The following is a 55,446-nucleotide window of genomic DNA, read 5'->3' as shown; positions in this document are numbered from 1 at the left end:
TGGCCTCGACGCGCGACAACGCCGTGTGGTGGGGGCTGGTCGCGGGCGGGCTGCTGCTGCTCACCCTCGTCCTGCGTCCGGTCCTGGCCCGGCGGCGGCGCTCGTGACGCCGGCGTACTCCCGCGCCCGGCGCCCGCGCCCGGCCGACATGGCCGCGCCGCCCGGCGCGCGCGAGGTGTTCACCGACGGCGCCTGCTCGGGCAACCCCGGCCCCGGCGGCTGGGCGTGGGCCGTGGACACCTCCGTCTACGCCTCGGGCCACGAGGCTGCCTCGACCAACCAGCGCATGGAGATCCGCGCGGCCTACGAGGCGGTGTGCGCGCTGTCCGGTCCGCTCGTGGTCGTCTCGGACTCGACGTACGTCGTCAACTGCTTCCGCGACCGCTGGTACGCCGGCTGGCTCGACCGCGGCTGGGTGAACTCCGCCCGCAAGCCGGTGGCCAACCGGGACCTCTGGGAGCCGTTCGTCGAGCTGTTCCTGGCCCGCGGCGACGTCTCCTTCCGGTGGGTGAAGGGTCACTCGGGTCACCCGATGAACGACTTCGTGGACCGACTCGCGGTCGCCGCCTGCCGTCCGTAGGTCGGCGGCTGCCAGAGCAGGCTGCCGAAGCCGAGCACCAGCACCACGTTGGTGCCCACGGCCAGGGGCGCCAGGTTCCCGATGTGCGCCACCGGCCAGGCCAGCCCGGCCAGGACCGCCAGCAGTCCCGGCACCCGCGCGCCCAGGCGCAGCAGGGCCGCGCCCTCGAGCACCAGGGCCAGCGGGAAGAACAGGCCGAGCGGCTTGATGAGGGTGGCGGCGCCCGAGCGGTCCACCAGCTCGACGTCGCCGTACGAGGTGTGGATGGAGTCGAAGCCGTAGGCGACCGCGCCGGCGCAGCCCACCAGGCCGGCCGCCACCAGCGCGATGCGCAACAGCGAGCCCTCGGGCAGCCACGAGGCGACCCGCAGGGCGAGGAAGGCGTAGGCGATGGAGGCCAGCACGGCCAGGACGCCGGCGGCGCCGTCGTCCCACCCGCGGGCGGCGTACGTCGTGTCGGCGGCGAGGTAGGCCACGGGGGCCACCACGAGGGAGGCGTTCAGCAGGGACTGCTCGAGGTGCGGTGAGGTCATGGCTCGACGCTGGCCCCGGCCGGAGGTTGCGCACCACGGGGCTGGCCCTGGGCCGGACCGTGCTGCTGGTCCAGGGTTCTCCCTGCTGCCGCTGAGGGGCTCGTGGTGCCACGATGCGGTCGTGCCCACCACCCGGCCGCGCGGGCTCGGTCCGCTGCTGGCGCTCTGCGCCGCCCTGGTGCTGGTCACGACCGGGCTGGCGCAGGGCTGGTGGCTGCCGAACCTGCACAACGGGCTGCTCGGGCTGTCGTTCACCGCGGTCGGCGGCTACGTCCTCCACCAGCGCCCCGGCCACCTCGAGGGCCGCCTGATGCTGGCGGCCGGGCTGGTCGAGTCGGTCCTCTTCCTCGGCCGCCAGCTCGGCCACGGCGACACCGTCGCCCACGTCGACTGGTGGGCGTGGGCCGGCGTCTGGCCGGTGCCGCTGGCGATCGGGCTGACCACGCTGGCCGTGCTGTGCTTCCCCGACGGGCGGCTGCCGTCGGCGCGCTGGACGCCCGTGGCGCTGGTCGTGGTCGGCCTGGCCCTGCTGGCCGCGGCGGTCTCGGCGCTGTGGCCGGTGGGGTACGCCGCCGCGGACCTCACCACCGCCCACCCGCTCACCGGCTCGGCGCCGAGCGCGGTCAGCCGCCTGTGGGACGTGGTCGTGCTGCCCTTCTTCGCCGCCTGCCAGCTGCTCTGGGTGGTCGCGCTCGTCGTGCGCTGGCGCGACGCCGCCGACCGGCGTCCCCTGGTCTGGCTGGTCGCCGGCGCCGGCGTCTCCGCGGGCGCCCTCGTCGTCGGCCTGGCCGTGGCCGGCTCGGCCCGCGCCGGCCTGCTCACCACGCCCCTGGTCCCGCTCGCCGCCGGGTTGGCCATCGTGCACGGGCAGCAGGCCGCGGCGTACTCCGCGCTGAGCTGGCTCTCCCGCGCCGAGCCCCACCAGCTGCCCGCGGCCCTGGCGCGCGCCACCGCCGAGGCCCTCCGCGCCCCCGCTGCCTCCCTCTGGCTCGGCCCCGCGGACCGCCTCGCGCCGGTCGGCCTGTGGCCGGAGACCGGTCCCGAACCCGAGCCGAGCACCCTCCCGACCCTCGCCGCGGCGTACGTCGTGCGGCCCGTCGGCTCCGGCGCGCTCGTGGTCGAGCGCACCGACCCGCTCTCGCGCGCCGAGGAACGGCTGCTCGACGACCTGGCCCGCCAGGCCGAGCTGGTCCTGGACCACCTCACGTTGCGCCGGGCCATCGCCGACGAGCGCCGGGCGGGGCACCTCGACGGCCTCACCGACCGCGAGCGCGACGTGCTCGAGCTCATCGCCCGCGGCTACTCCAACGCCGCCATCTGCGCCGAGCTCCACCTGAGCGTCAAGACCGTCGAGCCGGCCGTCGGCAGCATCTTCGCCAAGCTCGGCCTGCACGCCGACTCGGCCAGCAACCGGCGGGTGCTGGCCGCGCTGGAGTACGTGCGGTCAGCGGGCTGACGCGGTCTGGCCGAGGCGGTCCAGAAGAGTGGCGGAGGATAGGGGATTCGAACCCCTGAGGGCTGTTAACCCAACCCGCTTTCCAAGCGAGCGCCATAGGCCACTAGGCGAATCCTCCGCGCAGGAGCGTACAAGTGCCCCAGCGAGGCCGCCGAATCGGCATCCGTCGCGTTGGAGCCTCGGCGCGGGTGGACCTACACTCTCCGCAACCCCCCGTGTGGCGGCACCACGCTCAATCCCCCAGGGCCGGAAGGCAGCAAGGGTCGGCGCGCTCTGCCGGGTACGCGGGGGGCCTCTGCATTTTCTGGTCTCCTTCGGGGCGGCGGCAGGATCGGTGCGTGAGACCCGACGCCGTGCCACCCGACGACTTCGACGAGCTCGTACGCCGCGCGCTGGACCAGCTGCCGGACGAGGCGGCCGCCCTGGTGGCGCACATCGCGGTCGTGGTGCGCGAGGAGCCCGAGCCGGACGAGGTGGAGCCGGGGACGCTCTTGCTGGGGCAGTTCCGGGGGATCGCGCGCACGGTGGCGGGCGACCGGGTGCCGGGGTCGCTGCCGGACGTGATCACGCTGTTCCGGGTGCCGATCCTGCGGGTGTGCCGCAGCGTGGACGAGGTGGCGCCGCGGGTGCTCAAGGTGCTGGGGCACGAGGTCGGGCACGCGCTGGGGCTGAGCGAGGGCCAGCTGCGGGCCTACGGCTGGTACTGACGGCTGGTACCGACGCCCGGGACGGACGCGCACGCGGCTACCGGCCGTCGGTAGGGCCAACTAGGGTTCAAGGCAAATGGAGTCCCCTCTCGCCCTCTACCGCCGCTACCGGCCGGAGACCTTCGCCGAGGTCATCGGCCAGGAGCACGTCACCGAGCCGCTGCGGGCGGCGCTGGCCGCCAACCGGGTCAACCACGCCTACCTGTTCAGCGGCCCGCGCGGGTGCGGCAAGACGACGAGCGCGCGGATCCTGGCCCGGGCGCTCAACTGCGAGAAGGCACCGATCGCCGACCCGTGCGGTGAGTGCGAGAGCTGCCGCGAGCTGGCCCGGGGCGGCCCGGGCTCGATCGACGTCATCGAGATCGACGCGGCCTCCCACGGCGGCGTGGACGACGCGCGCGACCTGCGGGAGAAGGCGTTCTTCGCGCCGGTCCGCAGCCGCTACAAGGTCTACATCATCGACGAGGCCCACATGGTCTCGACGCAGGGCTTCAACGCCCTGCTCAAGCTGGTCGAGGAGCCGCCGGAGCACCTCCGGTTCATCTTCGCGACCACCGAGCCGGAGAAGGTCATCCCGACCATCCGCTCGCGCACCCACCACTACCCGTTCCGGCTCATCCCGCCGCGGCTGATGTCGACCTACCTGACCGAGCTCTGCGAGAAGGAGGGCGTCCGGGTCGAGGCGGCCGCGCTGCCGCTCGTCGTGCGCGCCGGCGGCGGCTCGGCCCGCGACACCCTGAGCGTGCTCGACCAGCTGATGGGCGGGGCGGGCGAGGCCGGCGTGACCCACGAGCTGGCCAGCGGCCTGCTCGGCTACACCCCCGACTCCCTGCTCGACGAGGTCGTCGACGCCTTCGCGGCCGCCGACGGCGCCGCGGTCTTCGGTGTGGTCGACAAGATCATCGAGACCGGGCAGGACCCGCGCCGCTTCACCGAGGACCTGCTGCGCCGCCTGCGCGACCTGGTCATCGTGGCCGCGGTGCCGGGCGCCACGGCCAGTGGTCTCATCGACGTGTCCGAGGACCAGGGCGAGCGGCTGGTGGCCCAGGCCGCCCGGTTCGGGGCCACCGACCTCAGCCGAGCCGCCGACATCCTGGCCACCGGGCTCACCGAGATGCGCGGGGCCACCGCGCCCCGGCTGCTGCTCGAGCTGCTCTGCGCGCGGGTGCTGCTGCCCGGCGCCGACCACAGCACCGACGGACTCGCCGCCCGCCTCGACCGGCTCGAGCGCCGCGTGTCCATCACCGGTACGCCGAGCGCGCCCCCGCCCGCCCGCGAGCCCGCGCCGCCCGCGCAGGACCGCCCCCAGGCGAGCGCCCACGCGGGCATCGGCACCCCGGTGCCCGAGGCCGACCCGGCCGGCGCGGTCACCGAGGCCTCGCCCGCACCGCGCGCCACCCAGCCCACACCGGTCGACGAGCCCGTGCCCACGGCGCCGGCCGCCCCCACCGCCCCCGCCGCGGCGGCCGCGCCCGCCACTCCACCCGCCGCCCCGCCCGCACCCGCGCCGGGCGGTGCCGCCGGCGGGGCGCTGAGCCTCGTCGACGTGCGCCGGCTCTGGCCCGACGTGGTCGAGTCGACCAAGACCCGCCGCCGGATGGCCTGGATCCACCTCACCCAGAACTGCCAGGTCGTGGCCCTCGACGGCAACGTGCTCACCCTGGGCTTCGCCAACGCCGGCGCCCGCGACAGCTTCGTGTCCAGCGGCTGCTCCGAGGTGGTCCACCAGGCGGCCATCGACGTGGTCGGCGCCGACTGGAGGATCGAGACCGTCGTCGACCCCGGCGCCGTGCCGGAGGGCACCCCGACCATCACCCGCGCGGCGACCGACCCGGTCCCGCCCGCCCCGCCCGCCCCGGCCGCTCAGTCCGCCCAGTCCGCCCCCGCCGACCCGGAGGCACCGGCGACGACCGAGGTCCCGGACGGCCCGCCGGCCTGGGCCACCGACGAGCCGGCGGCCGCGGCCGCACCCGCCGAGGCGCCGAGCGCGGCCCGCAACGCCGCGCGCGAGGCGATCCAGCAGACCCGCCCCCAGGGCGCCGAGACCCCGCGCTCGGACGACCTGGCCGCGGCAGACGCCGAGGCCAGCCGCGACGACGTCGACGCCGACCCCGACGGGGTCGGCACCGAGGACCTCCTCGCCCGCGAGCTCGGGGCGTCGATGATCGAGGAGATCAAGCACTCGTGAGCACCCCCAGACCGCACACCCACCCAGGAGACGTGACCAGATGACCGAGGGCCAGAACCCCTTCGATGCGCTCGGCGGTGCCGGCGGCTTCGACATGAACGCCCTGCTCCAGCAGGCCCAGCAGATGCAGGAGCAGCTCCAGCAGGCCCAGGAGCGGCTCCAGGACGCCACCGCCGACGGCACCGTCGGCCAGGTGACCGTCACCGTCACCGGTGTCGGCGAGCTGAGCAAGGTGACCATCGCGCCCGGCGCCTTCGACGGCAGCGACGAGGAGAGCCTGGGCGACCTCGGCGACATGATCGTCGCGGCCTACCGCGACGCCAAGGCCAGGGCCGACGCCATGGCCTCCGAGGCCCTCGGGCCGCTGGCCGGCGGCCTGCCCGGGATGCCCGGCGGCAGCGGCAGCGCCCCGCAGCCGGGCTCGCTCGGCTTCTAGGGGACTGCCACCTTGTACGAAGGTGTGGTCCAGGACCTCATCGACGAGCTCGGCCGACTGCCGGGCGTGGGCCCCAAGAGCGCCCAGCGGATCGCGTTCCACCTCCTCCAGGCCGAGGAGCCCGACGTGCGCCGGCTCGCCGACGTGCTCATCGAGGTCAAGGCGCGGGTGAAGTTCTGCTCGATCTGCTTCAACGTCTCCGAGGACGACCTGTGCCGCATCTGCCGCGACCCGCGGCGCGACCAGACCGTGCTGTGCGTGGTCGAGGAGTACAAGGACGTCGTGGCCATCGAGCGGACCCGCGAGTTCCGCGGCCGCTACCACGTCCTGGGCGGCGCGATCTCGCCGATCGACGGCATCGGCCCCGAGCAGCTGCGGGTGCGCGAGCTGATGGTGCGCCTGTCCGACGGCACGGTCACCGAGCTGATCCTGGCCACCGATCCCAACCTGGAGGGTGAGGCGACAGCGACCTACCTCACCCGTATGTTGAAGGACCTCGACCTCACGGTCACCCGGCTCGCGAGCGGGCTGCCGGTCGGCGGCGACCTGGAGTACGCCGACGAGGTCACCCTCGGACGAGCCCTCGCGGGAAGGCGGAGTGCCCAGTGAACGACGAGCAGCCGATCGGCGGCGACGCCGAGGACTTCGCCCAGAGCATGGCGGACTCCTTCTCCAGCTTCCTGCTCGCCCTGCGCGAGATCGCCCGGGAGGGCGACGCCGGGACCGCCATCCCGCTGCTGCTGCTCGAGATCAGCCAGATCTCGCTGGCCGGCGCGCGGCTCGGCGTACAGCAGGACTTCGCGCCGCGCGAGGAGTACCAACCCGACGTGGGGCCCGAGGCCGACCTCGACCAGCTGCGCCTGCGGCTCGCCGCGATGCTCGACAACGTCGACACCTACAGCTACGTCTTCGACCCCTACGTGCCCGAGGTGGTCGAGAGCCAGCTCTCCGACGACCTGACGAGCATCGCCAGCGACCTCGAGACCGGCCTGCGCCACTACCGCAGCGGCGACGTGGCCGAGGCGCTGTGGTGGTGGCAGTTCTCCTACGTGTCCTCGTGGGGCAACCTGGCCGGCACGGCGCTCAACGCCCTGCTCTCCGTCCTGGCCCACGACCGGCTCGACCAGGACTTCGCCACCGACGCCGAGGACCTCGCGGCGGCCGAGGAGATGCTCGAGCGCTGAGCCACAGGCGGGCGCACGGCGGGCGCTGTCCACCCCGACGGCGTACACCGGGGAGCGCTGCGTCCGGCGCCTAGACTGGGCGACCGTGGGAATCGTCGTCCAGAAGTACGGTGGCTCGTCCGTCGCTGATGCCGAGGGCATCAAGCGCGTGGCCCAGCGCATCGTCGGCACGCGCAAGGCCGGTCACGACGTCGTCGTGGTCGTCTCCGCGATGGGTGACACCACCGACGAGCTGCGCGACCTGGCGGAGAAGGTGACGCCGCTCCCGCCGCCGCGCGAGCTCGACATGCTGCTCACCGCCGGCGAGCGGATCTCGATGGCGCTGGTGGCCATGGCCATCGCCCAGCTGGGGCACAAGGCGCAGTCGTTCACCGGCTCCCAGGCCGGCGTCATCACCGACTCCGCGCACGGCAAGGCCAAGATCATCGACATCACGCCGGGCCGGATCGAGGCCGCGATCCGCGACGGCGCGATCGCCATCGTGGCCGGCTTCCAGGGCGTCTCGCAGGACACCAAGGACATCACCACGCTGGGCCGTGGCGCCTCCGACACCACCGCGGTGGCGCTGGCCGCCGCGCTGGGCGCCGAGGTCTGCGAGATCTACAGCGACGTCGACGGCGTCTTCACCGCCGACCCGCGCATCGTGCCGACAGCGCGCAAGCTCGACCGCGTCTCCACCGAGGAGATGCTCGAGATGGCCGCGTCCGGCGCCAAGATCCTGCACCTGCGCTGCGTGGAGTACGCGCGGCGCCACGACATGCCCGTGCACGTCCGCTCCTCCTTCTCCCAGAAGGAGGGCACCTGGATCGTGCCGACCCCCGAGGGAGAAGAGCCCGTGGAGCAAGCCATCATCTCCGGCGTCGCGCACGACCGCAGCGAGGCCAAGATCACCGTGATCGGCGTGCCGGACAAGGTCGGCGAGGCCGCCCGCATCTTCGAGACGCTGGCCTCGGTCGAGGTCAACCTCGACATGGTGGTGCAGAACGTCTCCGCCGCGGCGACCGGGCTCACCGACATCTCCTTCACCCTGCCCCGCGCGGACGGCACGGCCGCGATGTCGGCGCTGGCCAAGATCCAGGACGAGGTCGGCTACGAGAAGCTGAGCTACAACGACCAGATCGGCAAGGTCTCGCTCATCGGCGCCGGCATGCGTTCGCACCCGGGCATCACCGCGAAGTTCTTCTCCGCCTTGGCCTCGGCCGGGGTCAACATCGAGATGATCTCGACCTCGGAGATCCGGATCTCGGTCATCGTCGACGAGACCCAGGTCGACGAGGCCGTCCGCGCCACGCACACGGCGTTCGACCTGGACGCCGACGAGGTCGAGGCCGTGGTCTACGGGGGCACCGGCCGATGACCAGGACCTTCAACGTCGGCGTGGTCGGCGCGACCGGGCAGGTCGGCGTGGCCATGCGCCAGATCCTCGAGGAGCGCGGCTTCCCGGTCGGCGACGTCCGCTTCTTCGCCTCCTCGCGCTCGGCCGGCACGGTGCTGCCGTTCGCGGGCGGCGAGGTCACGGTCGAGGACGCCGCCACCGCCGACCCGAGCGGGCTGGACATCGCGCTCTTCTCCGCCGGCGCCTCGACCTCGCGCGCGCTCGCCCCGGTCTTCGCTGACGCCGGCGTCATCGTGGTCGACAACTCCTCGGCCTTCCGCAAGGACCCGGCCATCCCGCTCGTGGTCTCCGAGGTCAACCCCGAGGCCGCCGCCGACGTCATCGCCGCGGGGCGGGGCATCATCGCCAACCCCAACTGCACGACGATGGCGGCGATGCCGGTCCTCAAGGCGCTGCACGACGACGCCGGCCTGGTCCGCCTCATCGCCTCGACCTACCAGGCCGTCTCCGGCTCCGGCGTGGCCGGCGTCGAGGAGCTGGCCACCCAGGTCGCGGCCGCGGGCGACAAGGCGCGCGAGCTGGCCTACGACGGCGAGGCGGTCTCCTTCCCGGAGCCCCAGAAGTACGCCCGCACCATCGCCTACAACGTCCTGCCGATGGCGGGCTCGATCGTCGACGACGGGCTGGGCGAGACCGACGAGGAGCAGAAGCTGCGCCACGAGTCGCGCAAGATCCTCGGGCTCCCCGACCTCCTGGTCTCCGGCCTCTGCGTCCGCGTCCCGGTCTTCACCGGCCACTCGCTGGCCATCAACGCCGAGTTCGAGCGCCCGATCACGCCCGCGCGCGCCCGCGAGCTGCTGGCCTCCGCGCCCGGCGTCGAGCTCTCCGACATCCCCACGCCGCTGCAGGCGGCCGGCCGCGACCCGTCGTACGTCGGCCGGATCCGCCAGGACCCCGGCGTGCCCGACGACCGCGGGCTGGCGCTCTTCGTGTCCGGCGACAACCTGCGCAAGGGCGCCGCGCTCAACACCGTGCAGATCGCCGAGCTGGTCGTCGCGGCGGGCTGACTCGCCCTAGCGCACGTCGTACGACTCGGGCTGGCGCCCGGGGTCGCGCCAGCTGTCCTCCGGGTCACCGGGCTCGATGTAGGTCGTGGTGATCCAGTAGGACAGCAGGTACGTCGCCACCGACACCACCGGGATGACGATGGCCATCCACCAGGCGAACAGCTGACCGACCAGGAACAGCAGCGCCACCACGCTCAGCAGCCCCACCGCGAGGAAGCTGGTGCTGCCCGGCTGTGCCACCCGCGCACCGCGCAGCAGTGCGGCGCCGACCAGGACCGCGACCACGAGGATCGCGCACAGCAGCAGGAAGCCGGGGTTGCCGCACGAGTTCGTGCCCTTGACCGCCGTGCACACCCGCAGGCCGCCCGCGGTGGCGGCGACGATCAGCGCGCCCACCAGCAGGCCGGTGAGGACCGCGGCCGGCGGGCCGACCAGCCAGGGGTCGCGGGGCGCCCGCGGCTCGCGTGGCGGCTCCGGCGGCGGGGTCAGCGGCGACCGGGCCACCGGCGCCGGCTCGGGCTCCGGCGCGGGCGCCGGCTCGGGCGGCAGGACCGTCGTCTGCTCGGGCTCCGGCTCGGGCTCCACGGGCGGCTGCACGACCGGCTCGGCGATCGGCACCGGCTCGGTGACCGGCGTGGGCTGCGGGGTCGGCTCCGCCTCGACCTCGGCCACGGGCTCCGGGGTCGGCTCGAGCACCGGCTTGGCGACGGGCTCGGCGACGGGCTCGGCGACGGGCTCCGGTGCGCGGTTCTTGCGCTTCTTGCGTCCGAACAGCGACGGCGGCTCCAGGGAGGGGGCGTCGCTGTCGCGCTCGTCGCTCATGACGTGATTCTGGCAGACCGCCCGCGGTCCGGCATGGCTCCGTGCGTCGCCAACCCGACCATGACAACGGACTGGACCAGCTCTGTGGCGGGGATGCCCGATGGGGCATTGCGGAAGGCGCCGGGTACGGTTGCTACCGCCGAGTTCGTCCAAGGGGGGCTTGAATGAACTTTGATGCGACCGACTGGTCGTGCTCATTCTGCGGAAAGCGTGGATCGTCAGACACCCGATATGCGGGTGGCCTGGGGGCCCTGATGTGCACCGAGTGCCTGGAGAAGTTCTCCGCGGCGTTCGCCGCGCCCGAGAACGCGCAGCAGCAGGTGATCGGCTGGTCCGACGAGGACCTGACCGACGCCGAGATGCTGGCGCGGTTGCCGCTGATCGCCACCACGGCGACGCAGGTGGACCGCTACCTGCGCCTGTGGGTGGGACGGATCCGGGAGCGCCACATCAGCTACGCCGAGATCGGGAAGGCCCTCGGGGTCTCCCGGCAGGCCGCCTGGGAGCGGTTCAGCCGCGTGGTCACGCAGGGTGCCGGCACCAAGTCCGGTGCCGCCGCGGCTCCGCGCGCCTGAGCTGACCTCCGCCCGGGCGTGCCCGGGACGAGGCCGTCCCGCTCTACCGGGTCGGCCCTCCGGTGGACCCGTCGCGTCGACGACGTGACGGGTCCCGGCGACGGCGTGCCCAGACCCCGGCGGTCCCGGCGCGACCGGTCTCTCGGCCCGCGACGCACCGGGGCCGCGGGTGCCGCACATTCCTCGCGTGGTCGCGGACGTCCGCGTGCCCACACCGCGATCCGGCGTACCGGCGCCGGGACGGACTCAGCCTCCCGGTCGCGACGCGACCGGGAGGCTGGGCGAAGAGTCGGGCTGACAGGATTTGAACCTGCGGCCTCCTCGTCCCGAACGAGGCGCGCTACCAAACTGCGCCACAGCCCGAACGTGAGCAGGGCTCACAAGGACGGGAGCATACCGGAGCAGGAGGGCCGTTCCCCAATCGGTTCCACCGCCGGTCAGCGCCCGCGCGGGGTCAGGGTCAGCATCGTGGCCTCGGGGCGGCAGGCCACGCGGATCCGGGCGTACGGCGAGGTGCCGAGCCCGGCCGAGACGTGCAGCCAGGCCGAGCCGGGGTCGCCGTCACGCGAGCCCGCCGGGTGACGGTGCAGGCCCCGGGCCCGGGCCGGCTCGAGGTCGCAGTTGGTGGTCAGCGCGCGACCGCCGGGCAGGCAGACCTGGCCGCCGTGGGTGTGGCCGGCGATGACCGCGTCGTAGCCGTCGCCGGCGTACTGGTCGAGCACCCGGAGGTACGGCGCGTGCGCGACCCCGAGACGGACGTCGGCGCCCGCGTCGGCCGGGCCCTGGACCTCGGCGAGCCGGTCGTAGCGCAGGTGCGGGTCGTCGACGCCGGCGAAGGCGAACCGCAGGCCGGCCACCTCGAGCTCGCCGCGGCGGTTGGTCAGGTCGAGCCAGCCCGCGTCGGTGAACACCCGCCGCAGGTCGCGCCAGGGCAGCTGGGGCACGCGGGTGTGCCGCGTGCCGTCGTCGGGCAGCAGGTAGCGCAGCGGGTTGCGGAAGGTCGGTGAGAAGTAGTCGTTGGAGCCGAAGACGAAGACGCCGGGCACGTCGAGCAGCGGGCCCAGCGCGTCCCGCACCACCGGCACCGACGCGGCGTGCGCGAGGTTGTCCCCGGTGTCGATGACCAGGTCCGGTCGCAGCGTGGCCAGCCCGGCCAGCCAGTCCTGCTTGTGCCGCTGCCCGGGTGTCATGTGGATGTCGCTCAGGTGCAGCACCCGGAGGGGTCTGGCGCCGGCGGGGAGCAGGGGCACGGACACGCGGCGCAGGGTGTACTGCCGGGCCTCCCAGACGGCGTACGCCGTGAGCCCGGCGCCCGCGGCCGCCCCGGTCGCGGTGACTGCGCTCAACCGCGCCCAGAGACCCACGCGGCCAGGCTGCCACAATCGGGGTCATGGCCACGCTCAAGGACCGGCTCCGCGAGGACCTCACCACCTCGATCAAGGCGCGCGACGAGATCCGCTCCTCCACGATCCGGATGGTGCTCACCGCGATCACCAACGCCGAGGTCGCGGGCAAGCAGGCCCGCGAGCTCAGCGACGACGAGGTCGTCTCGGTGCTGTCCACCGAGGCCAAGAAGCGACGCGAGGCCGCCACCGCCTTCGACGACGGGGGCCGCGCGGCGATGGCCGACAAGGAGCGCGCGGAGGCCGCCGTGATCGCGGACTACCTGCCCGAGCAGCTGACGCAGGAGGAGATCGTCGCGCTGGTCACCGCCGCCGTCGAGCAGACCGGCGCGGCCGGTGAGGGCATGAAGGCGATGGGCAAGGTGATGGGCGTCGTCCAGCCGCAGGTCAAGGGACGCGCGGACGGCGGCGTGGTGGCCGCGGAGGTCCGCCGCCAGCTGGGCTGAGGCTCAGCGCCCGCCCCGGCCGCCGCCGCCGCGGCCACCGCGGCCGCCGGGCCTCGGCGGCGGGGGCTGCGGCACCGAGGTCACGCCCACGCCCTCGACGCCGGTCGGGTAGACGAAGTCGTCGTAGGGACCGTTGGCGGTCAGCGGTCGCAGCGCGTCGCCCCAGATGGGGGCAGCGAAGCCGGAGCCCGAGGCCTCGTAGATGTAGGTGCCGTCGATCGTCTTGCCCACGAGGGTGTCCGGCTGCCCGGCCGGCGTGATGCCGGCGATGGTGGCGGCCGCGGCCAGGTGCGGGGTGTAGCCGACGAACCAGACGGCCTTCTGCTCGTTGGTGGTGCCGGTCTTGCCGGCGGCCGGCACGCCCAGGGCCTGGGCCGCCGCGAAGCCGCCGGACTGCAGCACGCCGCGCAGCACGTCGCTGACCGCGTCGGCGGTGCTCTGCTGCATCACCTGGGTGCAGGTCGGGTCATAGCTCTTGAGCACGTTGCCGTCGGAGTCGGTGATCTGGGTGACCGGGCGCGAGTCGCAGTGCAGGCCGCGGGCGGCGAACGTCGCGTAGGCCTCGGCCATCTCCAGCGGCGAGGCGTCGGCGATGCCGAGGGTGAAGCTGGGGTAGCGCTCGGCCTTGGGGTCGGTCAGCCGCACACCCATCTTCTTGGCCAGCTCGTACGGCGCGCAGACGCCGGTCATCTCCTCGAGCTGGAGGAAGTAGGTGTTGATGGAGTTCCGGGTCCCGGAGTACATGTTGAACGTGCCGGTGCCGGTGGAGTTGTTGGCGACGTAGGGACCGCCGAAGGTGCCCTCGCCGGGGCAGTTGGCGAAGTCGGCCTGGTCGAAGGTCATCGGCGAGGGCGAGTTGAACGCCTGGGTCAGCGGGATGCCCTGGTCGATCGCGGTGGCCAGGGTGAAGGCCTTGAACGTCGAGCCGGGCTGGAAGCCGTTGGCCCCGCCGTACTCCTTGGGGATGGTGAAGTTGACGTAGGTCTCGCCCTGCTTGGACTTGTTGCCCATCGGGCGGGACTGGGCCAGCGCCTTCACCGCGCCGGTGCCGGGCTCCACGATCGCCAGCGCGCCGATCGCGGGGTCCTTCTTGCCGACGTGGTCGGCGACCGCGGCGTCGGCGTCGGCCTGGGCGTTCATGTCGATCGTGGTCTGGATCGTCAGCCCGCCGTTCTTGATCAGGTTGAGCCGCGCGCGCCGGGTGGCGCCGAGCTGCTCGTCCTGCATCAGGTAGGCCAGCACGTAGTCGCAGAAGAACGGCGCGCGGGAGTTCAGGCAGCCGTTGTCGACCTCCTGGACGTCGAGGCCGAGGTCCTTGTCCTTGTTCTTGTCGGCCTTGTCCTGGCCGATGACGTTGAGCTGGGCCATCCGGTCCAGCACCACGTCGCGGCGCTCGAGCGCCTTGTCCGGGAACTTGGTCGGGTCGTAGCCATAGGGGTTCTTCACCAGCCCGGCCAGCAGCGCCGACTGCCGCAGCGTGAGGTCCTTGGCGTTGACGTTGAAGTAGTGCTTGGCCGCCGCCTGCACGCCGTACGCGCCGTCACCGAAGTACGCCGTGTTGAGGTAGCGCTCCAGGATCCAGTCCTTGGAGTGGGTCTGCTCCAGCGCGATCGCGTAGCGCAGCTCCTTGAGCTTGCGCGCGTAGGTGTCGGCCGTCGCCTCGGCCCGCTTGACCTTGTTGTTGCCCGCCTGGTCGAGCAGCGTCAGCTTCACCAGCTGCTGGGTGATCGACGAGCCACCCTGCACCACGCCGCTGTTGGCCTGGTTGGTGACCAGCGCACGCAGCGTGCCCTTCAGGTCGAGCGCGCCGTGCTGGTAGAAGCGGTAGTCCTCGATCGCCACCAGCGCCTTGACCATCGTGCGCGAGATCCCCTTGAGGGGCACGGTGATCCGGTTCTCGTCGTAGATCGACGCCAGCCGGTTGCCGTTCGCGTCCAGGATGGTCGTGCGCTGCGAGAGGTCCTGGGTGTCGAGCTCCTCCGGCAGGCTGTCCATGGTCTTGGCGACGTTGCGCGCCCCGAGCCCGGCCACGCCCGCGAACGGGATGGCCAGCCCGGCCACCACCACTCCGAGCACGACCGCCACCGCGACCATCACCAGCAGGTGGGACAGCACGCGGTACGCCGGGAGCCGCTCGTGGCGGGGCATGGACACCATCACAGAGTAACGACGCGGGACCAGCCCACGAAGTTGCTGAGCTGTGCTGTTGGCCCTCGCTCCGCTCGGGCGTGCTCGTCGCGCTTCACCGAACCGTCCCGAGCACCGCGTTTGCGCGCGCCCGCCGCGCTGCGCGCGTCTAGCGCACGAAAACGCGGCACTCGGGACGGTTCGGCGCGGCGAGCCTGCCTCTCGATCCCGGTGCGCCGTTGCTGGTCGTGCGTGCGTCCCGGGCGCCGCACCGGCGGGGCACCGAGCCGACTGGCAGGCTCTGCGCGCCGAACTGTCCCGAGTCCCTCTTTTCGGGTGCGAGACGCGCCCTGCGCGGCGAGCGCACGAAAAGAGGGACTCGGGGCAGTTCGATGAAGCGCGCAGAGCACGTCTGAGCGGAGCGAGGACCAACAAACACTGGCGGCCGGTTGAAGGCCCTCAGGGAAGGGCGTCAACCGGCCGCGAAGTGTTCCTGACGCGAGTCAGGAGATCTGGGGGTTCGTTCAGTTGTGGGGGTTGCCTGGGGGTCAGGCCGAGACCTGGTGGTCGGTCTCCGCCTTGACGCGGGCGGCCTCGAGCACGGAGCGCCAGGAGGCGGTCGGCCGGCGGCGGAGCAGCGCGCGGCGCTCACGCTCGGTCATGCCGCCCCACACGCCCCACTCGATCTGGTTGTCGAGGGCCTCGGCAAGGCACTCGGTGCGCACCGGGCAGCCGGTGCACAGCTGCTTGGCCTTGTTCTGCTCGGCACCACGGACGAAGAGCTCGTCGGGCGTCACCTTCCGGCACGCCGCACTGGGGGTCCAGTCCTCGATCCACATGTCGTTCTTCCCTGCCATCTCCGAGAGCGTTTTGTTTGTGCCCCGCGTGTTGCCGGGCGCCTGTCCCGGGGGACCCGAGCGTTCCCTCCCCGTAGGCAAAAAGTTACGAATCTGAGGGGGTCTCGGAGTACAGGTGTTCGTTTCGTCCTCCATAGTCATAAATGACTAGTCACTTGGGACTAGACGACCCCCTGGGGCCAGGTCGTTCGACCGAGACCGACGACCCACGGAGGGTGAAAAGCCCAGGTCAGAGGCCTACGACGGGCGTGTCGCGCTTGCGCCGACACCGAGGAAGCCACCCGGTCGGGCGGTCACCCCGGGTGGGCCTGGGGGTGCACCCCAGGGTCCACCGCCCGCGCGGTGAGCGGGCAAGCGGAGGCAACCGTCAGGCCCGGTCGGGCCCGTCACCGGCCCCGTCGCCAGCCAGCAGCGCACCCACGGTGCGCAGTCCGTCCAGGTCGTGCACGTCGCCGGCGAGGGCCGGGACGACCGCGGTGGCGACCGACGGGTGGGCGGCGGCGAAGCGTGCGCGCAGCACCGCCTCGCGCTCGACCAGCCGGGCGCGGTCGGCGTGCAGCCGCAGCAGGCCGGCGGTCAGCGGCGCGGTGGTGGAGTCGCCCGTGCGGCGCAGGCGGGTGGCGGCGGCCTGCGCCTCCTCGGCGCTCAGGTCGCCGGGCGCGGCCGGGGTGGCGCGGTTGACGACCAGGCCGGCGAGCGGCATCTGGTCCTCGCTGAGCCGCTCGACGAAGTACTCCGCCTCCCGCAGCGCGTCGGGCTCGGGCGCGGCGATCACGAGGAAGGCCGTGCCGGGCGCCTGGAGCAGCGCGTAGGTCTGCTGGGCGCGGGCCCGGAAGCCGCCGAAGACCGTGTCCAGGGCGGCCACGAAGGTCTGGAGATCGGTGAGGAACTGCCCGCCGAGGATCTTCGACAGCGCGCCGGTCACGATGCCGAGGCCGGCCGTCATCAGCTTGGCCGGGCCGCGGGCCGGCGCCAGCAGCAGCCGGACGAAGCGTCCGTCCAGGAACGACGAGAGCCGCTCGGGGGCGTCCAGGAAGTCCAGCGCCGAGCGCGAGGGCGGGGTGTCGACGACGATGAGGTCGTAGGTGCCGGCCGCGCGGGCGTCGCGCTGGAGCTGGCCGAGCTTCTCCATCGCCATGTACTCCTGGGTGCCGGCGAAGGACGACGAGAGCGCGACGTAGAACGGGTTCTCCAGGATCTGGCGGGCCTTCTCCGGGGTGGCCTGGGACTCCACGACCTCATCGAAGGTCCGCTTCATGTCCAGCATCATCGCGTCGAGCGAGCCGCCGTCGCGGCCGGCGTCGGCGACCGGGCGGGGGGTGTTGTCGAGGGCGGCGATCCCGAGGGACTGGGCCAGCCGGCGGGCCGGGTCGATGGTCAGCACCACGACCCGGCGCCCGCGCTCGGCGGCGCGCAGGGCCAGTGCCGCGGAGGTCGTGGTCTTGCCGACGCCGCCGGAGCCGCAGCACACGATGATCCCGGTGGCCGGGTCGTCGAGGAGCGCGTCGACGTCGAGCGTCCCGGCGCTGGAGCCCGGCGCGGCGAGCGGGCCGACCCGCGGGCGCGAGCGCGTCACGCCAGCCCCTGGGCGCGCAGCGAGGCGGCCAGCTCGTAGAGCCCGCCGAGGTCGACGCCCTGGCTCAGCCGCGACAGCTCGTACGTCGGGACGCCGAGCGCCTTGACCAGCTTGCGCTGGGCGTCCTCCAGGCCGCGGCGCACGGCGTGGTCGTGCGCCTCGTCGAGCAGCGCGTCCACCAGGCCGTCGTCGGCCGCGACCCCGGCGCCGGCCAGGTCGCCGGCCACGCCGGCCCGGTCGAGGGTGCGGGACCGGGCCGCGGTCAGGTCCTTGACCCGCAGGTCGCGCGGGCGCAGCAGGTTCACGACGACGCCACCGATCGGGAGCCCGGCGGCGCGCGCCTGGGCGATGCCGTCGGCGGTCTCCTGGACCGGCATCTCCTCCAGCACCGTGACGAAGTGCAGGGCGGTCCGCGGCGAGCGGAACAGCTCCATCATGGTGTCGGCCTGGTGCTTGATCGGGCCCATCTTGGCCAGCCCGGCGACCTGCTCGCTGACGTTGAGGAAGTTCGTGATCCGGCCGGTGGGCGGGGCGTCGAGCACGACCGCGTCGTACTCGATGGCGCCCTTGTTGCGGCTGTTGCGCTGCACGGCCTCGTAGACCTTGCCGGTCAGCAGCACGTCGCGCACGCCCGGCGCGATGGTGGTGGCGAACTCGACGACGCCGAAGCGGTCCAGGGCCCGCCCGGCGCGACCGAGGCGGTAGTACATGGCGAGGTACTCCAGCAGCGCGGCCTCGGGGTCGATGTGCAGCGCGTGCACCACGCCGGGTCGCCCCTCGGCGCCCTCGGTCCGCAGGCCGCTGGCGATGCGGCGCTCGGCGTACGGCAGCGGGTCGACGTCGAACATCCGGGCGATGCCCTGGCGGCCCTCGACCTCGCAGAGCAGCACGTCCTGACCGTGCGAGGCCAGTGCGAGGGCCAGGGACGCGGCGACGGTGGACTTGCCGGTGCCGCCCTTGCCGGTCACCACGTGCAGCTGCACGTGGGGCCAGTCAGTCACTCCACGAGCCTACTGAGGGGTCACTTCCTGACCGGATCGAGGCGGTTGCCGTCGCCGTGCTTGCCCTTGACGCCGCTCAGCACGAGCCACAGCCCGAGCTTCTTCGGCTTGGGCTCGCCGAGCCTCGCCCCGACCAGCGCGAGCGTGCCCTTCTCGACCACCGAGCCGTGGGCCTTGAAGGTGATCCGGCCGTGCCGGCCGACCGTGTAGCGGCCCACGTAGTGGTGGTGCTCGCCGCGGTCCTCGACCTGGAAGTAGAGGTCGTAGCTGCCGTCCTTGCGCAGCGTCAGCGACTGCGCCCAGATGCCGACCGGGTAGTTGTGGTAGCGGTAGTGCCACCGGCCGGACAGCCGGGTGCCCGCGTCGGGGAAGGTCAGCGGGTCCGAGGCGGTGTACGACGCGAACTGCTCGGGGACCTGCTCGTCGGCCACGATCCAGCCGTCGGTGGCCAGCGCCTCGCCGAGCACCTTGCCCACGATGTCGTCGCCCACCTGCACCACGCCGGTGGCCGGGTCGTAGGAGTAGGGCTCGCAGCCCTTGCCGGCCGCCTTGCACGTCGGCAGCCCCGCCGGCGGGAGCCCGACGTAGGCGTAGGAGTCGTTGACGAAGGAGAGCAGGTCGGTCGCGCGGGTGGAGCCCTCCATGTAGTTCTGGGAGCCCATCCACCCGTAGGACCGGCCGGCGAGGGACCCGCCGCTCGGCGGCAGGGGCGAGCCCTCGGCGAAGACGTAGGGCAGGGTCACGGCGACCGGCGTCGCGCCGGGTGCGGAGAAGGTGACGGTGAGGGAGTGCATCCCGGGCGTCGTCGCGGTCACGGCGACGCGGAACCCCTCCTGCCGCCCGGCGGTGACGGGCTGCGGCGCCCGCGGGGTGACCGAGAGGCCCGCGCCGGTCGCCGTCGTGGTGACCGTGGTGGCCTCGGTGGAGGTGACCACGAACTCGATGTCCTCGCTGTCGCCGTTGAGCGCCACCTCCTGCGGGTACGACGCGTCGGGCGTCGCGACCGCGGTGAGGGTGGGCGCCTGGAGCGCCTCGGCCGGTTGGGGGGCGAGCGCGGCGGCGGCGACCAGGCCGGCCACGGCGAGGAGGGGCTTCACGGGCCCGACCCTAGGGCCTGCGGAGGGCCAGCGTCAGGGCGTGCGCCTCGCGCAGCAGCAGCGCGCCGAGCTCGCGGCGGCGCTCGGTGCCGAAGCGCTGCTCGATGCCGGTCAGACTGAGCGCACCCAGGGGTCGCTCGTCGGCGTCGAACACCGCGGCGCCGAGGCCCCAGCTGCCCTCGACCAGCAGTCCGGGGTTGACGGCCCAGCCGTCCTCGCGGGTGCGGGCCACCCGCTCGAGCAGGGCCCCGGTGCCGTGCTGCGCGCCGTACGCCGCAGCGAGGTCCGCGCGCTCGAGGTGGTCCGCGACCTCGCGGTCCGGCAGGTAGGCCAGGACGGCCAACCCGGCCGAGGCCACGCCGAGCGGGAAGCGGATGCCCTCGTGCAGCACGTGCGAGCGGATCGGGAAGCTGCCGTCCTCGCGCAGCAGGCAGACGGTCTCCTCGCCGCGTCGTACCGAGAAGAACGCGCTCTCCTGGGTCCGGTCGGCCAGCCGGCGCACGAACGGCTGCGCGACGGCGGTGACGTCGTAGCGCCGGGCCGCCGCGGTCCCGAGGAGGTAGAGCTCGGGACCGAGCAGCCACCCGCCGTCCGGGCCGCGGTCGACCAGGCCCTGGGCGTGCAGGGCGGTGAGCAGCCGGTGGGCGGTCGGCCGGGCCAGCCCGGCCACGCGGGCCGCACCGGACGTCGTCGCCCCGTCCGGCTCGGCGGCGGCCACCGCGCGCAGGAGGGCGCCGGTGCGGCCGACCACGTCCGAGGGGGTGTCCACCCAGTGAACGCTATCCGCACCACCGTTCCGCTGGCCGACTGATCGGCGTCAGCCCAGTGGTCGGGCGTTGACCGGCCCCGGCGGCCCGGCTTGGATCGCAGGCATGGACAAGGTGATGACGTCGGCGGCCGAGGCGGTCGCCGACATCCCCGAGGGCGCGACCGTCGCGGTCGGCGGCTTCGGGCTGTGCGGGATCCCGTCGGTGCTCATCCAGGCGCTCCTCGACGCCGGCACCAGCGACCTCGAGGCGGTGTCGAACAACGCCGGCGTCGACGACTGGGGCCTCGGGCTGCTGCTCGGCGCGGGTCGGCTGCGGCGCATGGTCGCGTCGTACGTCGGGGAGAACCAGGAGTTCGCCCGCCAGTACCTCGCCGGCGAGCTCGAGGTGGAGCTGACGCCGCAGGGCACGCTGGCCGAGCGGATGCGCGCGGGCGGGTCGGGGATCGCCGCGTTCTACACCGCGACCGGCGGCGGGACCCAGGTCGCCGAGGGCGGGCTGCCGTGGCGCTACGACAGCGAGGGCGAGGTCGTGGTGGCCTCGCCGCCCAAGGACACCCGGACCTTCGAGACCAAGGAGGGGCCGAAGGAGTTCGTGCTCGAGGAGGCGATCGTGGCCGACTTCGGGCTGGTCCGGGCCTGGAAGGGCGACCGGCACGGCAACCTCGTCTACCGCGACAGCGCGCGCAACTTCAACCCCCTGGCGGCGATGTGCGGCCGGGTGACGGTGGCCGAGGTCGAGCACCTCGTGGAGCCCGGGGAGCTGGACCCCAACGAGGTGCACACGCCCGGGGTGTTCGTGCAGCGCGTGGTCGCGCTGACCCCGGAGCAGGCCGAGGACAAGCGGATCGAGAAGAGGACGGTGCGCGCGCGATGAGCTGGACCCGTGAGGAGATGGCCGCACGTGCGGCCTCGGAGCTGACCGACGGCTCCTACGTCAACCTCGGCATCGGGCTGCCGACGCTGGTGCCGAACTACGTCGCCGACGACGTCGAGCTGGTGCTGCAGTCCGAGAACGGCATCCTCGGCGTGGGCGCCTACCCGTATGAGGGCGAGGAGGACCCGGACCTCATCAACGCCGGCAAGGAGACCGTCACGCTGCGGCGCGGCGCCAGCTTCTTCGACTCGGCCACGAGCTTCGGGATGATCCGCGGCGGCAAGATCGACGCCGCGATCCTCGGGGCCATGCAGGTGTCCAAGGACGGCGACATCGCCAACTGGATGATCCCCGGCAAGATGGTCAAGGGCATGGGCGGCGCCATGGACCTGGTGCACGGCGCCAAGCGGGTCATCGTGCTGATGGAGCACGTCGCACGCGACGGCTCCTACAAGATCGTCGAGGAGTGCTCGCTGCCCTACACCGGTCGCGGGGTGGTCCAGCGGATCATCACCGACCTCGCGGTCATCGACGTCACCTCCGCCGGGCTGAGCCTGGTCGAGCTGGCCCCGGACGTCAGCGAGGACGAGGTCCGGGAGAAGACCGAGCCAGAGCTGGTCTGAGTCGTCGGCGCTGTCCGTACGCCGCCCTAGGGTGGCGGACGTGGCCATCGCGACGTTCAAGGACCTCTGCCTCGACGCCAACGACCCGGCGGCGATGGGGCGCTTCTGGGCGCCCACGCTCGGGCTGAGCGTCACGGCGCTCGACGACGGCGACGTGCGCCTCGACGGCCCGACACCCCAGCACGCCGTCTGGGTCAACCGGGTCGACGAGCCGGTGACGACCAAGCAGCGCGTGCACCTCGACGTGCACGCGTCCGGGCCCGGCGAGGTCCTCGAGCGTGGGGCGACCCCGCTCGACTGGGGGCCGCTGCCGTGGGACGTCATGGAGGACCCGGAGGGCGGCGAGCTCTGCGTCTTCACCCGGGCCGACGTGCCGGCGTACCGGCTCTACGAGGTCGTCGTCGACTCGGCGGACGGCCACGCGATCGCGTCGTGGTGGGCCGACGTGTTCGGGGCCACGGTGCAGGACCACACGGCCGACGAGGCCAACGACCACGCGTTCTCCTGGTTCGAGGACGCGCCGGGGATGCCGTTCGAGATGGTCTTCGGCGACGTGCCCGAGCCCAAGACGGTCAAGAACCGCATCCACTGGGACGTCGACACCGACGACGTGCAGCGGCTGGTCGACGCGGGCGCGACCGTGCTCGCCGAGCACCCGTCCTGGACGGTGCTCGCGGACCCCGAGGGCAACGAGTTCTGCGCGTTCACGCCCCAGGACTGACCCGCCGCGCCCGCGAGTAGGGTGCCGAGCATGACCAAGTGGGAGTACCTGACTGCGCCGATCCTGACGCACGCGGCCAAGCAGATCCTGGACAACTTCGGGGCGGACGGCTGGGAGCTGGTGCAGATCGCGCCGGGCATGAACCCGGAGAACCTGGTCGGCTACTTCAAGCGGCCGGTGGAGGCGTGAGCACCCCGCAGGAGCGCCTCGCGCAGCTCGGCCTCTCGATCCCCGAGGTCGCCAAGCCCGTCGCGGCGTACGTCCCCGCGGTGCGCAGCGGCGACCAGGTCTTCACCTCCGGGCAGCTGCCGATGCGAGCCGGTGAGCTCATCGCGACCGGCAAGGTCGGCGCCGAGGTCACGCCGGAGGAGGCCTACGCCTGCGCCCAGCAGTGCGCCCTCAACGCCATCGCCGCGGTCAACGCCGAGGTCGGCGACCTCGCGCTGGTCAAGCGGATCGTCAAGGTCGTCGTCTTCGTGGCCTCCGCGCCCGACTTCACCGGCCAGCCGCAGGTCGCCAACGGCGCCTCGGAGCTCTTCGGCGAGGTCTTCGGCGACGCCGGCGTCCACGCCCGATCCGCTGTCGGCGTGGCCGCCCTGCCCCTCGGCGCCCCCGTCGAGGTCGAGGTCATCGTCGAGCTGTGACCTGCGGACCAGCATGAAGATCCCCATCCCGCCGGTCCCGCTGCCGCAGGACCTGGTCGACCTCGCGCACGAGTACGCCGACGGGCGGCGCGCTCCTGTCGAGCCGCGGGACGCGGCCACGGTGATCCTGCTGCGCGGTGGTGAGCGCGGGCCGGAGGCCTACTACCTGCGCCGCCAGGTCTCGATGGAGTTCGCCGGCGGGATGTGCGTCTACCCCGGCGGCGGCGTGGACCCGCGCGACTTCGACCGCGACGTCGCCTGGGACGGCCCGCCGCCGGCGGAGTGGGCGCAGCGGCTCGGGTGCGACGAGGAGATGGCCCGGGCGCTGGTCTGCGCGGCGGTGCGCGAGACCTTCGAGGAGTCCGGCGTCCTGCTGGCCGGACCGCACCGTGACGAGGTCGTCGCGGACACCACCGGCGATGACTGGGAGGCCGACCGCGCCGCACTGGAGTCGCGCGAGCTGGCCATGACCGACTTCCTGGACCGCCGCGGGCTGGTGCTGCGCACCGACCTGCTCGGCGTGTGGGGCGCGTGGCTGACGCCGGTCTTCGAGCCCCGGCGTTACCGCACCTGGTTCTTCGTGGCCGTGCTGCCCGAGGGCCAGCGCACCCGTGACGTCTCGACGGAGTCCTCCGAGGTCGCCTGGCTGCGCCCCGCCGACGCGGTGGCCGGCGTCGAGCGCAGCGAGATCCTGATGCTGCCGCCGACGTACCTCACGTCGCTGGAGCTCGCGCAGTACGCCGACCCGGCCGACGTCATCGCCGCGGCGCACGGGCGCACCGCCGAGATGCACACCCCGGACGTCGAGCCGCTGGGCGACGGCTGGACGCTCTCCATCCCGCCGCACCTGCGGACCGTGCTCGAGGAGCACGCGCGTGGCTGAGTGGCACGGCGGCGCCTTCGGTGAGCGGGCCCGCTGCCTGCTGGCCCCCAACCCGGGGCTGATGACCCTCGACGGCACGAACAGCTGGGTGCTCACAGAGCCCGGCGCGACCCGCTCGGTGGTCATCGACCCCGGGCCGGTCGAGGACGGTCACGTCGACGAGCTGGACGAGCAGACCGGCGACGTCGCCCTGGTCCTGCTCACCCACCACCACTACGACCACTCCGAGGTCGCGGTGGAGTTCGCCGGCCGCAAGGGCGCGCCCGTCCGGGCCCTCGACCCGGCGTACTGCCACCGCGCGGACCCGCTCGCCGACGACGAGGTCCTCGACGTCGACGGCCTGCGGCTGCGCGTGGTCACCACGCCCGGGCACACCGCCGACTCGGTCTCCTTCGCGGTCCCGGCCGAGCGCGCGCTGCTGGCCGGCGACATGGTCCTGGGGCGCGGCACGACGGTGGTCGCCTACCCCGACGGCCAGCTCGGCCCCTACTTCGACTCCATCGAGCGGATGCGCGCGCTGGCCGTCGACGGCGAGGTCGACCGGATCTGGCCGGCCCACGGCCCCGTGCTGGACGACGCCCTCGGGGTGCTCGACCACTACCTCCTGCACCGGCGCCAGCGCCTGGACCAGGTCCGGGACGCGCTCGCCCGCCTGGGCGTCGACCGGCCCGACCCCGACGACGACGAGCTCCCGCGCCGGGTGGTCGAGGTCGTCTACTCCGATGTCGACGAGTCGCTGTGGGGCGCCGCCGAGCTGTCGGTGCGCGCCCAGCTGGCCTTCCTGGCCAGCCGGTAGCCCCCGCGCCGCCACAGCCACCCGAGCACGAGCAGCACGCCCACGCCGACGACGACGGCGCTGAGCCACTGCGGCCACGCCCAGGGCCAGTCCGGCGCGGGCCGGCCCACGGTGCCGCGGCCGTCGGCGAGCAGGTCGGTGGCGACGGACAGGCCCAGAGACATCCCATCGTCGTTGCGGTCTGCCCGACCCACGACGTCGTAGGAGGTGGGGTCGCCCAGGGTGACCACAGCCAGGTCCTCGCTGGCTGTGTGGACGAGCAGGTGTGTGGCGTCGATCCACGCCGCCCCGCCCACCAGCTCGCTGTCGACGGACACGTCCCGCGGGAGCGGCACTGCGGGGTCCTCGGCAGCACCATCGCTCCCGTGCCGTACGGCAACGAGCCCGCTCGCGCCGTTCCGGAGGTCGATCACGTCGGTCCCGTCCCACCGCAGCGCGACAGGTTCTCCGCGGTGACCTGGGACCTGGGCGGTCTGCGTCCCATAGGGACCGATGATTCGCCACTGATCCTCGGAGGCAGCAGCAAGGGTGCCGGTGTCCGAGACTGCCACGGGTCCGCTGCCGTAGCGGGCCGGCAGGGTGCCGGTGTACTCCCGCGCTGACCCGATCACCTGGAGGCTGCCGACCTGTGGCGCCGCGGCTTGACCGGCCTCCGGAAGCGCCGTCCAGCCGAGGTACTCGCCGTTCGGGGACCAGGTCACGTCGGCGAGCTGGAACGTCGAGCCTGCCGCCAGGACCGCGGTCTCCTCCCGGGCGCCGCTGCGCAGGTCGACGACGATCACCGAGCGGTGGTCGGTGCTGCCGGTGGCCAGCCGCGTGCCGTCCGGGCTCAGGATCCCGCCGACCGGGCCGCCCAGGTCCAGCAGGTGGTAGGCGCCGTCGGCCGCGCCGACCACGACGGTGACGCCGTGCTCGGCGCCGTACGCCACGGCGGCCGGCCCCACCGCGAGGTCGGTGGAGACGGCGCCAGGGTCGGCCAGCACGCGCTCGGGCACGGCGTGGACGTGTGAGGGCATGCGCAGCTCGGCCTGGGGGTCCGCGACCGGCGGGGGCCGGTAGCCCGTCGGGTGGCTGAGCACGAGCCCGCCGACCAGGGCCACGCAGGCGAGCGCGGCGGCGCCTTTGGCGAGTCGGGCCCGGCGCTGTGCGGCCCGGGCCCGCGCCCAGGTGGTGGGGGGCACGGCGACGGACGGGGCCGCGGCCGCGATCCGGTCGAGCTCGTCGCGGAGCCCGGTGGGCGTCACGAGGCGTCCCCGACCAGGTCGGCCAGCTCCGGGGCCAGCGCGCGCAAGCGGGCCAGCGCCTGGCGCCCGATCGACTTCACCGTGCCGGCGCCGATGCCGAGCACCTCGGCGGTCTGGACCTCAGTGAGGTCCTCGAAGTAGCGCAGCACCAGCACCGTCCGCTGCCGGACCGTGAGCCGGCGCAGCGCGTCCTGGAGGGTCAGCCGCAGGTCGCTGTCGCCGCGGTCCGTCGCCGGCGCGTCGTACGACGACAGCGGCTGCTCGCGCAGCCGGCGCGCGCGCCACCACGAGACGTTCTGGGTGTAGAGGATGCGGCGGACGTACGGCTCGGGGTCGCCGTGGATGCGGCCCCAGTGCCGGGCCGCCTGGAACAGAGCCGTCTGCACGAGGTCCTCCGCGAGGTGGGTGTCACCGGTCAGGAGGTACGCCGTGCGCGCCAGCGCCGCGGTGCGCGCGGCGACGAACGCGTCGAAGCCGTGCTCGTCGGCAGCAGGCACCCGGAACCTCCTTCACCCACTCCTACGCTGAGGAGGGGGCCGCCGGGGGTCAGCCGCCGAGAAGTTCCTGCGGGACGTCAGCGGGCGCGGCGGGCCAGCCGCTCGACGTCCATGATCACGACCGAGCGGGGCTCGAGGCGCAGCCAGCCGCGGGAGGCGAAGTCGGCCAGCGCCTTGTTGACGGTCTCGCGGGAGGCGCCGACCAGCTGGGCCAGCTCCTCCTGGGTGAGGTCGTGGTGGACGTGCACGCCGTCGTCGGCGGTGCGGCCGAAGCGGTCGGCCAGGTCGAGCAGCGCCTTGGCCACGCGGCCGGGCACGTCGGAGAAGACCAGGTCGGCCACCACGTCGTTGGCCTTGCGCAGGCGACCGGCCAGCTGGGCCAGCAGGCCGCGGGCCACGACCGGGCGGCCCTCGAGCCAGCGCAGCAGGTCCTCGTGGGACAGCGAGGCGAACGTCGTGTCGGTGACGGCGGTGACGGTGGCCGAGCGCGGACCGGGGTCGAAGAGCGAGAGCTCACCGAACATCTGGCCGGGGCCGAGGATGGCCAGGAGGTTCTCGCGGCCGTCGGAGGAGGTGCGGCCGAGCTTCACCTTGCCCTCCAGGACGATGTAGAGCTTGTCACCGGAGTCGCCCTCGTGGAACAGCACGTCCCCGCGGCGCAGGCGGGCCTCGCCCATCGAGGAGCGCAGCGCGGTGGCCGCCTCGTCGTCGAGCGCGCTGAAGAGCGGCGCTTGGCGAAGCACGTCGTTGTCCACTGGGTCCTCCGCTGGTCGCTCCGAGGCTCGGCGGGCACGCGGCACCGTCGGCCGCTCGGAATCCTATCCAGTGGTCTGGGTCACAGGAACCACCGACCCGGCTGGTGGGCGGGTCGGGCCGTGGTCCGGGGCCGTGCGCCGACGCTGGAACGGGGGGTGCCCGGACCTATCCTGGTGCGGTGCCCGACCCCCAGTCCGCCGCGGTCCCCCCGCCGGCCGGTCGCTTCGCGGGGGAGAGCCACACCAGTCTGGTGCGCCGCGCCCGCAAGATCGACCGGGTGCTCGGCCAGACCTACCCCGACGCCACCATCGAGCTCGACTTCGACGACCCGTTCCAGCTCCTCGTCGTCACGGTGCTCAGCGCGCAGACCACCGACAAGCGGGTCAACCAGGTCCGCCCGACCCTGTTCGCGGCCTACCCCGACGCCAAGGCGATGGCCGCCGCCGACCGCGAGCACCTCGAGCAGATCGTCGGCCCGCTCGGCTTCTTCCGGGCCAAGACCGAGTCGCTGCTCAAGCTGAGCGCCTCCCTCGTCGAGCACCACGACGGCCAGGTCCCGGCCAAGCTCACCGAGCTGGTCAAGCTCCCGGGCGTGGGCCGCAAGACGGCCAACGTCGTGCTCGGCAACGCCTTCGGCATCCCCGGCATCACCGTCGACACCCACTTCGGGCGGTTGGCGCGCCGCTTCGGCTGGACCGAGGAGACCGACCCGGTCAAGGTCGAGCACGCGGTCGGCGCGCTGTTCCCCAAGAAGGACTGGGTGATGCTCTGCCACCACCTGATCTGGCACGGGCGCCGCTGCTGCCACGCCCAGCGACCGGCGTGCGGTGCGTGCCCCATCGCGCGCTGGTGCCCGTCGTACGGCGAGGGCCCGACCGACCGCGCGACGGCCGAGAAGCTGCTGCGCACCGAGGGCCGCGCGTGAGGCTGCTCGCGGCGCTGGCGGCCCTGGTCTGCCTGCTCACCGCCTGCACCGGCGACAGCAAGCCGCAGGGCATCACGCTCGACAACCGCCCGGTCGCCGCGAGCAAGGTCGACGTCGACACCCCCGCACTGCGCGAGGCCAAGGCCGCGGCCGGGATCGCCGACTGCACGCCCGGCCGGGGTGGGGGCGAGCTGCCGTCGCTCACGCTGCCCTGCCTCGGCGGCGGCACGGCCGTGGACCTGGCGAGCCTCAAGGGGCCGATGCTGCTCAGTTTCTGGGGGTCCTGGTGCGGTCCGTGCGCCGAGGAGATGCCGGCGCTGCAGGCCTTCGCCGACGACTACGCCGACCAGGTGCCGCTGCTCGCCGTCGACTACCAGGACCAGTACCCCGCCAGCGCGCTCGAGCAGATGCAGGAGCGCGGCGTGACCTACCCCTCGCTGGCGGACCCGGGTGGCGACGTGCAGCAGTTCGACGAGTTCGCCAAGATCCCGGGCATGCCCATGCTCGTCTTCGTGGACGCCGACGGCGCGATCGCGCACCGCGAGTTCGGCGGCCTCGACAGCGAGGCGCAGATCGTCGACCTGGTCGAGGAGCACCTCGGGGTCGCTCTGTGAGCAACCTGCCCGACTGGCTGCGGCCGGTCGAGGAGGCCGCGAGCTCCATCACCGTCCACGACCTCACCCGCTTCATGCCACCGGAGGAGGACGAGACCCGCGAGAGCGCGGTGCTCATGCTCTTCGGCGAGGGCGCGCACGGGCCCGACCTGCTGCTCACCGAGCGCAACCACACCATGCGCTCCCACCCCGGCCAGGTCTCGTTCCCGGGCGGCTCGCTCGACCCGGGCGAGACGCCCGAGCAGGCCGCGCTGCGCGAGGCCTGGGAGGAGACCGGGCTGGACCGCGACGGCGTGGACGTCTTCGCCCAGCTGCCACCGCTGTGGGTGCCGGTCAGCAACTTCGCGGTCACGCCGGTCCTGGCCTGGTGGCGCGACCCGTCCCCGGTCAGCACCGTCTCGCCGGAGGAGGTGCACGCGGTCTGGCGGGCCCCGCTGCGCGAGCTGCGCGACCCGGCGTACCGCATCACCGTGCGCGCGCCCAACGGCTGGCGCGGACCGGGCTTCCTCATCGGCGACGACCACGACGTCATCTGCTGGGGCTTCACCGCCGGCGTGATCGCCCGGCTGTTCGAGTTCCTCGGCTGGATCGAGGACCTCCCCGACGCCCCCGAGCACCCGCTGCCCGACTACATGCTCGCCGGCCGGCCGGTCGACCGCGAGCAGGTGCAGCCCAACACCGAGTTCGAGCAGCGGCGGGGGCTGCGGTGAACACCCTCGACTGGCTGCTCGTCGTGCTCGTCCTGGCCTACGCGCTCTCGGGCTACTGGCAGGGCTTCGTCACCGGCGCCTTCGCCACCGCCGGCCTGCTGCTGGGCGGGCTCCTCGGCGTCTGGCTGGCGCCGATCGCGCTGGGCGACGCCGACCCGTCGCTGCTGGTCTCGCTGGGCGCGCTGTTCATCGTCATCCTCGGCGCGTGCCTGGGCCAGGCGCTGCTCCAGTTCGCCGGCGCGCGGATCCGCGACGTCATCACCTGGCAGCCGGCGCGCGTGATCGACGCGATCGGAGGCGCGGTGCTCAGCGGCCTCGCGGTGCTGGTCGTGGCCTGGGCCCTCGGCGTCGCGGTCTCGGGCACCCGCATCGACGGCGTGACCCCACTGGTGCGCAGCTCCGCCGTGCTGGCCAAGGTCAACGAGGTCCTACCGGCGCGCGCCGGCGGCGTGCTCGACGCGTTCAACAACGTGGTGGGGACGACGTTCTTCCCGCGCTACCTGGAGCCGTTCTCGCCCGAGCGGATCGTCGAGGTCCAGCCCGGCGACGCCCGGATGAAGCGCGACCCCGACGTCACCCGGGCCGGCGCCAGCGTCCTCAAGGTCCGCGGCACCAACGACTGCGGGCGCGGCGTCGAGGGCTCCGGCTTCGTGTACGCCGACGGGCGGCTCATCACCAACGCCCACGTCGTCGCCGGCGTCGACGACCCCCAGGTCTACGTCAGCGCCGACGACGCGGTCGACGCCACGACCGTGTTCTACGACCCCGAGCTCGACGTGGCGGTGCTGGAGTTCGACAGCGGCGAGGTGCCGCCGCTGCGGTTCACCCGCGAGGGCGAGCCCACCCAGCCCAAGGACGACGTCGCGATCCTGGGCTACCCGCAGGACGGCCCGTTCGACATCGAGTCCGGGCGCGTCCGCGCCGTGCAGCGCCTGCGCTCACCCGACATCTACGGCGAGGGCACCGTCATCCGCGACGTCTACTCCCTGCGCGGCCTGGTCCGTCCCGGCAACAGCGGGGGTCCGATCGTGGACTCACGCGGCCAGGTCGCCGGCGTGGTCTTCGCCGCCTCGGTCACCGACGACGACACCGGCTACGCGCTCACCGCGGACCAGGTCCGCGACGCCGCCGCCGAGGGCAGGACCGCGACCCAGGAGGTCTCGACCCAGGGTTGTGCCGGGTAGGCCGCGCCTAGGCCTTGCCCTTGAGGGCGCGGGGGATGCCCTTGCCCTGCTCGATCGCCTTCTCCGGCGGCCCGACCTGCTTGAGCTTCCTGATGCCGACGAAGGCGAGCAGCGCGACGAGGGCGAACCAGAAGCCCGTCACGATCAGGTAGGCCCAGTGCAGCGAGAGGCCGCTGCCGTTCCAGTGGATGAAGTAGACGATCGTGAACGACAGCATGATGACGCCGAGCACGGCCAGGAACGCCGCGCCGGCGAGCAGCCCGACGCCGAGGCCGCCGGCCTTGACGCTGACCTTGAGCTCGGACTTGGCCAGCTCGATCTCCTTGGAGACCAGCGTGGAGATGTCGCGGGTGGCGTCGGCGACCAGCTTCCCGATCGTCGGGTCGTCCGGTGAGGGCTGCGCAGGCGTGCGAGGGCTCCCCGCCGGGTCGTGGACCATGCCCTGAGGTTACCCATCGCGCTGCTGGTACACGTCCGGGACTCCGTCCTGGTCGTCGTCGCGCTCCTCGATCTCGCACAACCGGCGGTAGGTGCGGTTGCGCAGCCGCAGCACGACCGTGGCCAGGAGGGCCGCGACGAGCGACCCGGCGAGCACCCCCACCTTGACGTGCTCGTCCCGCACGCTGCCGGTGCCGAAGGCCAGCTCGCCGATGAGCAGCGACACCGTGAAGCCGATGCCGCCCAGCAGCGCCATGCCGATGACGTCGACCCACGCCAGCTCGTCGTCGAGGTCGGCTCGGGTGAAGCGCGCGAGCAGGTACGTCGAGCCGGCGATGCCGATCGCCTTGCCGACCACCAGGCCGAAGACGATGCCGAGGGCGACCCGGTCCTGGAGCGAGTCTGCGAGGCCGCTGAGGCCGCCGACCGAGACGCCGGCGGCGAAGAAGGCGAAGACCGGGACCGCGACGCCGGCCGAGATGGGCCGCACCAGGTGCTCCAGGTGCTCGGCCAGGCCGGGCCCCGGACCCTCGCGCCGGCGTACGACGGGGACGGTGAAGCCGAGCAGGACGCCGGCGACCGTGGCGTGGACGCCCGAGGCGTGCACCAGCCCCCAGGTCAGCAGCGCGAGCGGCAGCAGGGCCCACGCGGGGAAGATGCGCCGCTGCACGAGCAGCGCGAACAGCCCGAGCGGCACGGCGGCGAGCAGGAGGTAGAGCGGCTGCAGCGCGTCGGTGTAGAAGAACGCGATCACGGTGATGGCCAGCAGGTCGTCGACCACGGCCAGGGTGAGCAGGAAGGTCCGCAGCCCGGCGGGCAGGTGGGTGCTGATCACCGCGAGCACCGCGACGGCGAAGGCGATGTCGGTGGCGGTCGGGATGGCCCAGCCCCGCAGCCCACCGTCCCCGCCGGCGTTCCAGGCCACGAAGACCAGGGCGGGCACGACCATCCCGCCGACCGCCGCCGCCACGGGCAGCGCGGCCCGGCGCGGGTCGCGCAGGTCGCCGGCCACGAACTCGCGCTTGAGCTCGAGCCCGGCCACGAAGAAGAACACCGCGAGCAGCCCATCGGCCGCCCACGTGCCGAGACTCAGGTGGAGGTGCAGCGACTCGGGCCCGATGGACCAGTCACGCAGCGCCGCGTAGTCCTCACTCCACGGCGAGTTGGCCCAGACCAGGGCGACGACGGCCCCGGTGATGAGCAGCAGCCCGCCGACGGTCTCGGCGCGCAGCAGCTCGGCGATGCGCGAGCTCTCGAGCCACGAGCCGCGCTCGAACAGGCGGCCACGGCGGGCGGGGGGACTCGGTCACGGTGGCGGCTCCGGGGTCGGCGGCAGACTGCCGACCAGACTTCCCGGCGCACCACCCAGGAGACTACGCGCTCGGGTTGGGCACCAGCATCTCGCGGGTGACCGAGGCCAGGTCGGCGGCACCGGTGAGGGCCATGGTCAGCTCCAGCTCGGCGAGCACGTTGCGGACGACCTCCTCCACGCCGCGCTGACCGGCGAGGGCCAGGCCGTACAGGTGGGGGCGGCCCAGCAGCACCGCGTCCGCACCGAGGGCGAGAGCGGTGAAGACGTCGGAGCCGGTCCGGATCCCGCTGTCGAGGAGCACGGTCGGCTCGTCGCCGACCTCCTCGCGGATCGTCACCAGCGCGTCGAGCGAGGCGATGGCGCCGTCGACCTGGCGGCCGCCGTGGTTGGACACGACGATCGCGTCGGCCCCGACGTCGTACGCGCGCCGGGCGTCGTCGGGGTGCAGGATCCCCTTGAGCACCACCGGCAGCCGGGTCCGCTCGCGCAGCGTCTCCAGGTGCGCCCAGCTCAGCCCGGGGTTGGAGTAGATGTCGAGGAAGGTCTCGACCGCCGCGCGCGGCTCGGGCGAGCGCAGGTTGTCCAGGAAGCGGCCCGGGAACTCGCGGGTGATCGAGAGCAGCGAGCGGATCGCGCCGAGGGTGATCACCACGTCGGACTCCGGGAGCGTGCCGTCGCGGACCGCGGCCACCCGCTGGCGCACCAGGTCGCGGAAGCGCGGGTCGGAGGTGTACTGCGCGATGCCCAGCCCCCGGCTGAACGGCAGCGACCCGAGGTTGAGGTCCTGCGGCCGCCACCCGAGCGTGGTCGTGTCGAGGGTGACGACCAGCGCGCTGGCGCCGGCGTCCTCGGCCCGCCCGATGAGGCTGTCCACCAGCGCCTCGTCGGTGCTCCAGTAGAGCTGGAACCACCACGGCGTCCCGCCCATCGCCGCCGCCGTCTGCTCGAGCGGGTTGCAGCCCTGGTTGCTGAAGACGTACGGCGTCCCGGTGGCCGCCCCGGCCCGGGCGATCTGCACGTCGCTGTCGCGGCCCATGAGCGCGCCCGCGCCCACCGGCGCGAGCAGCACCGGGCTGTCCAGGCGTCGCCCGAGCAGCTCGGTGGACAGGTCCCGCGTGGCCTGGCCGTGCGCCATCCGCGGCACCACCGCCCACCGGTCGAACGCCGCCCGGTTGGTGCGCATGGTCCGGCCCTCACCGGCCCCACCCGCGACGTACGCCCAGGCCTTGGCGCTCGAGGCCTCGCGCGCGCGGCGCTCGAGCTCGGCGAAGTCGGTGGGCACGGCGGGGCGCCGGCCGAGCACCCCGGCGCGGTAGATCTCGGACTGGCGGAGCCGGCCGAGGCCGGGGACGGACGTCACCGCGTCAGACTAGGTGGGTGGACGTCAGCGACCTCGTGCGGATCGTGCTCGTCGTGGTGGGCGTCCTCGTGGTCGTCGGGCTGCTGGTCGTGGCGTTCTTGATGTGGCGCTTCAAGATCCCGCCGCGCGGCGTGGTCGCGATGCTGGGCGCGCTGTTCTACCTGGCGCTGCCGGTCGACGTGCTGCCGGAGGTGCTCCTCGGGCCGTTCGGGCTCATCGACGACACCGGGGTGCTGGCCGGGGTCGCGATCTGGGTCTACAAGCTGACCCGGGCCCGCCGACGGCTGGTCGAGGGTGGGGTCATCAAGACCCGGCCGCCGCGCTGAGGCTCCTCGTCAGCGCTCGCAGCGCCGGACGCGCTCGGCGCTGCACCGGTCCCGGCCGCTGCCGCCGTTGGCGATGTCCCGGCCGCGCCCGCCGATGAGCGTGTCGCGCCCGGAGAACCCGCGCAGCCGGTCCTTCCCGCCCTGACCGCGCAGCGTGGCCTTGACCTTGCACGTGGGGTCGGGCTGGGCCGGCTGGCCGATCTGGGCCAGCACGTCGTTCCCGCCGTCGCCGGACAGCGTGACCCGGCAGCCGGTGACGCGCACGTCGTTGTCGGAGTCGTCGCCGCGCACGACCACGTCGCGACCCGAGGCCTGGACGTCCTCGGCGTGGACCGCCTTGGAGACCACGCCCTTCTGCACCAGCGTCCCCTCGGCCAGGTCGATCGCGAGGTCGACCGCGTCCTCGACCAGCAGCAGGTCGCTGCCGTCGCCCAGGTCGAGCTGGCTGCCCGCCGTGCCGGCCGTGGCGTTGAAGCTGAGGATGTCGTCGTCCGGCCCGAGGTCCACGACGACCGGCCCGTTGGCGTACGTCGTGAACGTGTCGCGCCCGGCGCCGGTCGCCACCGTGTCGGTCGCGGCGTCACCCGACGAGCGGACCGTGTCGCTCTGCGGCCCGCCGGTGAAGGTGTCCGCACCCGGGCCGAGGACGGTGTCGGTCGGGACGCCGGCCGCGGTGGTGTCGACGACGTCGTTGCCCGGGCCGGCGTCGACGCCGACCACGCCCGCGCCGCCGACGACGCAGATCGTGTCGTCGCCCTCACCGGCCAGCACCTTGGTGTTGGTCCCGGTCACCACGATGACGTCCGGACCGGGCGTGCCCTCGACCGTCCCCTCGCTCGCCTCGATCGTGGCGGCCTGGTCGCGGCAGGTCGTCGCCGCGTGCGCCGGCGACGGCGGACCGACGAGGGTGCCGGCCAGGACCAGGACGGGGACGAGGACGGTCGCGGGGAGGCTCGGCGCACGCACGCCGTCATCCTTCCCGGCCCGCGCCCGGCCACGCCACCCGGTCCGGACGAGGGGCGCTGCGTCAGGTGCGGTCGACCTGGGTGCCGCGCCCCGCGGGCGTCGCGCCGGCCGCGGCGCGCAGCTGCTGCTCGGCCTCCGCGGGGTCGGTGTCCGAGGGGATGACCAGGAGCCGCAGCTGCCGGCCGGAGGCCAGGACCAGGATCATCTGGTGGGTGTCGTCGCCCGGGAAGGACCCGGTCTTGACCGGACCCCGGGCGGCCTCGATGCGGCGCCGGCCCTTGCCGTCGACCACGCCGTCGTCCCAGTCGGGCCGCGAGAACAGCAGCCGGTGCACCCGGCCCACCTCGGTGGGCAGGTGGTCGATGAGGTCGGCCGCCTCGGCCCGCAGGTCGCGCGACCGGGGCCACCATCCGCCGTCGACGTGACCGGCTTCCGGGGTGTCTCGGAGCTGGACCCGGAGCGGGTCGCGCGGCGACCCGGTCGATGAGGTGGTGGCCTGGTCTGGTGACGCCGTCATGGCGTCCACCCTTCGCGCCGCCCTCGCGGGCTCGACGAGCCCGGCTCGGAAGCTGGTTGCCCCCAGTCTAGTCCTGGAGGCCTGAGCCGCCGGCCGGGCGCCCGCTCAGTCCTCGGCCTTGCCCGAGCTCATCCCGTCCGAGATCAGGTCCATGACCGAGCTGTCGGCCAGCGTGGTGACATCGCCGACCTCGCGGTTCTCGGCCACGTCCCGCAGCAGCCGGCGCATGATCTTGCCGGAGCGGGTCTTGGGCAGCTCGGGGACGATCATGATCTGGCGGGGCGTCGCGATCGGGCCGATCTCCTTGCGCACGTGCTTGCGCAGCTCCTCGACGATGTCCTCGCCCCCGTCTCCGGCCTCGTCCTTGAGGATCACGAACGCGCACACGGCCTGCCCGGTGTCCTCGTCCTTGGCCCCCACGACCGCGGCCTCGGCCACCTTGGGGTGGGAGACCAGGGCGGACTCGATCTCGGTGGTGGAGAGCCGGTGGCCGGAGACGTTCATGACGTCGTCCACGCGGCCGAGGACCCACAGGTCGCCGTCCTCGTCCTTCTTGGCGCCGTCGCCGGCGAAGTACCAGCCCTGCTCCTTGTACTTCGACCAGTAGGTGTCCACGAACCGCTCGTCGTCGCCCCAGATGGTGCGGAGCATGGAGGGCCACGGCTCGGTGAGCACGAGGTAGCCGCCGGAGCCGTTGGGCACCGACTCGCCCTCCTCGGTGACCACGTCGGCGCCGATCCCGGGCAGCGGGTTCATGGCCGACCCGGGCTTGCCCGCGGTGACGCCGGGCAGCGGGCTGATCATGATCGAGCCGGTCTCGGTCTGCCACCAGGTGTCGACGACGGGGGTCTTGTCCTTGCCGATGACGTGGCGGTACCAGACGTAGGCCTCGGGGTTGATCGGCTCACCGACCGAGCCGAGCACGCGCAGCGAGCTCATGTCGTACCGGTCGGGGATCTCCTGCCCCTGCTTCATGAAGGAGCGGATCGCCGTGGGTGCGGTGTAGAAGATCGAGACCTTCAGGTCCTGGACGATCTTCCACCAGCGGCCCTTCTCGGGGGTGTCCGGCGTGCCCTCGTAGATGACGCCGGTGGCGGCGTTGGCCAGAGGCCCGTAGACGAGGTAGCTGTGCCCGGTGACCCACCCGACGTCGGCGGTGCACCAGTAGACGTCGGTCTCCGGCTTGAGGTCGAAGACCTCCCAGTGCGTGAACGCCGCGCCGACGAGGTAGCCGCCGGTGGTGTGCAGGATGCCCTTGGGCTTGCCGGTCGAGCCGGAGGTGTACATGACGTAGAGCGGGTGCTCGGAGTCGAAGAACTCGCACGCGTGCTCGGTGCTGGCCTCGCCGACCGTGTCGTTCCACCAGACGTCGACGTCGTCGTCCCAGTCGACGTCCTGGCCGGTGCGCTTGACCACCAGGACCTTCTCGACCTCGCCGCCCTGCTCCTTGACCTTGGCTCGGGCCTCGTCGACGGCGGGCTTGAGCGCCGAGGGGGCGCCGCGGCGGTAGCCGCCGTCGGCGGTGATGACGACCTTGACCCCGCAGTCGACGACCCGGGTGGCGAGGGCGTCGGAGGAGAAGCCGCCGAAGACCACGGTGTGCGGCGCACCGATGCGCGCGCAGGCCAGCATCGCGACGACCGTCTCGAGGATCATCGGCATGTAGATCGCGACCCGGTCGCCCTTCTGCACGCCGAGCTCGGTGAGCGCGTTGGCGGCCTGGCAGACCTCGTCCTTGAGCTCGGCGTAGGTGACCGAGCGGGTGTCGTCCTCGGGCTCGCCGATCCAGTGCAGCGCGACCCGGTCGCCGAGACCGTTCTCGACGTGGCGGTCCAGGCAGTTGTACGCCGCGTTGATGGTGCCGCCGACGAACCACTTCGCGAACGGCGGGTTCGACCAGTCCAGCACCTGGTCCCACGTGCGGTCCCAGTGCAGCCGCTCGGCCGCCTCGGCCCAGAACGCCTCCCGGTCCTGCGCCGCCCGGTCGTAGGCCTCGGCCCGGACGTTCGCGTCGGCCGCCAGCTCCTCGGGCGGCTCGAACCGGCGGTCCTCCTTGGACAGGTTGGACAGGGTCTCCTCGGTGCTGGTCACAGGTGCGCTCTCCTCGTCCGGGGTGTCACTCGTCACGCTAGTCCGCACTGAACAGGCTGGCGACGGGTGGTTGCCAGAGGGTTGCGCCGGGCGGTCGCCGCGCTGCGGTGAACGGGCCCGCCGGGGCTACCCGAACCGCTGGGCGAGGTCGTGCCCGCTCGGTGGTGTCGGCAGCCCGAGCGCTCCGGCGGAGACCGGCTGCGCGGTCGGCGTACTGCCGGCGAGGTAGAACACCACCCGCTCGACGTCGTCGCCGATCAGCTCGTGCAGGGTCGTGTACGCCGCGCGCAGGGCCCGCTCGAAGGCCGCGACGTCGGCCACGTCGATGGTGCCGGAGAGGGCGCCGGCCTTGTACTGCAGGTGGTTGTACTGCACCGGCTGGCCGAGCGCCTCGGAGACGGCGGCGGCGATCTGGTCCGGGTCGCGCCGGCGGCGGGGGATGAGCCTCACGGCTCCATCATCACCGGCTCACGGCTGGGGCGCGCGGCTCACCGGCACGTCGACCGCGGTCACCGTCCCGCCGGGAGCGACGAAGAAGCGGCCGAGCGAGGACTGGTACTGCCGCAGGATCTCGCCCTCGGGCGTGTTCGCGCCGAGCTCGTCGCGCACCGAGTTCGCGTACTCGACGTAGCTGTGGTTGGTCGCGGCGTCCCAGAAGTGGCCCGGGTTGTCGAGCACGACGCCCGCCTGCGTGCTCGGGAACGGCGTGCTCCCCGTCTGCAGGCCGCCGAGGTCGAGGCGCGGCACGATGTCGGTGGCGTGCTGGACCTGGAGCACCTGCACCGACGGGTCGATGCGCAGGTGGTCGATCGGCGCGCCGTAGGTGAGCACGTTGGTCACGCCGTACTTCTCGACGAACGAGTGGTCGGCCGCGAGCGTGCCTGCGATGATCCCGCCCTGGCTGTGCCCGACCAGCATGACCGGCGAGCCCGGCGGGATGTGCGCCTGGTCCATGGCCGCCCGCACCGACTCCGCCGCCGCCGACGGGTTGCCCGCGACCAGGGCCAGGTTGGCCGTGAGGTCGCGTCCGGTGGCGCCGGCCGACGGGTTCCAGCTCTCGGTGCCGGGGATGCACACGACGTACGCCGGCGTGCCCGTCCCGTTGTCGACCCGGGTGATCCGCACGTCGCCGTTGCTGCCCGGCGCGCTGCCCACCTGGTAGGAGTCGGTGACGCCCTGCATGAGCGACGGCAGGTCGTGCGGGCGGGCCACGACGGGGGAGTACTGGCTCGCGGCCGTCGGGTCGGTGGGGGCCGCGACCGGCGTCCCCGCCACGCCCCGGCCCTCCTCGAACCAGTGGTGGTTCTCGCCGGTGATGCCGTCGTAGACCGCGCCCACACCCGAGCCGACCGTCCCCAGCGCGCTGGCCGCCAGCGCGGACACCGACCAGTCCTTCTCGCCGGTGAGGACGTCGTCGAGCTTGGCGACGAAGTCCCCGGCGTGCTCGCCCGTGCGCACCAGACCGCGCAGGAAGTTGCCGACGTGCCGGTCCAGCCAGCCGAGGACGCCGCCCCGCTCACCCCCGCCCGGGGTCTGCGGAGCGGAGACGCTGCCCGCCGTACCGGTCTGCCCGCCGTCGCCTGAGACCTGGTCCTGCGCCTCGGCCTCGTGCTTGAGCAGCGTCGCCACCGCCGTGAGCAGCTGCGCGGCTCCGGTCCAGCGCCGGGCGCTGGCTGCTCTGCCACTCGTCGCGGTGGGTGTCGGCGTCGACCCCGATCCACTCCAGGACCGTGATCACCGCGTCCAGCCGCTGCGCCAGCTCGGTGATCTGCTGCGCCCCCTGCGCCAGCGTCTCGCCCGCCGCCCGCCCGGCGTCGGTGTCCATCCCCAGGGTCGTCACGACGCCACCTCCGCCGCCGCCACGAGGACCTCCATCGCGCCGGTGACGTCCCAGATCAGCAGGTCCGCCACTGCGCCCGGAGCGGCCAGCCGGAGGTCGGTCCGCCCGTCCGGCAACGGCGTCGCCGACCACAGCTCGTCGTCGGTCGCGAACCACGTCCGCAGCGCCACCTCGCCCCCCGGCAGGCTGGCTACCGCCACGCTCACCATCGCGCGGCACTCCCGGTCCCAGCCCTCGCCGGGCCGGCGGTCCGGGTCGGGCGAGGGCAGACCGTGCGGATCGGCCCTGAGGTGCGCGAGCTCCGGCAGGACGGCCCGCACCGTCGGCCAGAGCCGCGACGCCTCGAACGTGGTCACCAGGCCGTCCTCGACCGCCACCCCCCGGCTGCCCACGAGCTGGAGGTCCACCCGGCGGGTCACGTCGTCGTGGGCCACCACCAGCCGGATGCCGATCTGGGGCGGGTCCTGCGGGGGCGGCGACTGCGTCATGGCTGGACGCTAAGGCGATCCGCAGGTGCTCGGGCAGGTGGAAGGTTCCGGCTTCTGTGCTCGCCGCCGAGAACTTGTAACGCTCAGTTACGGGAACTGTCGACCCGTTGCAACGGGTCGACAGTTCCCACAACTGAGCGTTACAAGTGCGTGGTGCGGGACCCGATCGTGGCCGCACGCACCTGGTCACGGCACGGGCGAGAAGTGGCGGTGCGAGCAAGTGACCCACCGCCAACGACGCCACCGGCCGGAGCCCCTAGGGACCCCGGCCGGCGTACGCCACGAACGTCGGCCTAGTGCGAGCTCGCCTGCTCCGCACCAGCACCCGTCAGCGCGCGGACCTCGAGCTCGGTGTACCGCTCCTCCGCGTCCGGCTCGCGCGACGTCACCGTCCCGATGTAGCCGAGCAGGAAGCCGAGCGGGATGGAGACGATGCCCGGGTTCTCCAGCGGGAACCAGCTGATGTCGATGCTGGTCGGCAGCAGCGAGAGGTTCTTGCCGGCCGGGTCCAGGCCCTTGCCCGAGACCACCGGCGAGAAGATCACCAGCCCGACGGCCGAGATCAGCCCGCCGTAGATCGACCACAGCGCGCCGCGCGTGTTGAAGCGCCGCCAGAACATGTTGTAGAGGATCGCCGGCAGGTTGGCCGACGCGGCCACCGCGAACGCCAGCGCGACGAGGAACGCGACGTTCAGGCTCTTGGCCGGGATGGCCAGGACGATGGCGATCGCACCGATGGCGGCGGCGGAGATGCGGGCGACCCGGAGCTCGTCCCGCTCGGTGGCCTCGCCGCGCTTGACCACGTTGTTGTAGATGTCGTGGGCCACCGAGGTGGACGAGGCGAGGGTGAGACCGGCGACCACCGCGAGGATGGTCGCGAAGGCCACCGCCGCGATCAGGGCCAGCATGATCGCGCCGCCGGTGGACCCGTCACCACCGCCGACCGCCTCGGCCAGGAGTGGTGAGGCCAGGTTGCCGCCGGAGGCCGCGACCTCGGCGTACTTGCCCTCCGAGAGCAGCGCCGCGGCGCCGAAGCCGAGCACCAGCGTGAACAGGTAGAAGGTGCCGATCAGGCCGATGGCCCACAGCACCGACTTCCGCGCGTCGCGTGCGGTCGGCACGGTGTAGAAGCGGATCAGGATGTGCGGCAGCCCGGCGGTGCCCAGGACCAGTGCGATGCCGAGGCTGAGGAAGTCGATCTTGCTGGTGCCGGTGACGCCGTACTTCAGCCCGGGCTCCAGGAAGGCCTGGCCCTTGCCGCTGTTGGACGCGGCGGTGCCGAGCATGTCGGAGACGTTGAAGTTGAACTTGGCCAGCACGAGCACGACGATCAGCGCCGACCCGGCCATCAGGAGGAAGGCCTTGACGATCTGGACGTACGTCGTGCCCTTCATCCCGCCGACGGTGACGTAGAAGATCATCAGCACGCCGACGCCGGCGATGGTGATGTTCTTGGCCGCGTCGCCGTCCACGCCGAGCAGCAGCGAGACCAGTGCGCCGGCGCCGACCATCTGCGCGAGCAGGTAGAAGATCGACACCACGACCGTCGAGGTCGCCGCGGCCTGCCGCACCGGGCGCTGGCGCATCCGGTAGGCCAGCTGGTCGGCCATCGTGTAGCGACCGGAGTTCCGCAGCATCTCGGCCACCAGCAGCAGCGCGACCAGCCACGCGACGAGGAAGCCGATGGAGTAGAGGAAGCCGTCGTACCCGCTCAGCGCGATCGCGCCGGAGATGCCGAGGAACGACGCCGCCGACATGTAGTCGCCGCCGATGGCCAGGCCGTTCTGCAGACCGCTGAAGCCGCGGCCGCCGGCGTAGAAGTCCGCCGCGCCGGAGGTCTGGCGGCTGGCCCAGATCGTGATCCCGATGGTGACGGCGACGACGAGCAGGAACAGGACGGTGGTGAGCCCTTGGTGGTCCACGTCAGGCGTCCTTCCCTGCGACGTACTCCGCTTCGAGCTTCTGGGCGAGCGGGTCGAGCTTGGCCGTGGAGTAGCGGCTGTACATCCAGGCCAGCACGAACGTCGTCACGAACTGCAGGAGCCCGATCACCAGGGCGATGTTGACGTTGCCGACGACCTTCGTGCTCATGAAGTCGTGCGCCCAGTTGGAGAGCACGACGTAGAGCAGGTACCAGGCCAGGAAGGCCACGGTGGCCGGGAAGACGAAGCTGCGGTACCGCTTGCGCAGCTCGATGAAGTCGGCCGACGCCGCCAGCCGGTCGTAGGCCGGGTCGTTCACCTCCGACTGCGCGCGTGACATGCCCTGCGTCATCGCTACCCCCTCCGGGTCCGGGCGCCTGCGGCACCCCTGAGTGATGCCCGTCACGGTAGGGACGGCGCTCGGGAGCCGGAATCGGCGCGCGCGCGGGCTGCGCCGAGCGCCGGCACCGCATCGATGAACGGTCGGAACGGCGCGACGAGCGGTCAGCTGCGGTCGAGCGGGACGACCTCGGGCGTGTGCAGCCGGACCATGAAACGGCGGGCGTGGACCGGCACCCGGTCCCGGGTCGTGAGCGACACCGCGACCATCGTGCCGAAGGCCAGCGGCACGCTCCACGCCGCCGGCTGGCCGAGCAGCACGTCGCCCCAGGCCTCCGGCGCGCCGTCGTACAGCGTCCAGCCCACGCCGGCCGCCGAGCCCAGCCCGCCGACGAGCAGCCCGGCCACCGCGCCGGTCGGGGTCAGCCCGTGCCACCAGATGCCGAGCACGAGCAGCGGGCAGAACGTCGAGGCGGCGACGGCGAAGGCCAGTCCCACCGCGCGGGCCACGGACAGGTCGGGGGCGAGCACGGCCGCGGCGAGGGGTACGCCGACCGCCACCGTCGCGCCGACCCGGAAGGCCGAGACCCCGGAGAAGCGCGAGCCCAGCACGTCCTGGGCCAACACGCCGGACACCGCGATGGCCAGCCCCGAGGACGTGGAGAGGAAGGCCGCGAACGCGCCCGCCGTGACCAGCCCGGTGAGCAGGTCGCCGGCGAGCCCGTCGAGCATCAGGCGGGGCAGCTCGAGCACGACGGTGTCGTCGGCGTCCGCGCCGTACGCGCGACCGAGCGCGGCGTACACCGGCGGCAGCAGGTAGAACAGGCCGAGCAGGGCCAGCACGGCCAGCGTCGTGCGGCGCGCGGCCCGGCCGTCGGGGTTGGTGTAGAACCGCACGACCACGTGCGGCAAGCCCATGGTGCCGAGGAAGGTCGCCAGCACGATCGAGTACGTCGTGTAGAGGCCCCGGCTCCCCCTCGCCGAGGGGCAGCGACCAGCCGGCTCCGCCACCGGTCGGGGACGGCGACCCGTCGCCGGCCCACACCACCAGCAGCACGGCCGCGGGGACGAGCAGGGCGGTGAGCTTGAGCCAGTACTGGAACGCCTGCACGAAGGTGATCGAGCGCATCCCGCCGCTGCTCACGTTGACCACGACGACCGCGCCGACGACCAGCGCGCCGACCCACGCCGGCGCGTCGACCGCGGCGGTGAGCGTGAGCCCGGCGCCCTGGAACTGCGGCAGGAGGTAGAGCCAGCCGATGGCCACCACCAGCACCGAGCAGAGCGCGCGCACCCGCCGCGAGCCGAGCCGGGCCTCGGCGAAGTCGGGCAGCGTGTAGGCGCCGCTGCGGCGCAACGGGGCGGCCACCAGGACGAGCAGGACGAGGTAGCCGGCGGTCCAGCCGATGGGGTACCACAGCATCTGCGCGCCCGCGGTCAGCACCAGCGCGGCGACGCCGAGGAAGGACGCGGCGGAGAGGTACTCCCCGCCGATCGCGCTGGCGTTGAGACCCGGCCGCACCGACCGGGACGCGACGTAGAAGTCGCTGGTCGTCCGCGAGATGCGCAGCCCGTAGACGCCGATGGCCAGCGTGGCCAGGCTGACCACGAGCAGCGCGACCAGGCCGGGCACGCCGTCGGTGCTCACTCGTCCTCCAGCACCTGGAGCAGGAGCACGAAGTCGTGCTCGTTGCGCTCCGCCCGCCGGACGAACCAGCGACCGAGCACCAGCAACCACGGGTAGACGAGGACCCCGAGCAGCAGCCAGGCCAGCGGCAGCCCGAGCACGTGCCGCGCGGCCAGCGAGGGGAAGAGGTGGAACACCAGGGGCAGGCTGCCGACGCTCACCGCCAGCACCCCGAGCACGCGGACGGCGAGGTAGAGTTGCTCGCGCAGCAGGCTGCCGACGTACACCTCGCCGAGGGCGGTCTGCTCGTCGATGTCGCCGGTGCGGGTCCGCGGCGCGTGCGCGCGCCGCGGCGGCCCGGTCACCCGGACGCGGGCGGGTCGCGGCTCACTCACGGGTACGCCGCCCGAGCAGCTCGCGCAGCTGGCGGGTGTGCCGTCGGCTCACGCCGAGCTCGGTCGAGCCGGCCACCACCACGGTGCAGCGGCCCTGCTCCATGCGCACCTCGGTCACGTGCCGCAGCGCCACGAGCAGCGAGCGGTGGATGCGCACGAAGCCCGCGCCGGCCCACTCCTCCTCCAGGGTCGTGAGCGGCACGCGGATGAGGTGGCTGCCGGTCGCCGCGTGCAGCCGCGCGTAGTCGCCCTGGGCCTCGACGTGGGTGACGTCGCGGCGGTCCACGAACCGGGTCACGCCGCCGAGCTCGACCGGGATCTGCACGTCCTCGACCGGCGCCGGCGCGCGGTCGCCGCCCTCGATGACCCGGCGCACCGCCTCGGCCAAGCGCTCCTCGCGCACCGGTTTGAGCACGTAGTCCACCGCGCGCAGGTCGAAGGCCTCGACGGCGTGCCCCTCGTGGGCGGTGACGAAGACGACCGGCGGCGGTGTGCGGAAGCGCGCCAGCACCTGGGCCAGCTCCAGGCCGGTCAGGCCCGGCATCTGGATGTCGAGGAAGACCGCGTCGACCTCGCGCTCGTGCAGGGTGCGCAGCGCCTCGGTGGCCGAGTCGCAGGCGATGACCTCGCCGATCCGGTCGTCCTGGTCGAGGAGGTACTCCAGCTCGCTCAGGGCCGGCCGCTCGTCGTCGACCACCAGCACCCGCAGCGGGGTCATGTGGTCACCCCCGGCGCGAACTTCGGCACCCGCACGGTCACCTTGGTCCCGGCGCCGGGCGCGGTCTCGACGACCAGGCCGTAGTCGTCGCCGTACGTCGTGCGCAGCCGCGCGTCGACGTTGCCGAGGCCGACTGAGTCCAGGCTGGCGTCGCCGGCCAGCGCGCGGCGTACGCGCTCCGGGTCCTCGCCGGCCCCGTCGTCCTCGACCTCGATCAGGCAGTCGCTGCCGCGGTCGTGGGCCTGGATGGTGATGGTGCCCGTGCCGTCGGCGCCCTCGAGACCGTGGCGCACGGCGTTCTCGACCAGCGGCTGGATGCACAGGAACGGCACGGCGACCGGCAGCACCTCCGGCGCGATGCTGAGCCGGACCGACAGCCGGTCGCCGAAGCGGGCCTGCTCGAGCAGGAGGTAGCGCTCGATCGAGTGCAGCTCCTCGGCCAGCGTCGTGTGGTCGCCGTGGCGCCGGAACGAGTAGCGGGTGAAGTCGGCGAACTCCAGCAGCAGCGACCGCGCGCGGTCCGGGTCGGTGCGCACGAAGCTGGCGATCGCGTTGAGCGAGTTGTAGATGAAGTGCGGGCTGATCTGGGCCCGCAGCGCCCGCACCTCCGCCTCCATCAGCCGGGTCCGGTTGGCGTCGAGCTCGGCCAGCTCCAGCTGTCCGCTGACCCACTGCGCGGTCTCGTCCGCGGCCAGGGCCAGCCCGGCGGTGGGGTACGGCGCGAACGCGACCAGCGTGCCCACGATCCGCTCGTCGACCACCAGCGGGCTCACCACAGCCGTGCGGACCGGGCAGCCCGGCACGTCGCAGGGCAGGTCGCCCCGCGAGAAGCTCTGGGTCCGGGCCCTCTCCACCGTCGTGGCCACCAGCGCGGGCACCTGGTCGCCGTGGTGGCCGCCCTCGCCGTCCCAGGCCAGGCAGGTGGCGGTGTCGGTGACCGCCAGCGCCGGCGTACCGAGGAGGTCGCGCAGGTGGCGCACCGCACGCTCCGCGCTGGCCGTCGTCAGCCCCTCGCGCAGCGCCGGCGAGGCCAGCGACGCGGTGTGCAGCGTCCGGAAGGTGGCGCGGTCGGCCTCGGTCCCGAGGTGTGTCCGACGCCACACGCGCATGCGGACAGCATGACCCACGCGGGCCGGGCGGCCCCGCAGGTCAGCCGCCGAGGGGCGCCGTGGGCAGCGGGAGCGTGGTGTTGCGCTGCTCGCCACCCTGCACCCAGGTCACCCCGAGCCGGGTGAACAAGCGCGTGCCGGTGGGGCCGGTGCGCACCCGGTGCAGGCTGAACGTCGCCGGGTAGCGGCGGAACGTCCCCGCGGCGCAGGTCGGCTCGCAGTCGTTGACCACGAGGGTGCCCGAGCCGCGGGCCTGGTGCCGGGTCCAGGACCGCCAGTCGGTGATCCTGGCGTACTCGTCGGCATCGCCGCAGGCGCTGAGGACCTTGCGCGGGACCTGGGTGGCGTGCTGGCAGTCGGCGATGACCTGGGTGTCGCCCTGGATGCCGGCGCGCGGAGCGGCCTGGGCCGTCGGCGCGAGGGCGGCGACGAGACCGACGGCCACCGTCGCGGCCGCGAGAGGAGTGCGGATGCTCATGTGTCTGGGATGCGCGGCGCGGGCCGCGGGTTGCCTAGGGCAGGGTCGTGAACCCGTACGACGCGCGGTAGCCGGCCTCGTCGATGCGCGTCAGCAGGGCCTCCGGGCGGCCGCCGGGTCCGGTGACCACGTCCTCCGGCACCCCGGGCAGGCGCAGCACCTCCTCGCCGGTGGTCACGTCCAGGACGATCGCGCAGGACCCGTCGGGCGCCTCGGGCTGGCGGCACAGGTAGTTGGAGTAGGCGAGACGGCCGCTGGTGCGCCACCCGCCGACGCCGTCCTCGAAGGCCCAGCGCTGCTCGCCGGTGGCGATGTCGATCCCGACGCTGCGCTGGTCGAGGAGCCGCTCGACCAGCAGGACGCCGCGCGCCGAGGCGTACACCTGGGCGCCGCGGTCCTCGGCGCCGCCCTTCCACAGCGTCCGGCCGGTGCTGGTGTCGAGCAGCAGCGGCGCGCCGTCGAGCGGGTCGAGGGCGATCCCGTCCGCCACCGGGATCGCGCTGTAGCTGTCGCAGGCCTGGGCCTCGCGCTGCCGGGGCTGGGTGCTGAGGGTCCGCTGCCACAGCTGCCGGCCGTCCAGGTCCCACGCGGTGATCCGCTGCCGGCAGCCGCTGGCCGCCCGGACGTCGGTGTCGCCCTCGCCGACCACCACCCCGCCGTCGGCAGGGCTGAGCAGGCCGCCGCCGGGCACGTCGATCTCGGCGCGCACGTCCCCGTCCGGGGTCAGCACCACGAACCGCGGGTCGTCGGCGCGCGGGAAGGTCTGCAGCAGCGTGAACCCGTCTCCGGGCTGCGCGATCTCGACGTTCGCCCACGTCGCGAGGGTCCAGGCCACGTCGCCGGTCGCCGGGTCGTACGCCGTGAGCGTGCACTCGCCCAGCGCGCCGGTGTGCCGGCCGGTGCAGGTCGGTGCGACCACGTGCTCGCCGTCGGAGAAGACGTAGCCGCTGGTCGACTCCCGCGTCCACCGGACCTTCCCCGTCGCGGGGTCGAGCCCCTGCACCAGGTGCGCCCGGTAGGTCGTGTCCGGACTGCCGGGCTCGACCGGACTCGCCACCGGGACACCGTCGACCACGAAGCCGCGGAACGCGTCGGAGCGACCCTGGACCCGCCACACGTCGCGGCCCTGGGCGTCGAGCCGGGCCACCGCCTGGGTCTCCAGGCCGAACCACCCGCGGCCGGCGGGCTCGAGGCCGATGGGCTGACCGCGGTGCACCGCGCTGCGCCAGGCCAACGGGTCGAGCGCGGGCTCGGGCGGCTCGGTGGGTGCGGGCGAGGGGGTAGCCGTCGCGGTGGTCGTGGTCGGGCTCGCCGACGGCGCCGGGTCGGCCGCCGGCTCGTCGTCCCCGCTGCACCCGCTCAGCAGGACCACGGCGACGAGCCCCGGGACGAGCAGGCGGACGCGGGTGGGCACGGGGGCGTTCTTCCCCCCGGTGCGGGGGGCGAACCCCTGCCCTACGGAACCATCCAGTCCAGCACCGGCGTCGACTGCAGCCACACGATCACGCACATCACCGCGAGCAGCAGCAGGCTCCAGCCGATGACCTTGCGGAAGATGTCGCCCTCCTTGCCGGCCAGGCCGACGGCGGCCGCGGCGATGGCGAGGTTCTGCGGGCTGACCATCTTGCCGAGCACGCCGCCGGAGGAGTTGGCCGCGGCCATGAGCACCGGGTCGAGTCCGGCGCCCTGGGCGGTCTGCACCTGCAGCGCGCCGAAGAGCGCGTTGGCCGACGTGTCCGACCCGGTCACCGCGACGCCGAGCCAGCCCAGGATGGGCGAGAGGATCGCGAACGCGCCGCCCGCACCGGCCAGCCACGCGCCGAGCGAGCCGGTCTGGCCGGACAGGTTCATCACGTAGGCCAGGGCGAGGACGGCCATCACCGTGACGATGGCGGACCGCAGCTCGACGTAGGTCTTGCCGTAGGTGCGCACCGCCTGGCCCGGGCTGACCCTGAGGATCAGCGCCGTGATGATCCCGGCCAGGATCATCAGCGTGCCCGCCGCGGGCAGCCAGTTGAGGGTGAAGTTGGTGGTGCTCACCGGGTCGCCGGCGGGGTTCAGCACGTCGAGCCCGGGCCAGGCGAAGATCCTGGTCCACGGCTCCTTCGCCAGCTGCTCCTTCACCGCGGTGATGTTGGTGATCGAGAAGATCGCGATGATGACGAGGTACGGCGCGTAGGCCTTGAGCACGTCGGTGCCGGTGTCGGTCGTGGGCTTCGTGGCCACGCCGCCCCCCGCCGGTCGGAGCCGAGCCGGTCTCCTCCCGCGGCTCGGCCGGCAGCACCTCGGGCGGCTGCCAGACCCGGAGCAGGAGCACGACGGCGCCGGCCGCGACGAGCGAGGCGATGATGTCGGTGAGCGGGACGGAGATGAAGTTCGACGCGACGTACTGCGCCACGGCGAAGGCCACCCCGCAGGTCAGCGCCGGCAGCCAGGTGTTCCGGACGCCGCGCCGGCCGTCGACGATGTAGACGAGGATCAGCGGCACCACGACGGCGAGCAGCGGCGTCTGCCGCCCGACCATGGCGCCGAGGGTCTCGGTGTTGAGCCCGGGGTCGTCGCCGGCGCCCGAGGTCACGGTGCCGAGGGTGACGATCGGCGTCGCCAGGGCACCGAACGCCACCGGCGCGGTGTTGGCGACGAGCGCGACGACCGCGGCTTTGATCGGCTGGAAGCCGAGGGCCATCAGCATCACCACGGTGATGGCGACCGGGGTGCCGAAGCCGGCCAGCGCCTCGAGCAGCGCGCCGAAGCAGAACGCGATGATGATCGCCTGCACGCGCTGGTCGGGGCTGACCTTCTCGAACGATCGGCGCAGCACGTCGAAGTGCCCGCTGGCCACGGTCAGGTTGTAGACCCAGATCGCGTTGATGACGATCCACAGGATCGGGAAGAAGCCGAACGCCGCGCCCTCGGTGGCCGAGAGCAGGGCCTGGTCGACCGGCATGCCGAAGGGCAGCACGGCCACGAGCAGGGCGACGACGAGCGAGGCCAGGCCGGCCACCCAGGCCTTCATCTTGAGCCCGCCGAGCAGCACGAACAGGGCGAGCAGCGGGAGCGCCCCGCACAGCGCGCTCAGCGCGAGCGAGTCACCGACGGGCTGGAGATCCTGCTGGAACATGCCCGGGCGGTGCCCGATGTGTCGCCCGTCACACCCTTCGGGGTGGGCGGGCGGTCGGTGGCGGCGTCAGCGGAAGTCGATGAGGAGCATGTCGGTAGACGAGCCGTCGCTGACCTGCCCGTCCTCGCCGCCCTCCGCGGGCTCCTCGGACTTCAGGGGCAGGGTCGGGACCACGCGGTCCAGCACCTCGGCGCGGAAGCAGCTGGCGGTGTAGGGCAGCTGCATGCCGTCCATGCCGCGGCCGTACTCGTCGTAGAAGGCCAGCACCTCGGCCATCTTGGCCTCCTGCTGACCCTCGCTGAGCACGGCGATGTTGGAGCGCGAGCGGACCAGGTCCTGGACGGTGCCGCGGTCCACGACCTGCCAGAAGCGGTACGCCGCCTCTTCGGTCTCGCCGAACAGCTTGCTGCGGGTCAGCAGCTCGGCCGGCTCGGTCAGCCGCTCTTGGGTGCCGATGATCTTCCCGAGGCGCTTGACCCACGGGATGCGCTCGTCGCGCTGGTTCCAGACCAGGCTGACCCGGCCGTGCGGCCTCAGCACCCGCGCGATCTCGGGCAGGGCGCGGGCGGGGTCGAACCAGTGGAACGCCTGCGCGCTCACCACCACGTCGTAGGAGCCGTCGCCGGCCGGGATCTCCTCCGCGGTCGACTGGCTGACGCGGACGTCGGGCAGGTTCTTCTGCAGCAGCGCGAGCATCTGCGCGTCGGGCTCGGTGGCGTGCACGTCGTGACCCAGCGCGACGAGCTGCTCGGTGAGCTTGCCGGTGCCGGCCCCGAGCTCGAGCACGCGCAGCGGCTGCTCGCCGGTCAGCCAGACCACGGCCTCGCGCGGGTACGTCGGCCGCCCCCGGTGGTAGGCGTCGGCCACCCCGCCGAACGAGCGGGCCGGCTCCCTGCTCTGGGACGTCTCGTCGGTGCTCATCGGAGCCCACGGTAGTCGCTGGATAGCGTTCTCCCCGTGAGCCATCCCGACGACCCGCTGGCTCGCTTGGCCACCCTCGAGGGCGTGCCCTCCGCGTTCGCCGCGGCGCGCGACGGCATCGACGTCGTGCTGCGCGACCGGGGGCTGCGGCGCACGTCGCCGGAGCAGACCGCCGAGTCGCTGCTGCGCGGCGCGCACGCGTCCGCGGTGCTCGAGGGGTCTGCGTCCTCGCTCGGGGAGATCCGCGACGGGACCGGCGACGCCGTGGCCGCCGACGCGGTGCGCCTCTCCACCTCTCTGCTCGCGCTGGCCCCGACGCTGTCGCGCTCGCCGCTCCAGGCGCTGGCCCGGCTGCACGCGCTGGCCGCCGGGTCCACGCTCGGCGCCGACGAGGTCGGCCGCCCGCGCTCGTCCGAGGCCGCCGAGCGGCTCCAGGGCGTGGCCCGGCTGCTGTCCTCCCAGACCGCCGCGCCGGCGCTGCTGCTGGCCGCGGTGGTGCACGCCGAGCTGGCCACCACCGCGCCGTTCGCCTCGCACAACGGGCTGGTCGCGCGGGCCGCCGAGCGGCTGGTCCTGGTCGCGCGCGGGGTCGACGAGAAGTCGCTCACCGTGCCGGAGGCCGCGCACCTGGCCCTGCGCCCGGCGTACGAGTCGAACCTGGGCGCCTACCGCGACGGCGCTGCGCCCGGGGTGCACGCGTGGCTGCTCTACGCCGCCGAGGCCTACGCCGCCGGCGCCGAGGCGAGCCCGCTGCGTCGGACCGCCGAATAGTCGCACCCACCCGCCAAGATCCTCTCTGCACCAGGGGATTTCAAGGCCTTGCCGCGCCCGCCCGATGGGCGTAGACAGGGTGCTCAGAACTCCAGAGCAGCACGTGAGCCGGGTACCCACGCGGCGATCTACCCTTCGCAGAGGGCGCTGTCTCGTCGGACCCCAGGTCCGCGACAGCAGTCGGATGCACGCCTGGTAGCCGGGCGCACGTGCCAGCGGTGGCACTCGAGGTCCTGGACCTCGGGTGCCACCAGCGCGTTCAGGCCTCGCGACGCCGCTTGGCGCTGGCCCACAGGACGCTGCCCGCGACCACCGCGCCGCCGAAGGCGAGCGCGGCGAGGGTCTGCTTGACCGGGACGCCGCTGCGCAGCGCGACCGGGCGGGTGAAGACCAGCACCGGCCAGCCGCGCTCCTTGGCCGCTCGGCGCAGGTCCTTGTCGGGGTTGACCGCGTGCGGGTGGCCGACCGCCTCGAGCATCGGGATGTCGGTGACCGAGTCGCTGTAGGCGTAGCTGGCCTCGAGGTCGTATCCGCGCAGGTCGGCGAGCTCGAGGATGGCGCGGGCCTTCTCCTCGGCGTACGCGTAGTAGTCGATGTTGCCGGTGTACTTGCCGTCCACCTCCTCCAGGCGGCTGGCCACCACGAGGTCGGCGCCGAGCATCGCGCCGATCGGCTCGACGACCTCGGTGCCGCTGGTGGAGACGATGACGACGTCGCGGCCGGCGAGGTGGTGCTCGTCGATGAGGCTCACCGCCTCGTCGTAGACGAGCGGGTCGACCACGTTGTGCAGCGTGTCCGCGACGATCTCGCGCACGGTCGCCACGTCCCAGCCGCCGACCAGCTGGGACATGAAGGCGCGCATCTTCTCCATCTGGTCGTGGTCCGCGCCGCCGACGAGGTAGACGAACTGTGCGTACGCCGAGCGCAGCACCGCGCGCCTGGACAGGAGGCCGCCGGCCTGGAACGGGCGGGAGAAGGCGAGGGTGCTCGACTTGGCGATGATCGTCTTGTCGAGGTCGAAGAAGGCCGCGCTCTTCCCGGCGCTCACCCACGCGTCGGCGGCCATGGCTCCATCGTAGGGATCCCGCTGGTGTCCACAGGGCCTTTGCTGATCTGGGTTCTCCACAGGCCCGCCGCTCGGCCCCTCGCGCCGTCGGCTCGCGCGGGGATCGTCCTGGCATGGACACCACGCCCCGACCGCTCATCGCCACCGCCGACGCCGCCCTGGCCGAGGAGCTGGCGCGGCTGGCGGCGGCCGCGGGTGCGCCGGTCGGTGTGGTGTCCTCGGCGGACGCCGTGCTGGCGGCGTGGGCGCTCGCGCCCGTCGTGCTGCTCGGTGCCGACCTCGCCCCTGCGCTCGTGGCGCTCGCGCCGTCCCGGCGACCGGGGGTCCTGCTCGTCGGCTGGGCGCCGGCGCCCGGCGGGGCCTTCCGCGACGCGCTGCTCGTCGGGGCCGAGAGCGTCGTCGAGCTGCCCGCGGGCGGTGAGCAGGTCGCGGAGCTGCTCACCGATCTCGGTGAGGTCGGCCGCCCGGAGGGCGCGGTGCTCGCCGTGGTCGGTGGCTCGGGCGGGGCCGGCGCCACCACCTTCGCGTGCGCCCTGGGCCAGGTCGCCGCGCTCGCGGGCCCGGCGCTGGTCGTCGACCTCGACCCGATCGGGCCGGGCTGCGACGTGGTGCTGGCCCTCGAGGACGCGCCCGGTGTCCGGTGGGACTCGCTGGGCACCGCGTCCGGCCGGCTCAGCGGCCGCTCGCTGCGCGAGGCGGTGCCGCGCCGCGACGGCACCGGTGTGCTCGGCTGGCCGCCGCTGCCCTGCGCGCTCGACCCGGGAGCGGTCCGCGAGGCGCTCTCGGCGGCTCGCCGCGGCCACGACACCGTCGTGGTCGACCTGCCCCGCCACGGCGACCTGGTCCACGAGACGGTCGCCCGGGCCACCCTGACCTGCGTCGTCGTCGCCCCGACCCCGTCCGGGGTCGCCTCGGCGGCCCGGTGGGTGGCCGCCCTGCCGGACCGGAGCCGGGTCGGACTCCTCGTGCACGGGCGCTGTCCCGATCCGGCCCGGGTGGCGGCCACGGTCGACGCCCCGGTGCTCGCCGTGATGCCCCCGCAGCGGGGGCTGGCCGAGTCGGTGGACCTCGGCCTCGGGCCGGTCCGCTCGCGCCGCGGCCCGCTGGCGCGCGCCGCCCGCTCGGTGCTGGCCACTGCCGCGCCGCGGGCGGTGGCGGCGTGAGCACCGCCGAGCTCGACGCCGAGCTGGTCGACCAGGTCCGCGAGCGGCTGGCCGGCCGGCCCGGCGACCTCTCCCCGCACCGCGTGGCCGAGGCGCTCCGTGCCGCCGGCCGTCCGGTCGGCGACGCGACGGTGCTGGCCGTGCACGAGGCGCTGCGCCGCGACGTGGTCGGTGCGGGGCCGCTCGAGCCCCTGCTGCGGCTGCCAGGCGTGACCGACGTGCTCGTGAACGGGCCACGCCAGGTCTACCTCGACCGCGGCGCCGGGCTCGAGGCGACCGGCGTGACGTTCGCCGACGACGAGGCCGTGCGGCGCCTGGCCCAGCGGCTGGCCGCGGCCGCCGGCCGTCGGCTCGACGACCAGACCCCGTTCGTCGACCTCCGGCTGGCCGACGGCACCCGCTGCCACGCCGTGCTCGCCCCGGTGTCTCGACCGGGCACCACGATCTCGCTCCGCGTCCCGCCCTCGCGCGCCTTCGCCCTCGACGAGCTGGTCGCCGTCGGCACGCTGACCGCCCGCGGCGCCGAGCTGCTCCGTGCGCTCGTCGCCGCCCGCGTCGCCTTCCTCGTCACCGGCGGCACGGGCACCGGCAAGACCACGCTGCTGGCCGCGCTCCTCTCGCTCGTCGACCCGAGCGAGCGCATCGTGCTGGTCGAGGACGCCTCCGAGCTCCGGCCCGACCACCCGCACGTCGTCGGGCTCGAGGGCCGCCCGGCCAACGTCGAGGGCGCCGGCGCGATCCTGCTGACCGCGCTGGTCCGCCAGGCCCTGCGGATGCGCCCCGACCGGCTGGTCGTCGGCGAGGTCCGGGGCGCCGAGGTCGTGGACCTCCTGGCCGCGCTCAACACCGGCCACGACGGTGGCTGCGGCACGGTGCACGCCAACTCCGCCGCCGACGTGCCCGCCCGGCTCGAGGCGCTCGCGCTGGCCGCCGGTCTCGACCGCGCGGCCCTGCACAGCCAGCTGGCCGCTGGTCTCGGGGCCGTCGTGCACCTGGCCCGGGGTCGCGACGGGCTGCGCCGGGTGGCCGAGGTCGCCGTGCCGCGCCGCGGCGCCGACGGCCTGGTGGCCATGGTCCCGGCGGTGACCTTCGGGGCCGGCGGCGAGCTGTGGGAGGGCGCCGGCGCGGCCGAGCTGGCCGGGGCGCTGGGCCGGTGAGCCCGCTCGTCGTGGCCCCGCTCGCCGCCGCCCTCGCCGTCGCCCTCCTGTTCCCTGCGCCGGCCCGGCTCCCACGTCCCCCCTCACGCTCGCTCGCTCCGCTGCGGCCCGCGCTGCTCGCGCTCCCGCTGCTCGCCGCCGCGCCGTGGCTGCCGCCCGACTGGCTGGCCCCCGCCGCCGTGCTCACCGCGGGCGGTTGCGTCGGCTGGCTGCTGCACCTGCGCCGCCGCTCCCGACGCGAGGCCGACGCCGCCGGCCGCCGGGTCCTCGACACCTGCGAGCAGCTCGCCGCCGAGCTGGCCGCCGGCCAGCCGCCCGGCGCCGCGCTGGCCCGCTCGGCCGAGGACTGGCCCGACCTCGCGCCGGTGGCCGAGGCCTTCCGCGTCGGCGCCGACGTCCCTGCGGCCTTCCGCGGCCTCGCGGCCCGACCCGGCGCCGGTGACCTGCGCCTGCTGGCCGCGGCCTGGTCCGTCGCCCACCGCACCGGCCAGGGCCTCGCCGACGCCGTCGACCGCGTCGCACGCGACCTGGTCCAGGACCGCGCCACCCGCCGCGTCGTCGACGGCGAGCTGGCCTCGGCCCGCGCCACCGCCCGCCTGATCGCGCTCCTGCCGCTGGCCGCGCTCGCCATGGGCTCGGGCGTCGGCGGCGACCCGTTCGGCTTCCTGCTCCACTCACCACCGGGGTGGC

The 55,446-nt window shown here is 73.6% G+C and carries 60 protein-coding genes, 2 tRNA genes, 1 other RNA gene and 2 pseudogenes (2 of these 65 cut by a window edge); 29 read left to right on the top strand and 36 right to left on the bottom strand.

The genetic code is table 11. From position 1 onward, the window contains the following. Both G5V58_RS21165 and G5V58_RS21160 read left to right on the top strand, forming a co-directional pair. Positions 1–107: the 3' end of a S8 family serine peptidase gene (locus G5V58_RS21165; protein WP_165237010.1), read on the top strand. Its footprint begins 1,189 nt before the window's first position; the window shows 107 of its 1,296 coding nt (coding positions 1,190–1,296); its start codon lies off the left edge, out of view; it ends in the stop codon at positions 105–107. Further along, positions 104–580: a ribonuclease H family protein gene (locus G5V58_RS21160; protein WP_230486815.1), complete on the top strand. Its 477-nt coding sequence runs from the start codon at positions 104–106 to the stop codon at positions 578–580. Before G5V58_RS21165 ends, G5V58_RS21160 begins: the two co-directional genes overlap by 4 nt. On the opposite strand, the gene G5V58_RS21155 is transcribed toward G5V58_RS21160, so the two are convergent. Continuing rightward, on the bottom strand, positions 526–1,113 hold the full coding sequence (locus tag G5V58_RS21155) for a hypothetical protein (protein ID WP_165237008.1): 588 nt from the start codon (positions 1,111–1,113) through the stop codon (positions 526–528). The genes G5V58_RS21160 and G5V58_RS21155 overlap by 55 nt on opposite strands. 121 nt (positions 1,114–1,234) lie before the next feature. Here G5V58_RS21155 and G5V58_RS26175 point away from each other — a divergent pair, with 121 nt between their 5' ends. Then, the gene (locus tag G5V58_RS26175) at positions 1,235–2,569 is read left to right on the top strand and encodes a helix-turn-helix transcriptional regulator (RefSeq protein ID WP_230486814.1); all 1,335 of its coding nucleotides are present in this window, start codon (positions 1,235–1,237) and stop codon (positions 2,567–2,569) included. Between the two features lie 29 nt (positions 2,570–2,598). Here the strand turns inward: G5V58_RS26175 and G5V58_RS21145 are convergent. After that, a tRNA-Ser gene (locus G5V58_RS21145) sits at positions 2,599–2,687 on the bottom strand. Between the two features lie 89 nt (positions 2,688–2,776). Here G5V58_RS21145 and ffs point away from each other — a divergent pair. From ffs to G5V58_RS21105, 8 genes are all read left to right on the top strand, one after another. Continuing rightward, positions 2,777–2,866, top strand: an RNA gene (ffs, locus tag G5V58_RS21140) — signal recognition particle sRNA small type. A gap of 41 nt (positions 2,867–2,907) precedes the next feature. Next, positions 2,908–3,276: a metallopeptidase family protein gene (locus G5V58_RS21135; protein ID WP_165237006.1), complete on the top strand. Its 369-nt coding sequence runs from the start codon at positions 2,908–2,910 to the stop codon at positions 3,274–3,276. 76 nt (positions 3,277–3,352) lie between these two features. After that, positions 3,353–5,464 (top strand): DNA polymerase III subunit gamma and tau, encoded by a 2,112-nt coding sequence (locus G5V58_RS21130; RefSeq protein ID WP_165237004.1) that lies wholly within the window; start codon positions 3,353–3,355, stop codon positions 5,462–5,464. 40 nt (positions 5,465–5,504) lie between these two features. Next, on the top strand, positions 5,505–5,900 hold the full coding sequence (locus tag G5V58_RS21125) for a YbaB/EbfC family nucleoid-associated protein (RefSeq protein ID WP_165237002.1): 396 nt from the start codon (positions 5,505–5,507) through the stop codon (positions 5,898–5,900). Between the two features lie 12 nt (positions 5,901–5,912). Continuing rightward, a complete protein-coding gene (recR, locus tag G5V58_RS21120) occupies positions 5,913–6,509 on the top strand; it encodes a recombination mediator RecR (RefSeq protein ID WP_165237000.1) in 597 nt (198 codons plus the stop codon). Next, the gene (locus G5V58_RS21115; RefSeq protein ID WP_230486813.1) at positions 6,506–7,084 is read left to right on the top strand and encodes a DUF5063 domain-containing protein; all 579 of its coding nucleotides are present in this window, start codon (positions 6,506–6,508) and stop codon (positions 7,082–7,084) included. Before recR ends, G5V58_RS21115 begins: the two co-directional genes overlap by 4 nt. Positions 7,085–7,169: 85 nt before the next feature. Next, the gene (locus G5V58_RS21110) at positions 7,170–8,441 is read left to right on the top strand and encodes an aspartate kinase (RefSeq protein ID WP_165236998.1); all 1,272 of its coding nucleotides are present in this window, start codon (positions 7,170–7,172) and stop codon (positions 8,439–8,441) included. Beyond that, entirely contained in the window at positions 8,438–9,487 is a 1,050-nt protein-coding gene (locus G5V58_RS21105; RefSeq protein WP_165236996.1) for an aspartate-semialdehyde dehydrogenase, read from the top strand. Before G5V58_RS21110 ends, G5V58_RS21105 begins: the two co-directional genes overlap by 4 nt. Before the next feature lie 6 nt (positions 9,488–9,493). On the opposite strand, the gene G5V58_RS26605 is transcribed toward G5V58_RS21105, so the two are convergent. After that, positions 9,494–10,309, bottom strand: coding sequence for a hypothetical protein (locus G5V58_RS26605; RefSeq protein ID WP_165236988.1), 816 nt, complete (start codon positions 10,307–10,309; stop codon positions 9,494–9,496). 254 nt (positions 10,310–10,563) lie between these two features. On the opposite strand from G5V58_RS26605, the gene G5V58_RS21095 reads away from it, so the two are divergent. After that, positions 10,564–10,884, top strand: coding sequence for an AsnC family protein (locus G5V58_RS21095; protein ID WP_165236986.1), 321 nt, complete (start codon positions 10,564–10,566; stop codon positions 10,882–10,884). 289 nt (positions 10,885–11,173) lie between these two features. On the opposite strand, the gene G5V58_RS21090 is transcribed toward G5V58_RS21095, so the two are convergent. Beyond that, positions 11,174–11,247 (bottom strand) — tRNA-Pro (locus tag G5V58_RS21090). Positions 11,248–11,321: 74 nt separating this feature from the next. Then, a complete protein-coding gene (locus tag G5V58_RS21085) occupies positions 11,322–12,248 on the bottom strand; it encodes a metallophosphoesterase (RefSeq protein WP_165236984.1) in 927 nt (308 codons plus the stop codon). A 26-nt stretch (positions 12,249–12,274) separates the two neighbouring features. Here G5V58_RS21085 and G5V58_RS21080 point away from each other — a divergent pair, with 26 nt between their 5' ends. Then, entirely contained in the window at positions 12,275–12,733 is a 459-nt protein-coding gene (locus G5V58_RS21080) for a GatB/YqeY domain-containing protein (protein ID WP_165236982.1), read from the top strand. A 3-nt stretch (positions 12,734–12,736) separates the two neighbouring features. Here G5V58_RS21080 and G5V58_RS21075 read toward each other — a convergent pair whose 3' ends face one another. The 6 genes from G5V58_RS21075 to G5V58_RS21050 all read right to left on the bottom strand — a co-directional run bounded on the left by G5V58_RS21075 (position 12,737) and on the right by G5V58_RS21050 (position 20,160). Further along, a complete protein-coding gene (locus tag G5V58_RS21075) occupies positions 12,737–14,881 on the bottom strand; it encodes a transglycosylase domain-containing protein (protein ID WP_230487390.1) in 2,145 nt (714 codons plus the stop codon). Between the two features lie 527 nt (positions 14,882–15,408). After that, complete coding sequence (locus G5V58_RS21070; RefSeq protein ID WP_165239430.1) at positions 15,409–15,699, bottom strand: WhiB family transcriptional regulator; 291 nt, start codon at positions 15,697–15,699, stop codon at positions 15,409–15,411. A gap of 385 nt (positions 15,700–16,084) precedes the next feature. Continuing rightward, entirely contained in the window at positions 16,085–17,293 is a 1,209-nt protein-coding gene (locus tag G5V58_RS21065) for an ArsA family ATPase (protein ID WP_165236979.1), read from the bottom strand. Further along, positions 17,290–18,294 carry an ArsA-related P-loop ATPase gene (locus tag G5V58_RS21060; RefSeq protein ID WP_165236978.1) on the bottom strand — a complete coding sequence of 335 codons (1,005 nt, stop codon included), beginning with the start codon at positions 18,292–18,294 and terminating at the stop codon, positions 17,290–17,292. The genes G5V58_RS21065 and G5V58_RS21060 overlap by 4 nt, the downstream gene beginning before the upstream one ends. A gap of 20 nt (positions 18,295–18,314) precedes the next feature. Next, entirely contained in the window at positions 18,315–19,391 is a 1,077-nt protein-coding gene (locus G5V58_RS21055; RefSeq protein WP_165236977.1) for a hypothetical protein, read from the bottom strand. Positions 19,392–19,401: 10 nt separating this feature from the next. Beyond that, positions 19,402–20,160: an IclR family transcriptional regulator gene (locus G5V58_RS21050; RefSeq protein ID WP_230486812.1), complete on the bottom strand. Its 759-nt coding sequence runs from the start codon at positions 20,158–20,160 to the stop codon at positions 19,402–19,404. Between the two features lie 103 nt (positions 20,161–20,263). Here G5V58_RS21050 and G5V58_RS21045 point away from each other — a divergent pair, with 103 nt between their 5' ends. Genes G5V58_RS21045 through G5V58_RS21015 form a run of 7 tightly spaced genes read left to right on the top strand, consistent with a single transcriptional unit; the run spans position 20,264 to position 24,701 of the window. Next, positions 20,264–21,034: a CoA transferase subunit A gene (locus tag G5V58_RS21045; RefSeq protein WP_165236976.1), complete on the top strand. Its 771-nt coding sequence runs from the start codon at positions 20,264–20,266 to the stop codon at positions 21,032–21,034. Further along, positions 21,031–21,657 carry a CoA transferase subunit B gene (locus tag G5V58_RS21040; protein WP_165236975.1) on the top strand — a complete coding sequence of 209 codons (627 nt, stop codon included), beginning with the start codon at positions 21,031–21,033 and terminating at the stop codon, positions 21,655–21,657. Before G5V58_RS21045 ends, G5V58_RS21040 begins: the two co-directional genes overlap by 4 nt. 40 nt (positions 21,658–21,697) lie before the next feature. Next, positions 21,698–22,378, top strand: coding sequence for a VOC family protein (locus G5V58_RS21035; RefSeq protein WP_165236974.1), 681 nt, complete (start codon positions 21,698–21,700; stop codon positions 22,376–22,378). A 30-nt stretch (positions 22,379–22,408) separates the two neighbouring features. Beyond that, positions 22,409–22,567, top strand: coding sequence for a DUF4177 domain-containing protein (locus tag G5V58_RS21030; protein WP_165236972.1), 159 nt, complete (start codon positions 22,409–22,411; stop codon positions 22,565–22,567). After that, positions 22,564–23,022 carry a RidA family protein gene (locus G5V58_RS21025; protein WP_165236970.1) on the top strand — a complete coding sequence of 153 codons (459 nt, stop codon included), beginning with the start codon at positions 22,564–22,566 and terminating at the stop codon, positions 23,020–23,022. Before G5V58_RS21030 ends, G5V58_RS21025 begins: the two co-directional genes overlap by 4 nt. 13 nt (positions 23,023–23,035) lie before the next feature. Next, on the top strand, positions 23,036–23,905 hold the full coding sequence (locus G5V58_RS21020; protein ID WP_165236968.1) for an NUDIX hydrolase: 870 nt from the start codon (positions 23,036–23,038) through the stop codon (positions 23,903–23,905). Then, entirely contained in the window at positions 23,898–24,701 is an 804-nt protein-coding gene (locus tag G5V58_RS21015; RefSeq protein ID WP_230486811.1) for an MBL fold metallo-hydrolase, read from the top strand. Before G5V58_RS21020 ends, G5V58_RS21015 begins: the two co-directional genes overlap by 8 nt. Here G5V58_RS21015 and G5V58_RS21010 read toward each other — a convergent pair. From G5V58_RS21010 to G5V58_RS21000, 3 genes are all read right to left on the bottom strand, one after another. After that, positions 24,620–25,945: a hypothetical protein gene (locus tag G5V58_RS21010; protein WP_165236966.1), complete on the bottom strand. Its 1,326-nt coding sequence runs from the start codon at positions 25,943–25,945 to the stop codon at positions 24,620–24,622. The genes G5V58_RS21015 and G5V58_RS21010 overlap by 82 nt on opposite strands. After that, positions 25,942–26,442, bottom strand: a complete 501-nt coding sequence (locus tag G5V58_RS21005; RefSeq protein WP_165236964.1) for a SigE family RNA polymerase sigma factor — start codon at positions 26,440–26,442, stop codon at positions 25,942–25,944. The genes G5V58_RS21010 and G5V58_RS21005 overlap by 4 nt, the downstream gene beginning before the upstream one ends. 77 nt (positions 26,443–26,519) lie before the next feature. Beyond that, positions 26,520–27,197, bottom strand: a complete 678-nt coding sequence (locus G5V58_RS21000; RefSeq protein WP_165236962.1) for a Crp/Fnr family transcriptional regulator — start codon at positions 27,195–27,197, stop codon at positions 26,520–26,522. 179 nt (positions 27,198–27,376) lie between these two features. On the opposite strand from G5V58_RS21000, the gene nth reads away from it, so the two are divergent. The 4 genes from nth to G5V58_RS20980 are packed head-to-tail and all read left to right on the top strand — an operon-like array spanning position 27,377 to position 30,631. Next, on the top strand, positions 27,377–28,123 hold the full coding sequence (nth, locus tag G5V58_RS20995; protein WP_196240532.1) for an endonuclease III: 747 nt from the start codon (positions 27,377–27,379) through the stop codon (positions 28,121–28,123). Continuing rightward, positions 28,120–28,737: a TlpA family protein disulfide reductase gene (locus tag G5V58_RS20990; RefSeq protein WP_165236960.1), complete on the top strand. Its 618-nt coding sequence runs from the start codon at positions 28,120–28,122 to the stop codon at positions 28,735–28,737. The genes nth and G5V58_RS20990 overlap by 4 nt, the downstream gene beginning before the upstream one ends. Further along, positions 28,734–29,447 (top strand): NUDIX hydrolase, encoded by a 714-nt coding sequence (locus tag G5V58_RS20985; RefSeq protein WP_230486810.1) that lies wholly within the window; start codon positions 28,734–28,736, stop codon positions 29,445–29,447. Before G5V58_RS20990 ends, G5V58_RS20985 begins: the two co-directional genes overlap by 4 nt. Next, positions 29,444–30,631 carry a MarP family serine protease gene (locus G5V58_RS20980; RefSeq protein WP_165236958.1) on the top strand — a complete coding sequence of 396 codons (1,188 nt, stop codon included), beginning with the start codon at positions 29,444–29,446 and terminating at the stop codon, positions 30,629–30,631. The genes G5V58_RS20985 and G5V58_RS20980 overlap by 4 nt, the downstream gene beginning before the upstream one ends. A 7-nt stretch (positions 30,632–30,638) precedes the next feature. Here the strand turns inward: G5V58_RS20980 and G5V58_RS20975 are convergent, their stop codons facing one another. The 3 genes from G5V58_RS20975 to G5V58_RS20965 form a co-directional block, all read right to left on the bottom strand. Continuing rightward, positions 30,639–31,070 carry a phage holin family protein gene (locus G5V58_RS20975; RefSeq protein ID WP_165236948.1) on the bottom strand — a complete coding sequence of 144 codons (432 nt, stop codon included), beginning with the start codon at positions 31,068–31,070 and terminating at the stop codon, positions 30,639–30,641. Positions 31,071–31,079: 9 nt separating this feature from the next. Continuing rightward, positions 31,080–32,312: a Na+/H+ antiporter NhaA gene (gene nhaA / locus G5V58_RS20970; RefSeq protein WP_329957584.1), complete on the bottom strand. Its 1,233-nt coding sequence runs from the start codon at positions 32,310–32,312 to the stop codon at positions 31,080–31,082. A gap of 130 nt (positions 32,313–32,442) precedes the next feature. Further along, positions 32,443–33,741 carry a lactate 2-monooxygenase gene (locus tag G5V58_RS20965; protein WP_230486809.1) on the bottom strand — a complete coding sequence of 433 codons (1,299 nt, stop codon included), beginning with the start codon at positions 33,739–33,741 and terminating at the stop codon, positions 32,443–32,445. Between the two features lie 17 nt (positions 33,742–33,758). Here G5V58_RS20965 and G5V58_RS20960 point away from each other — a divergent pair, with 17 nt between their 5' ends. Then, positions 33,759–34,067, top strand: a complete 309-nt coding sequence (locus G5V58_RS20960; protein WP_165236946.1) for a DUF1232 domain-containing protein — start codon at positions 33,759–33,761, stop codon at positions 34,065–34,067. A 9-nt stretch (positions 34,068–34,076) separates the two neighbouring features. Here G5V58_RS20960 and G5V58_RS20955 read toward each other — a convergent pair whose 3' ends face one another. The 18 genes and pseudogenes from G5V58_RS20955 to G5V58_RS20880 form a co-directional block, all read right to left on the bottom strand. Continuing rightward, positions 34,077–35,033 (bottom strand): calcium-binding protein, encoded by a 957-nt coding sequence (locus tag G5V58_RS20955; protein ID WP_165236944.1) that lies wholly within the window; start codon positions 35,031–35,033, stop codon positions 34,077–34,079. A 61-nt stretch (positions 35,034–35,094) separates the two neighbouring features. After that, positions 35,095–35,550, bottom strand: coding sequence for a DUF5994 family protein (locus G5V58_RS20950; RefSeq protein WP_165236942.1), 456 nt, complete (start codon positions 35,548–35,550; stop codon positions 35,095–35,097). A gap of 105 nt (positions 35,551–35,655) precedes the next feature. After that, positions 35,656–37,641, bottom strand: coding sequence for an acetate--CoA ligase (gene acs, locus G5V58_RS20945; RefSeq protein ID WP_165236939.1), 1,986 nt, complete (start codon positions 37,639–37,641; stop codon positions 35,656–35,658). A 126-nt stretch (positions 37,642–37,767) separates the two neighbouring features. After that, on the bottom strand, positions 37,768–38,091 hold the full coding sequence (locus G5V58_RS20940; protein WP_165236937.1) for a hypothetical protein: 324 nt from the start codon (positions 38,089–38,091) through the stop codon (positions 37,768–37,770). Between the two features lie 18 nt (positions 38,092–38,109). After that, the gene (locus G5V58_RS20935; protein WP_165236935.1) at positions 38,110–39,270 is read right to left on the bottom strand and encodes a PGAP1-like alpha/beta domain-containing protein; all 1,161 of its coding nucleotides are present in this window, start codon (positions 39,268–39,270) and stop codon (positions 38,110–38,112) included. A gap of 207 nt (positions 39,271–39,477) precedes the next feature. Beyond that, positions 39,478–39,969 carry a hypothetical protein gene (locus G5V58_RS20930; RefSeq protein ID WP_165236933.1) on the bottom strand — a complete coding sequence of 164 codons (492 nt, stop codon included), beginning with the start codon at positions 39,967–39,969 and terminating at the stop codon, positions 39,478–39,480. A 293-nt stretch (positions 39,970–40,262) separates the two neighbouring features. After that, positions 40,263–41,891: a solute symporter family protein gene (locus tag G5V58_RS20925; RefSeq protein ID WP_165236931.1), complete on the bottom strand. Its 1,629-nt coding sequence runs from the start codon at positions 41,889–41,891 to the stop codon at positions 40,263–40,265. A 1-nt stretch (position 41,892) separates the two neighbouring features. Then, positions 41,893–42,243 (bottom strand): DUF485 domain-containing protein, encoded by a 351-nt coding sequence (locus tag G5V58_RS20920; protein ID WP_165236929.1) that lies wholly within the window; start codon positions 42,241–42,243, stop codon positions 41,893–41,895. A 152-nt stretch (positions 42,244–42,395) separates the two neighbouring features. Next, positions 42,396–43,172 carry a sodium:solute symporter family transporter gene (locus G5V58_RS26475; RefSeq protein WP_268991241.1) on the bottom strand — a complete coding sequence of 259 codons (777 nt, stop codon included), beginning with the start codon at positions 43,170–43,172 and terminating at the stop codon, positions 42,396–42,398. Between the two features lie 172 nt (positions 43,173–43,344). Further along, positions 43,345–43,752 (bottom strand): annotated as a pseudogene (locus G5V58_RS26470) (sodium:solute symporter family transporter); the annotation flags it as partial. A gap of 122 nt (positions 43,753–43,874) precedes the next feature. Then, positions 43,875–44,252: a hypothetical protein gene (locus G5V58_RS20910; protein ID WP_165236927.1), complete on the bottom strand. Its 378-nt coding sequence runs from the start codon at positions 44,250–44,252 to the stop codon at positions 43,875–43,877. Beyond that, positions 44,245–44,970: a LytR/AlgR family response regulator transcription factor gene (locus tag G5V58_RS20905; protein ID WP_165236925.1), complete on the bottom strand. Its 726-nt coding sequence runs from the start codon at positions 44,968–44,970 to the stop codon at positions 44,245–44,247. Before G5V58_RS20905 ends, G5V58_RS20910 begins: the two co-directional genes overlap by 8 nt. Further along, entirely contained in the window at positions 44,967–46,079 is a 1,113-nt protein-coding gene (locus tag G5V58_RS20900) for a sensor histidine kinase (RefSeq protein ID WP_165236923.1), read from the bottom strand. Before G5V58_RS20900 ends, G5V58_RS20905 begins: the two co-directional genes overlap by 4 nt. A gap of 40 nt (positions 46,080–46,119) precedes the next feature. Next, complete coding sequence (locus G5V58_RS20895; RefSeq protein WP_165227622.1) at positions 46,120–46,557, bottom strand: hypothetical protein; 438 nt, start codon at positions 46,555–46,557, stop codon at positions 46,120–46,122. A gap of 34 nt (positions 46,558–46,591) precedes the next feature. Continuing rightward, on the bottom strand, positions 46,592–47,971 hold the full coding sequence (locus G5V58_RS20890) for an outer membrane protein assembly factor BamB family protein (protein ID WP_165236921.1): 1,380 nt from the start codon (positions 47,969–47,971) through the stop codon (positions 46,592–46,594). Positions 47,972–48,012: 41 nt separating this feature from the next. Next, a complete protein-coding gene (locus G5V58_RS26465; RefSeq protein ID WP_268991279.1) occupies positions 48,013–48,783 on the bottom strand; it encodes an L-lactate permease in 771 nt (256 codons plus the stop codon). Positions 48,784–48,871: 88 nt separating this feature from the next. Then, positions 48,872–49,678 (bottom strand): annotated as a pseudogene (locus G5V58_RS26460) (L-lactate permease); the annotation flags it as partial. Between the two features lie 66 nt (positions 49,679–49,744). Further along, positions 49,745–50,599 carry a class I SAM-dependent methyltransferase gene (locus G5V58_RS20880; RefSeq protein WP_165236919.1) on the bottom strand — a complete coding sequence of 285 codons (855 nt, stop codon included), beginning with the start codon at positions 50,597–50,599 and terminating at the stop codon, positions 49,745–49,747. A gap of 36 nt (positions 50,600–50,635) precedes the next feature. On the opposite strand from G5V58_RS20880, the gene G5V58_RS20875 reads away from it, so the two are divergent. Then, entirely contained in the window at positions 50,636–51,370 is a 735-nt protein-coding gene (locus G5V58_RS20875; RefSeq protein WP_165236917.1) for an oxidoreductase, read from the top strand. Positions 51,371–51,629: 259 nt separating this feature from the next. Here G5V58_RS20875 and G5V58_RS20870 read toward each other — a convergent pair whose 3' ends face one another. Next, on the bottom strand, positions 51,630–52,436 hold the full coding sequence (locus G5V58_RS20870; protein WP_165236915.1) for an HAD family hydrolase: 807 nt from the start codon (positions 52,434–52,436) through the stop codon (positions 51,630–51,632). Positions 52,437–52,549: 113 nt separating this feature from the next. On the opposite strand from G5V58_RS20870, the gene ssd reads away from it, so the two are divergent. The 3 genes in view from ssd to G5V58_RS20855 are tightly spaced (each overlapping or abutting the next) and all read left to right on the top strand, a layout consistent with a single transcriptional unit that may run on beyond the window. After that, positions 52,550–53,599 carry a septum site-determining protein Ssd gene (gene ssd, locus G5V58_RS20865; RefSeq protein ID WP_165236913.1) on the top strand — a complete coding sequence of 350 codons (1,050 nt, stop codon included), beginning with the start codon at positions 52,550–52,552 and terminating at the stop codon, positions 53,597–53,599. Continuing rightward, a complete protein-coding gene (locus G5V58_RS20860) occupies positions 53,596–54,756 on the top strand; it encodes a TadA family conjugal transfer-associated ATPase (protein ID WP_165236910.1) in 1,161 nt (386 codons plus the stop codon). Before ssd ends, G5V58_RS20860 begins: the two co-directional genes overlap by 4 nt. Continuing rightward, on the top strand, positions 54,753–55,446 hold the 5' portion of the coding sequence (locus G5V58_RS20855; RefSeq protein WP_165236901.1) for a type II secretion system F family protein. 86 nt of this gene lie beyond the right edge of the window; only the first 694 of its 780 coding nucleotides appear in the window; the start codon lies at positions 54,753–54,755; the stop codon falls past the right edge of the window. Before G5V58_RS20860 ends, G5V58_RS20855 begins: the two co-directional genes overlap by 4 nt.

The sequence above is a fragment of the Nocardioides anomalus genome (assembly GCF_011046535.1).
GTDB lineage: Bacteria > Actinomycetota > Actinomycetes > Propionibacteriales > Nocardioidaceae > Nocardioides > Nocardioides anomalus.
The sequence above is the reverse complement of the archived record's forward strand: the minus strand, read 5'-3'. Positions and strand labels throughout refer to the sequence as shown.

What these genes read in the sequence shown, in the direction of transcription:
- G5V58_RS21155 (WP_165237008.1), bottom strand. Translation starts at nt 1,113, where the DNA reads ATGACCTCACCGCACCTCGAGCAGTCCCTGCTGAACGCCTCCCTCGTG.
- G5V58_RS21130 (WP_165237004.1), top strand. Translation starts at nt 3,353, where the DNA reads ATGGAGTCCCCTCTCGCCCTCTACCGCCGCTACCGGCCGGAGACCTTC.
- G5V58_RS21125 (WP_165237002.1), top strand. Translation starts at nt 5,505, where the DNA reads ATGACCGAGGGCCAGAACCCCTTCGATGCGCTCGGCGGTGCCGGCGGC.
- G5V58_RS21105 (WP_165236996.1), top strand. Translation starts at nt 8,438, where the DNA reads ATGACCAGGACCTTCAACGTCGGCGTGGTCGGCGCGACCGGGCAGGTC.
- G5V58_RS26605 (WP_165236988.1), bottom strand. Translation starts at nt 10,309, where the DNA reads ATGAGCGACGAGCGCGACAGCGACGCCCCCTCCCTGGAGCCGCCGTCG.
- G5V58_RS21095 (WP_165236986.1), top strand. Translation starts at nt 10,564, where the DNA reads ATGTGCACCGAGTGCCTGGAGAAGTTCTCCGCGGCGTTCGCCGCGCCC.
- G5V58_RS21080 (WP_165236982.1), top strand. Translation starts at nt 12,275, where the DNA reads ATGGCCACGCTCAAGGACCGGCTCCGCGAGGACCTCACCACCTCGATC.
- G5V58_RS21075 (WP_230487390.1), bottom strand. Translation starts at nt 14,881, where the DNA reads ATGCCCCGCCACGAGCGGCTCCCGGCGTACCGCGTGCTGTCCCACCTG.
- G5V58_RS21070 (WP_165239430.1), bottom strand. Translation starts at nt 15,699, where the DNA reads ATGTGGATCGAGGACTGGACCCCCAGTGCGGCGTGCCGGAAGGTGACG.
- G5V58_RS21045 (WP_165236976.1), top strand. Translation starts at nt 20,264, where the DNA reads ATGGACAAGGTGATGACGTCGGCGGCCGAGGCGGTCGCCGACATCCCC.
- G5V58_RS21040 (WP_165236975.1), top strand. Translation starts at nt 21,031, where the DNA reads ATGAGCTGGACCCGTGAGGAGATGGCCGCACGTGCGGCCTCGGAGCTG.
- G5V58_RS21030 (WP_165236972.1), top strand. Translation starts at nt 22,409, where the DNA reads ATGACCAAGTGGGAGTACCTGACTGCGCCGATCCTGACGCACGCGGCC.
- G5V58_RS21020 (WP_165236968.1), top strand. Translation starts at nt 23,036, where the DNA reads ATGAAGATCCCCATCCCGCCGGTCCCGCTGCCGCAGGACCTGGTCGAC.
- G5V58_RS20975 (WP_165236948.1), bottom strand. Translation starts at nt 31,070, where the DNA reads ATGGTCCACGACCCGGCGGGGAGCCCTCGCACGCCTGCGCAGCCCTCA.
- G5V58_RS20950 (WP_165236942.1), bottom strand. Translation starts at nt 35,550, where the DNA reads ATGACGGCGTCACCAGACCAGGCCACCACCTCATCGACCGGGTCGCCG.
- G5V58_RS20930 (WP_165236933.1), bottom strand. Translation starts at nt 39,969, where the DNA reads ATGACGCAGTCGCCGCCCCCGCAGGACCCGCCCCAGATCGGCATCCGG.
- G5V58_RS20920 (WP_165236929.1), bottom strand. Translation starts at nt 42,243, where the DNA reads ATGACGCAGGGCATGTCACGCGCGCAGTCGGAGGTGAACGACCCGGCC.
- G5V58_RS20905 (WP_165236925.1), bottom strand. Translation starts at nt 44,970, where the DNA reads ATGACCCCGCTGCGGGTGCTGGTGGTCGACGACGAGCGGCCGGCCCTG.
- G5V58_RS20900 (WP_165236923.1), bottom strand. Translation starts at nt 46,079, where the DNA reads ATGCGCGTGTGGCGTCGGACACACCTCGGGACCGAGGCCGACCGCGCC.
- G5V58_RS20895 (WP_165227622.1), bottom strand. Translation starts at nt 46,557, where the DNA reads ATGAGCATCCGCACTCCTCTCGCGGCCGCGACGGTGGCCGTCGGTCTC.
- G5V58_RS20880 (WP_165236919.1), bottom strand. Translation starts at nt 50,599, where the DNA reads ATGAGCACCGACGAGACGTCCCAGAGCAGGGAGCCGGCCCGCTCGTTC.
- G5V58_RS20870 (WP_165236915.1), bottom strand. Translation starts at nt 52,436, where the DNA reads ATGGCCGCCGACGCGTGGGTGAGCGCCGGGAAGAGCGCGGCCTTCTTC.
- ssd (WP_165236913.1), top strand. Translation starts at nt 52,550, where the DNA reads ATGGACACCACGCCCCGACCGCTCATCGCCACCGCCGACGCCGCCCTG.